51 protein-coding genes and 4 pseudogenes (2 of these 55 running past the window's edge) are annotated in these 54,596 nt (G+C 67.5%); 30 read left to right on the forward strand and 25 right to left on the reverse strand.

The features are described from left to right. Together ROV93_RS21420 and ROV93_RS21425 are read left to right on the forward strand one after the other, a co-directional pair. A protein-coding gene (locus tag ROV93_RS21420) for a HAMP domain-containing sensor histidine kinase (protein WP_088497636.1) crosses the window boundary here: on the forward strand, positions 1–846 show its 3' portion. The gene continues 441 nt to the left of window position 1, outside the view; 846 of the gene's 1,287 nt are visible here — the last part of the coding sequence; the start codon falls outside the window, past its left edge; it ends in the stop codon at positions 844–846. A gap of 121 nt (positions 847–967) precedes the next feature. Further along, complete coding sequence (locus ROV93_RS21425) at positions 968–2,218, forward strand: DUF819 family protein (protein WP_072169169.1); 1,251 nt, start codon at positions 968–970, stop codon at positions 2,216–2,218. Positions 2,219–2,441: 223 nt separating this feature from the next. Here ROV93_RS21425 and ROV93_RS21430 read toward each other — a convergent pair whose 3' ends face one another. Both ROV93_RS21430 and ROV93_RS21435 read right to left on the reverse strand, forming a co-directional pair. Continuing rightward, positions 2,442–2,666 carry a CstA-like transporter-associated (seleno)protein gene (locus tag ROV93_RS21430; protein ID WP_005410613.1) on the reverse strand — a complete coding sequence of 75 codons (225 nt, stop codon included), beginning with the start codon at positions 2,664–2,666 and terminating at the stop codon, positions 2,442–2,444. Next, positions 2,666–4,747: a carbon starvation CstA family protein gene (locus ROV93_RS21435; protein WP_005418274.1), complete on the reverse strand. Its 2,082-nt coding sequence runs from the start codon at positions 4,745–4,747 to the stop codon at positions 2,666–2,668. The genes ROV93_RS21430 and ROV93_RS21435 overlap by 1 nt, the downstream gene beginning before the upstream one ends. 215 nt (positions 4,748–4,962) lie before the next feature. Here ROV93_RS21435 and ROV93_RS21440 point away from each other — a divergent pair, with 215 nt between their 5' ends. Continuing rightward, on the forward strand, positions 4,963–5,814 hold the full coding sequence (locus ROV93_RS21440) for a pirin family protein (protein WP_053499689.1): 852 nt from the start codon (positions 4,963–4,965) through the stop codon (positions 5,812–5,814). A 128-nt stretch (positions 5,815–5,942) separates the two neighbouring features. Here the strand turns inward: ROV93_RS21440 and ROV93_RS21445 are convergent, their stop codons facing one another. The 5 genes and pseudogenes from ROV93_RS21445 to ROV93_RS21465 form a co-directional block, all read right to left on the reverse strand. Further along, positions 5,943–6,401 (reverse strand): hypothetical protein, encoded by a 459-nt coding sequence (locus tag ROV93_RS21445; RefSeq protein WP_049414687.1) that lies wholly within the window; start codon positions 6,399–6,401, stop codon positions 5,943–5,945. Between the two features lie 197 nt (positions 6,402–6,598). Next, the gene (aqpZ, locus tag ROV93_RS21450) at positions 6,599–7,321 is read right to left on the reverse strand and encodes an aquaporin Z (protein ID WP_312541299.1); all 723 of its coding nucleotides are present in this window, start codon (positions 7,319–7,321) and stop codon (positions 6,599–6,601) included. 121 nt (positions 7,322–7,442) lie between these two features. Further along, positions 7,443–8,305: pseudogene (locus ROV93_RS21455) on the reverse strand (pirin family protein). Between the two features lie 659 nt (positions 8,306–8,964). Further along, entirely contained in the window at positions 8,965–10,725 is a 1,761-nt protein-coding gene (locus ROV93_RS21460) for a 3-hydroxyacyl-CoA dehydrogenase NAD-binding domain-containing protein (RefSeq protein WP_312541341.1), read from the reverse strand. Next, entirely contained in the window at positions 10,622–11,029 is a 408-nt protein-coding gene (locus ROV93_RS21465) for a hypothetical protein (RefSeq protein WP_312541301.1), read from the reverse strand. The genes ROV93_RS21460 and ROV93_RS21465 overlap by 104 nt, the downstream gene beginning before the upstream one ends. A 234-nt stretch (positions 11,030–11,263) precedes the next feature. On the opposite strand from ROV93_RS21465, the gene rpoE reads away from it, so the two are divergent. The 9 genes and pseudogenes from rpoE to recO all read left to right on the forward strand — a co-directional run bounded on the left by rpoE (position 11,264) and on the right by recO (position 19,909). After that, positions 11,264–11,884 carry an RNA polymerase sigma factor RpoE gene (gene rpoE / locus ROV93_RS21470; protein WP_312541303.1) on the forward strand — a complete coding sequence of 207 codons (621 nt, stop codon included), beginning with the start codon at positions 11,264–11,266 and terminating at the stop codon, positions 11,882–11,884. Continuing rightward, positions 11,881–12,759 carry a sigma-E factor negative regulatory protein gene (locus ROV93_RS21475; protein ID WP_312541305.1) on the forward strand — a complete coding sequence of 293 codons (879 nt, stop codon included), beginning with the start codon at positions 11,881–11,883 and terminating at the stop codon, positions 12,757–12,759. Before rpoE ends, ROV93_RS21475 begins: the two co-directional genes overlap by 4 nt. A 74-nt stretch (positions 12,760–12,833) precedes the next feature. Beyond that, positions 12,834–14,364, forward strand: a pseudogene (locus ROV93_RS21480) (DegQ family serine endoprotease). Positions 14,365–14,546: 182 nt separating this feature from the next. Further along, positions 14,547–16,340, forward strand: a pseudogene (lepA, locus tag ROV93_RS21485) (translation elongation factor 4). Positions 16,341–16,394: 54 nt separating this feature from the next. Further along, complete coding sequence (gene lepB / locus ROV93_RS21490; RefSeq protein ID WP_005418234.1) at positions 16,395–17,189, forward strand: signal peptidase I; 795 nt, start codon at positions 16,395–16,397, stop codon at positions 17,187–17,189. A gap of 37 nt (positions 17,190–17,226) precedes the next feature. After that, a complete protein-coding gene (locus ROV93_RS21495; protein ID WP_014038086.1) occupies positions 17,227–17,610 on the forward strand; it encodes a DUF4845 domain-containing protein in 384 nt (127 codons plus the stop codon). Continuing rightward, positions 17,600–18,278, forward strand: a pseudogene (gene rnc, locus ROV93_RS21500) (ribonuclease III). The gene ROV93_RS21495 and the pseudogene rnc overlap by 11 nt, the downstream one beginning before the upstream one ends. After that, a complete protein-coding gene (gene era, locus ROV93_RS21505) occupies positions 18,275–19,171 on the forward strand; it encodes a GTPase Era (RefSeq protein WP_005410599.1) in 897 nt (298 codons plus the stop codon). Before rnc ends, era begins: the two are co-directional and overlap by 4 nt. Positions 19,172–19,189: 18 nt before the next feature. Continuing rightward, entirely contained in the window at positions 19,190–19,909 is a 720-nt protein-coding gene (gene recO, locus ROV93_RS21510) for a DNA repair protein RecO (RefSeq protein WP_049447075.1), read from the forward strand. Between the two features lie 309 nt (positions 19,910–20,218). Here the strand turns inward: recO and ROV93_RS21515 are convergent, their stop codons facing one another. Continuing rightward, complete coding sequence (locus ROV93_RS21515) at positions 20,219–20,947, reverse strand: response regulator (protein ID WP_072169087.1); 729 nt, start codon at positions 20,945–20,947, stop codon at positions 20,219–20,221. A gap of 127 nt (positions 20,948–21,074) precedes the next feature. Between ROV93_RS21515 and rlmD the strand changes: the two genes are divergently transcribed. The 9 genes from rlmD (at position 21,075) to ROV93_RS21560 (ending at position 28,433) form a co-directional block, all read left to right on the forward strand. Then, positions 21,075–22,409: a 23S rRNA (uracil(1939)-C(5))-methyltransferase RlmD gene (gene rlmD, locus ROV93_RS21520; protein WP_072169088.1), complete on the forward strand. Its 1,335-nt coding sequence runs from the start codon at positions 21,075–21,077 to the stop codon at positions 22,407–22,409. A gap of 34 nt (positions 22,410–22,443) precedes the next feature. Further along, complete coding sequence (locus tag ROV93_RS21525) at positions 22,444–22,929, forward strand: CYTH domain-containing protein (RefSeq protein ID WP_072169089.1); 486 nt, start codon at positions 22,444–22,446, stop codon at positions 22,927–22,929. A 113-nt stretch (positions 22,930–23,042) separates the two neighbouring features. After that, the gene (locus ROV93_RS21530) at positions 23,043–23,738 is read left to right on the forward strand and encodes a DsbA family oxidoreductase (RefSeq protein WP_072169090.1); all 696 of its coding nucleotides are present in this window, start codon (positions 23,043–23,045) and stop codon (positions 23,736–23,738) included. Between the two features lie 164 nt (positions 23,739–23,902). After that, positions 23,903–24,910 carry a beta-N-acetylhexosaminidase gene (gene nagZ / locus ROV93_RS21535; protein ID WP_072169091.1) on the forward strand — a complete coding sequence of 336 codons (1,008 nt, stop codon included), beginning with the start codon at positions 23,903–23,905 and terminating at the stop codon, positions 24,908–24,910. Further along, positions 24,910–25,464: a hypoxanthine-guanine phosphoribosyltransferase gene (locus ROV93_RS21540; RefSeq protein WP_005418223.1), complete on the forward strand. Its 555-nt coding sequence runs from the start codon at positions 24,910–24,912 to the stop codon at positions 25,462–25,464. The genes nagZ and ROV93_RS21540 overlap by 1 nt, the downstream gene beginning before the upstream one ends. 82 nt (positions 25,465–25,546) lie before the next feature. Beyond that, positions 25,547–26,293: an S-methyl-5'-thioinosine phosphorylase gene (locus tag ROV93_RS21545; protein WP_312541308.1), complete on the forward strand. Its 747-nt coding sequence runs from the start codon at positions 25,547–25,549 to the stop codon at positions 26,291–26,293. Positions 26,294–26,381: 88 nt separating this feature from the next. Further along, positions 26,382–26,588: a cold-shock protein gene (locus ROV93_RS21550; RefSeq protein WP_005410590.1), complete on the forward strand. Its 207-nt coding sequence runs from the start codon at positions 26,382–26,384 to the stop codon at positions 26,586–26,588. Positions 26,589–26,714: 126 nt separating this feature from the next. Continuing rightward, entirely contained in the window at positions 26,715–27,983 is a 1,269-nt protein-coding gene (locus ROV93_RS21555) for an NAD(P)/FAD-dependent oxidoreductase (RefSeq protein ID WP_072169093.1), read from the forward strand. Positions 27,984–28,163: 180 nt separating this feature from the next. Then, a complete protein-coding gene (locus ROV93_RS21560) occupies positions 28,164–28,433 on the forward strand; it encodes a hypothetical protein (RefSeq protein ID WP_053500349.1) in 270 nt (89 codons plus the stop codon). A gap of 1 nt (position 28,434) precedes the next feature. On the opposite strand, the gene pdeM is transcribed toward ROV93_RS21560, so the two are convergent. From pdeM to ROV93_RS21580, 4 genes are read right to left on the reverse strand one after another with little or no spacing between them, the layout of a single operon-like run. After that, positions 28,435–29,076: a ligase-associated DNA damage response endonuclease PdeM gene (gene pdeM / locus ROV93_RS21565; RefSeq protein WP_312541311.1), complete on the reverse strand. Its 642-nt coding sequence runs from the start codon at positions 29,074–29,076 to the stop codon at positions 28,435–28,437. Then, the gene (locus ROV93_RS21570) at positions 29,066–31,525 is read right to left on the reverse strand and encodes a ligase-associated DNA damage response DEXH box helicase (RefSeq protein ID WP_072169095.1); all 2,460 of its coding nucleotides are present in this window, start codon (positions 31,523–31,525) and stop codon (positions 29,066–29,068) included. The genes pdeM and ROV93_RS21570 overlap by 11 nt, the downstream gene beginning before the upstream one ends. After that, entirely contained in the window at positions 31,522–33,129 is a 1,608-nt protein-coding gene (locus ROV93_RS21575) for an ATP-dependent DNA ligase (protein ID WP_072169096.1), read from the reverse strand. The genes ROV93_RS21570 and ROV93_RS21575 overlap by 4 nt, the downstream gene beginning before the upstream one ends. After that, positions 33,126–34,124 (reverse strand): ligase-associated DNA damage response exonuclease, encoded by a 999-nt coding sequence (locus ROV93_RS21580; RefSeq protein WP_061479802.1) that lies wholly within the window; start codon positions 34,122–34,124, stop codon positions 33,126–33,128. Before ROV93_RS21580 ends, ROV93_RS21575 begins: the two co-directional genes overlap by 4 nt. 113 nt (positions 34,125–34,237) lie before the next feature. Here ROV93_RS21580 and ROV93_RS21585 point away from each other — a divergent pair, with 113 nt between their 5' ends. Beyond that, positions 34,238–35,875, forward strand: a complete 1,638-nt coding sequence (locus tag ROV93_RS21585) for an acyl-CoA dehydrogenase family protein (RefSeq protein ID WP_072169097.1) — start codon at positions 34,238–34,240, stop codon at positions 35,873–35,875. 280 nt (positions 35,876–36,155) lie between these two features. Here the strand turns inward: ROV93_RS21585 and ROV93_RS21590 are convergent, their stop codons facing one another. From ROV93_RS21590 to ROV93_RS21600, 3 genes are all read right to left on the reverse strand, one after another. Then, positions 36,156–36,566 carry a hypothetical protein gene (locus tag ROV93_RS21590; RefSeq protein ID WP_005418205.1) on the reverse strand — a complete coding sequence of 137 codons (411 nt, stop codon included), beginning with the start codon at positions 36,564–36,566 and terminating at the stop codon, positions 36,156–36,158. A 154-nt stretch (positions 36,567–36,720) separates the two neighbouring features. Continuing rightward, complete coding sequence (locus tag ROV93_RS21595; RefSeq protein WP_005418203.1) at positions 36,721–37,062, reverse strand: hypothetical protein; 342 nt, start codon at positions 37,060–37,062, stop codon at positions 36,721–36,723. A gap of 124 nt (positions 37,063–37,186) precedes the next feature. After that, a complete protein-coding gene (locus ROV93_RS21600; RefSeq protein WP_005418201.1) occupies positions 37,187–38,362 on the reverse strand; it encodes a thiolase family protein in 1,176 nt (391 codons plus the stop codon). A 182-nt stretch (positions 38,363–38,544) separates the two neighbouring features. Here ROV93_RS21600 and ROV93_RS21605 point away from each other — a divergent pair, with 182 nt between their 5' ends. Then, on the forward strand, positions 38,545–41,388 hold the full coding sequence (locus tag ROV93_RS21605; RefSeq protein ID WP_072169098.1) for an autotransporter serine protease: 2,844 nt from the start codon (positions 38,545–38,547) through the stop codon (positions 41,386–41,388). Positions 41,389–41,472: 84 nt separating this feature from the next. Here ROV93_RS21605 and ROV93_RS21610 read toward each other — a convergent pair whose 3' ends face one another. Continuing rightward, entirely contained in the window at positions 41,473–42,570 is a 1,098-nt protein-coding gene (locus tag ROV93_RS21610) for a Glu/Leu/Phe/Val dehydrogenase dimerization domain-containing protein (protein ID WP_072169099.1), read from the reverse strand. 277 nt (positions 42,571–42,847) lie between these two features. On the opposite strand from ROV93_RS21610, the gene ROV93_RS21615 reads away from it, so the two are divergent. After that, positions 42,848–43,924 carry an HDOD domain-containing protein gene (locus ROV93_RS21615; RefSeq protein ID WP_072169100.1) on the forward strand — a complete coding sequence of 359 codons (1,077 nt, stop codon included), beginning with the start codon at positions 42,848–42,850 and terminating at the stop codon, positions 43,922–43,924. A gap of 3 nt (positions 43,925–43,927) precedes the next feature. Here ROV93_RS21615 and ROV93_RS21620 read toward each other — a convergent pair whose 3' ends face one another. The 3 genes from ROV93_RS21620 to ROV93_RS21630 all read right to left on the reverse strand — a co-directional run bounded on the left by ROV93_RS21620 (position 43,928) and on the right by ROV93_RS21630 (position 46,894). Further along, positions 43,928–45,484, reverse strand: coding sequence for a phospholipase D family protein (locus ROV93_RS21620; RefSeq protein ID WP_312541319.1), 1,557 nt, complete (start codon positions 45,482–45,484; stop codon positions 43,928–43,930). A gap of 163 nt (positions 45,485–45,647) precedes the next feature. Continuing rightward, positions 45,648–46,346 carry an RNA pseudouridine synthase gene (locus ROV93_RS21625; protein WP_072169102.1) on the reverse strand — a complete coding sequence of 233 codons (699 nt, stop codon included), beginning with the start codon at positions 46,344–46,346 and terminating at the stop codon, positions 45,648–45,650. A 47-nt stretch (positions 46,347–46,393) separates the two neighbouring features. Then, a complete protein-coding gene (locus ROV93_RS21630; RefSeq protein WP_072169103.1) occupies positions 46,394–46,894 on the reverse strand; it encodes a M48 family metallopeptidase in 501 nt (166 codons plus the stop codon). 63 nt (positions 46,895–46,957) lie between these two features. Between ROV93_RS21630 and ROV93_RS21635 the strand changes: the two genes are divergently transcribed. Further along, positions 46,958–47,515, forward strand: coding sequence for a DUF2058 domain-containing protein (locus ROV93_RS21635; RefSeq protein ID WP_069139975.1), 558 nt, complete (start codon positions 46,958–46,960; stop codon positions 47,513–47,515). 170 nt (positions 47,516–47,685) lie between these two features. Continuing rightward, positions 47,686–47,952, forward strand: a complete 267-nt coding sequence (locus tag ROV93_RS21640; RefSeq protein ID WP_072169104.1) for a DksA/TraR family C4-type zinc finger protein — start codon at positions 47,686–47,688, stop codon at positions 47,950–47,952. A gap of 521 nt (positions 47,953–48,473) precedes the next feature. Here the strand turns inward: ROV93_RS21640 and ROV93_RS21645 are convergent. Together ROV93_RS21645 and ROV93_RS21650 are read right to left on the reverse strand one after the other, a co-directional pair. Next, positions 48,474–49,067: a mechanosensitive ion channel family protein gene (locus tag ROV93_RS21645; RefSeq protein ID WP_005418176.1), complete on the reverse strand. Its 594-nt coding sequence runs from the start codon at positions 49,065–49,067 to the stop codon at positions 48,474–48,476. A gap of 35 nt (positions 49,068–49,102) precedes the next feature. Next, on the reverse strand, positions 49,103–49,282 hold the full coding sequence (locus ROV93_RS21650) for a hypothetical protein (RefSeq protein ID WP_061480628.1): 180 nt from the start codon (positions 49,280–49,282) through the stop codon (positions 49,103–49,105). 126 nt (positions 49,283–49,408) lie between these two features. Here ROV93_RS21650 and ROV93_RS21655 point away from each other — a divergent pair, with 126 nt between their 5' ends. The 3 genes from ROV93_RS21655 to ROV93_RS21665 are packed head-to-tail and all read left to right on the forward strand — an operon-like array spanning position 49,409 to position 51,410. Further along, positions 49,409–49,987 (forward strand): sigma-70 family RNA polymerase sigma factor, encoded by a 579-nt coding sequence (locus ROV93_RS21655; protein ID WP_072169105.1) that lies wholly within the window; start codon positions 49,409–49,411, stop codon positions 49,985–49,987. Continuing rightward, a complete protein-coding gene (locus ROV93_RS21660; protein WP_072169106.1) occupies positions 49,984–50,517 on the forward strand; it encodes a hypothetical protein in 534 nt (177 codons plus the stop codon). Before ROV93_RS21655 ends, ROV93_RS21660 begins: the two co-directional genes overlap by 4 nt. A gap of 11 nt (positions 50,518–50,528) precedes the next feature. Next, positions 50,529–51,410: a DUF4097 family beta strand repeat-containing protein gene (locus ROV93_RS21665; RefSeq protein ID WP_061480626.1), complete on the forward strand. Its 882-nt coding sequence runs from the start codon at positions 50,529–50,531 to the stop codon at positions 51,408–51,410. 49 nt (positions 51,411–51,459) lie between these two features. Here ROV93_RS21665 and ROV93_RS21670 read toward each other — a convergent pair whose 3' ends face one another. From ROV93_RS21670 to ROV93_RS21680, 3 genes are all read right to left on the reverse strand, one after another. After that, the gene (locus ROV93_RS21670) at positions 51,460–51,642 is read right to left on the reverse strand and encodes a hypothetical protein (protein ID WP_005410566.1); all 183 of its coding nucleotides are present in this window, start codon (positions 51,640–51,642) and stop codon (positions 51,460–51,462) included. An 11-nt stretch (positions 51,643–51,653) separates the two neighbouring features. Beyond that, entirely contained in the window at positions 51,654–51,947 is a 294-nt protein-coding gene (locus ROV93_RS21675; RefSeq protein WP_072169117.1) for a YkgJ family cysteine cluster protein, read from the reverse strand. 229 nt (positions 51,948–52,176) lie between these two features. Next, on the reverse strand, positions 52,177–53,538 hold the full coding sequence (locus ROV93_RS21680) for an Hsp70 family protein (RefSeq protein ID WP_061480625.1): 1,362 nt from the start codon (positions 53,536–53,538) through the stop codon (positions 52,177–52,179). Between the two features lie 179 nt (positions 53,539–53,717). Here ROV93_RS21680 and ROV93_RS21685 point away from each other — a divergent pair, with 179 nt between their 5' ends. Then, complete coding sequence (locus ROV93_RS21685) at positions 53,718–54,053, forward strand: zinc ribbon domain-containing protein YjdM (RefSeq protein WP_010482882.1); 336 nt, start codon at positions 53,718–53,720, stop codon at positions 54,051–54,053. A 7-nt stretch (positions 54,054–54,060) separates the two neighbouring features. On the opposite strand, the gene ROV93_RS21690 is transcribed toward ROV93_RS21685, so the two are convergent. Beyond that, positions 54,061–54,596, reverse strand: the end of a protein-coding gene (locus tag ROV93_RS21690; RefSeq protein ID WP_312541329.1) for a transglutaminase domain-containing protein. The gene runs 616 nt beyond the window's last position; the window shows 536 of its 1,152 coding nt (coding positions 617–1,152); its start codon lies beyond the right edge, outside the window; it ends in the stop codon at positions 54,061–54,063.

The raw sequence follows: 54,596 nt of genomic DNA on the forward strand, positions 1-54,596 counted from the left end.
GTCACCGTGCTGATGGCGTCCTTCGGCATGGAACGCATGGTGCGCCCGTTGAGCCTGCTGGCCCAGCACATCGGCGCATTGCGGCCGGGCGTTCAGGGCCAGCGCATCGAGGTCGACCCGCGCGGCAGTTCCGAGCTGCACACCATCGCCGATGCGCTGAACGACTACCTGGACCGCAACGAGCAGTTCGTCGAGCGTGAGCGGGTCTTCATCAGTACCGCCAGCCACGAACTGCGCACGCCGATCGCAGTGATGACCGGTGCAGCCGAGCTGGCGCTGGAGCAACCGGGCCTGCCCGAACGTGCCCGCCAACAGATGCAGCGGGTCCTGCGCACGGCACAGAGCGTGGAGCAGCTGATCGAGCTGCTGCTGGTGCTGGCGCGTGATCCTGCGCGCCTGGCCGCGCGTGCCGAGCGCATCGCACTGGACCAGCTGCTGCCGGAGATCGTCGACGACCATCGCCACCTGCTCGGCGACAAGGACCTGAGCATCGGCATCCAGGCTGCGCCGGTGGATATCGTCGCGCCGCTGGCGGTGGTGCAGGCGGCGATCGGCAACCTGCTGCGCAATGCCATCGAAAACAGCGGCCGCGGCCATATCGAGCTGCAGCTGAGTTCGTCGGCGGTACTGACCCTGCAGGACCCCGGGCATGGGATGAGCCCGGAGGAGATCGCGGCGATCCACGCGCGCATGGCCCGCGGCGAGCGTGCCGATCGAGGCAGTGGCATCGGCCTGGACCTGATCGCGCGGCTGTGCGAGCACCTGGGCTGGACGCTGCAGTTGCAGCCCCGCCAACCGCGCGGGACGCGTGTCACCCTGGACTTCGGCGCTTCGCGCCCCGCTTGATCGGACGGCCGACCTGCTCCGCGCTGCGGCATGACCCGACGTGAAGACAATGTTAATCTCGACCTGCGCCGCTTCATGCGGCGCTTTTTTTTCCCCGCTCCTTCGATCGACAGAGGATCCCATGCCGACCGAACCCGCTACTGCCCTGATCAGCAACGATATCGTTGGACTGGGCCTGATTGCCGCCACCCTGGCCCTGATCTTCTGGGCCGCCAGTGGTCCGACCCCGCTGTTGAAGAAGATCTTCGCCTGGGTGCCGGCACTGCTGCTGTGCTACTTCATCCCCGCCATCTACAACACCGCCGGTGTCATCGATGGCCACAACACCTCGCTGTACAACCCGGTCGCGCGTGACGTGCTGCTGCCGGCCGCGCTGGTCCTGCTGACGCTGTCGATCGACCTCAAGGGCGTCATCAAGCTGGGGCCGAAGCTGTTGCTTGTGTTCTGTGCCGGTACCGCTGGCATCATGCTCGGTGCGATCGTCTCCTTCCAGCTGATGAAGCTGATCCATCCGGAAACGGTGGCCGGTGATACCTGGGCCGGCATGGCCGCGCTGGCCGGCAGCTGGATCGGTGGCGGCGCCAACATGGTCGCCATGCGCGAAGTGTTCGGCACCGATGCCACCACCTTCGGGCAGTTCGCCGTGGTCGACGTGGCCTGCGCCAGCCTGTGGATGGCGATCCTGCTGTTCCTGGCCAACCGCGCGCAGCAGATCGACACCCGCAACGGGGCCGATACGCGTGCCATCGACGAGATGAAGGCACGCATCAGCGCCTACGAGGCACAGAACGCGCGCATTCCCAGCATGACCGACCTGATGGTGATCGTCGGCGTGGCACTGGGTGGCGTCGGCCTGGCCCACGCCATCGCCGCACCGCTGTCGGGCTGGTTCAAGGCCAACGTCAGCTGGGCCAGCCAGTTCAGCCTGGACAGCCAGTTCGTGTGGGTGATCCTGCTGTCCACGGCGATGGGCCTGGGCCTGAGCTTCACCCGTGCGCGCCGGCTGGAAGCCGCAGGCGCTTCGCGGTTGGGCACGGTGTTCCTGTACTTCCTGATCGCCTGCATCGGCATGCAGATGAACCTGCTGTCGCTGCTGGATCGGCCTTGGCTGTTCCTGCTCGGCGCGATCTGGATGGCCACGCACGTGCTGGTGCTGTGGGGGGTGGCCAAGCTGCTGCGCGCGCCGTTGTTCTTCTTCGCGATCGGTTCGCAGGGCAACATCGGGGCGGCCGCCTCGGCTCCCGTGGTGGCCGCGGCCTTCCATCCGACGCTGGCGCCTGTGGGGGTGCTGCTGGGGACGGTGGGCTATGCCACCGGTACCGGGTTGGCCTATGTCACCGGCCTGATCCTGAAGTGGATGGCCGGCGCCTGAGTTCTGACCGGACGTTCCTGTTGCGGGGTTCGCGGCGTGCGCCGCGAACCCGCTCTGCCCGTGCAGGGCCGAGCACGCGCTCGGCATTCTTTCAAAGAAGGGGTCAGATCCGTTTCCCGGAGGAAACGGATCTGACCCCGGACACCATTCGATCAGCGGCGGTCCTCATCCACGCATGGCGTGGATCTACTGAAGGCCGCTGCAGCGCTGTCGAACCCGAGCATCAACAGCAGCGGCCACCATTGCGTCCGCCGTAGCGCGCTTCCTGGCGCTCGCGGAAGAACGTCTTGTAGTCCATCGGCTCCTGGTCCGGATGCTTTTCCAGCATATGCCGGACGTAGTTGTCGTAATCAGGAATGCCACAGCACAGTCGTGCGGTCTGCACCAGGCGCCGCCAGATGCGGCGGTGCGCCTGGTACTGGCCGGCGGGAACCAGTTGCGTACTCATCACAGATCCACCATTTCATGCGGCTTCAGCGCCACGTAAGGGGTCTCGCGGTCGCTGCGCTGCGGATTGCGGCGTGCCGCCAGGATGGTCTTGATCGAATACACCAGGACTGCGCCCACCACCAGCAGGAACAGCGCGGTCAGGCCGGTATTGACGTAGGCGTTGACCACGATCTGCTTCATCTGCGCCACCGACTTGGCCGGCGCCGTGATCGTGTCGCTGGCGAGTGCGGCCTGGAACTTGTGTGCCTGTGCCAGGAAACCCTGCGCCGGGTTGCTGTCGAAGATCTTGATGAAGCCGGCATAGGTGGTGCAGATCAGCAGCCACACCGCCGGTACCGCAGTGACCCACGCATAGCGGTCGCGCTTCATCTTGAACAGCACTACCGTGCCCAGCATCAGCGCGATACCGGCCAGCATCTGGTTGGAGATGCCGAACAACGGCCACAAGGTCTGGATGCCGCCGAACGGATCGACCACACCGGTGTAGAGCAGGTAGCCCCACAGCGCCACGCAGCCGGCGGTACCGATGATGTTGGCGGTCCACGACTCGGTCTTCTTCAGCGCCGGGACGAAGTTGCCCAGCAGGTCCTGCAGCATGAAGCGTCCGGCACGGGTGCCAGCGTCCACCGCGGTCAGGATGAACAATGCTTCGAACAGGATCGCGAAGTGGTACCAGAACGCCATCATTGCGTCGCTGCCACTGGGGATCGCTTCGTGCAGGATCTGCGCGATGCCCACCGCGAGTGTCGGTGCGCCACCTGCACGATGCAGGATGGTCGGCTCGCCGATCGCCGCCGCGGTCGCGGTCAGCTGCTCCGGCGTGATGGTGAAGCCCCAGGTGTTTGTGATGTAGTGCGCCGCCGACGCCGCATCGGCGCCGATCACCGCCGCCGGGCTGTTCATCGCGAAGTAGATGCCTGGATCGATGATCGAGGCCGCGACCAGCGCCATCACCGCCACGAACGATTCCATCAGCATGCCGCCGTAGCCGATGTAGCGCATGTGCGCTTCATTGGCCAGCAGCTTCGGCGTGGTGCCGGAGGAGATCAGCGCATGGAAACCAGAGACCGCACCGCAGGCGATGGTGATGAACAGGAACGGGAACATGCCGCCTTTCCACACCGGGCCGTCGCCACTGGCGGCGAACTGGGTCAGCGCCGGCATCTTCAGTTCCGGCATCACGATCAGGATGCCGACGGCCAGCGCGATGATCGTGCCGATCTTGAGGAAGGTCGACAGGTAGTCGCGCGGGGCCAGCAACAGCCACACCGGCAGCACCGATGCGACGAAGCCGTAGCCGATCAGCATCCAGGTGATCTGGGTGCCGGTGAACGTGAACGCCGGGCCCCACACCGGGTCGGCGGCGACCTTGCCGCCGTACCAGATCGCGGCCAGCAGCAGGATCAGGCCGACCACCGAGATCTCGCCGATCTTGCCGGGGCGGATATAGCGCATGTACACGCCCATCAGGATGGCGATAGGCATCGTCGCGATTACCGTGAACATGCCCCACGGGCTTTCGGCCAGCGCCTTGACCACCACCATCGCCAGCACCGCCAGAATGATGATCATGATCAGGAACGCACCGAACAACGCGATGGTGCCAGGTACCTGGCCCATCTCTTCTCTTACCAGGTCGCCCAGCGAACGGCCGTTGCGACGGCTGGACAGGAACAGCACCATGAAGTCCTGCACCGCACCAGCCAGCACCACGCCCACCACCAGCCACAGCAGTCCAGGCAGGTAGCCCATCTGCGCGGCCAGGACCGGGCCGACCAGCGGGCCGGCGCCGGCGATGGCGGCGAAGTGGTGGCCGAACAATACGTGCTTGTTGGTCGGCACGTAGTCCAGGCCATCGTTGTTGATCACCGCCGGCGTGGCCCGGGTCGGATCCAGCTGCATCACCTTGTTGGCGATGAACAGGCTGTAGAAGCGGTACGCCACCAGGTACAGCGAAACCGCGGCGACGACGATCCACAGCGCATTGATGTGTTCGCCGCGGCGCAGGGCCACGGTGCCCAGACAGAAGGCGCCGAGCAGGGCGAGGACCGCCCAGCCTATTTTGGAAAACCCTTTCATGAGGTGCTCTCTCCCGGAAAGACAGTCAAAGAGTCCCGCGTGCCCTCGACAGGGTCAATTGGCACAGGACGAATCGGCGGTAGTACTTTGGTCGTACGCTTGTTGTGCTGACGTGCAGCGAACATCAGGGATGGAATAATCGGTTGCGGCGCCGTCCATTGGCGTGTGGCCGTGCGGCGTCCATCTTCAGTGGCATCCATCCAACAGGAGTCGCCATGAGCTTTCCCGAACCGGTCCGCGTGCTGCGGACCATCCGTGGCATGCCCACCTCCGACGGTGCCGGCGTGCGCCTGACCCGCGTCATCGGTGGCCCGACGCTGCCCGACCTCGATCCGTTCCTGCTGCTCGATGAATTCGGCACCGACCGCGCCGAGGACTACATCGCCGGTTTCCCGGAACATCCGCACCGCGGATTCGAGACCGTCACCTACATGCTCGACGGGCGCATGCGGCATCGCGACAACCATGGCAACGAAGGCCTGCTGACCCCGGGCAGCGTGCAGTGGATGACCGCTGGCCGCGGCCTGGTGCACTCGGAGATGCCCGAGCAGGAAAGCGGGCAGATGCGTGGCTTCCAGCTGTGGGTGAACCTGCCGGCGAAGGAGAAGATGACCGAGCCGAAGTACCAGGAGTTCGCGCCTGAGCGGATTCCCGTGGTGCACCCGGAAGCGGGCGTGGAGGTGAAGGTGATCGCTGGCACGGTCGATGGCACCCGCGGCCCGATCGTGCAACCGGCCACCGACCCGCTCTACCTCGACATCACGTTGGCGCCCGACCGTGCCTGGACCTATGCGCTGCCGGAAGGGCACAACGCCTTTGCGTACGTGTTCGAAGGTGGCGTGACCGTGGGTGAGCAGGACGCCGCGCGCGACGTCGCTCGCCAGGAACTGGCGGTGCTGGGCGGTGGCGAGCAGTTGCACATCTCGGCCGGCAATGAAGGCGCGCGCCTGATCCTGGTGGCCGGCCGTCCGCTGCGCGAACCGGTGATGCGCCACGGGCCGTTCGTGATGAACACGCGGCAGGAACTGATGCAGGCCTTCGTCGATTTCCAGGAAGGCAAGTTCTGACGTAGTACCGGCCGCTGGCCGGCAACTGCCTCGCCTGGAGGCGGATCGGGGTGCCGGCCCGCGGCCGGCACTACCGTTGGATCGGGTCGCGCTGCGGGGATGCTGCCAAGCAGTCATCCCCGTCATCCTCAGCGCCCGGCGGCCACGGCCGACGGGGTCAGGCTCATGCCCTGCGCCAGCTGTTGCAGTGACCCCAGCTCCTGCGCGCTGTCCGGATACAGCGAAATCTGCGCGTAACGCCCCTTGTCGAGCTTGACCACGCTGATGCGCCGTTCGGCATACCCCGGCGGTTGCTGGCCGCCCAGGTCGGGCTGGTACCAGTACAGCGATTCACCGCCGAAGCTGCCTTTTTCCTGCCGCAGCGAGCGGTTCAGCGGAATGGACGGATCACGCGCGCTGAGCATCAGGCTCAGCACTTCGCGGCCATCAGGGGTGCTGGCGCGGCAGACCAGGAAATCGGCCTGCACCTGCTGCTGCCACTGCAGACCGCTGCTGGCCGGCAGCGAAGGACATTCGGACGGCGCCTGCGCGGCGGCCTGGGCCGCAGCGAAAAGCAGGCTCGACAACATGACAGGCACGAACTTCATGCATCCCCCAAGGTGATGAATTGGTTGGCTTCGCCAGCGGAGCCGGCGACCATGGCATCCCATCCCCGGACGCCACCCCATCCGGCATGTGCACGGACGGTCAACTCAACCTTAACGGAACGTGAGCAATCGCACAATTCGCGGTTGCAAGCGCAACCATTGCGGCCGACCGTCGGCCGCAATGGTTGCTGCGGGGATCAGCGGTCGTTGCCGATCCACTTGTAGATCAGGCCGCCAATCGCGCCGCCCAGCAACGGGGCGACCCAGAACAGCCACAACTGGCTGACCGCACCGCTGCCGGCGAAGAAGGCCACGGCCGTGGAGCGGGCCGGGTTCACCGACGTGCCGGTGGTGACCGGGATGCTGATCAGGTGGATCAGGGTCAGCGACAGGCCGATCGCCAGCGGGGCGAACCCGGCCGGTGCCTTGCCGTGGGTGGTACCCATGATCACGATCAGGAACACCGCCGTCAGTACCACTTCGCACAGGAAGGCCGCAGCCACGCTGTAACCACCGGGCGACAGCGCGCCATAGCCATTGCTGGCGAACGCTCCGGCCTGGCTGCCGTCGATGGCGAAGCCACTGGCGCCGGAGGCGATCTGCAGCAGGATGAAGCCGGCCAGCAGGCCGCCCGCAACCTGGGCGATGATGTACGGCACCAGGTCCTTGGTCGGGAAGCGACCACCCGCCCACAGGCCGACGCTGACCGCCGGATTGAAGTGCGCACCGGAGATATGGCCGAACGCATAGGCGCCGGTCACCACGGTCAGGCCGAAGGCGAGCGCCACGCCGAGGAAGCCGATACCCAGCGGATTGCCGTCACCACCGAACTTGGCGGCCAGCACCGCACTGCCACAGCCACCCAGAACCAGCCAGAACGTGCCGAGGAATTCGGTGGACAAGCGTTTACCCATGCTCATGTGTTGCACTCCTTTGACGGTCGAAAGTGTGATTTATGTCACATTTCAATGATCAGCGGGTGACTGTAGCTTCAACGCCGGGTGCAGGAATACACCCTCGGCTGTGTGCAACACGCGATGCTCAGTACTGCGGCAGCGGGATGAATTCCTTGTCGTCGCCGGGGATGGTGCCGAAGCGACCGGCTTCCCAATCGTGCTTGGCCTGCTCGATACGCTCCTTCGAGCTGGACACGAAGTTCCACCACAGGTGGCGCGGGCCATCCAGCGGCTCGCCACCGAACAGCATCGCCTTTACCGGTGTCTTTGCGCGCAGGCGGCCGCGTGCGCCGGCTTCGGGGATGACCAGGTGCTGTGCGGGGATGTCCACGCCATCCAACTGCGCGTCGCCCTCAAGGATGTACAACGCGCGCTCGCGGTGGCCGTCGTCGATGTCGATTTCCGCGTCCGGGTCCAGATCGATCGCCACATTGAGCGTATCGGCGAACACTTTCACCGGCGATTCCTCGCCATAGGCGCGGCCAGCGATCACCCGCAGCCAGGCGCCGTTGCGGCGCTGCTCGGGCAGGGTGGCCGCGGCATGGTGATAGAACGCCGGCTCGATTTCCTCATGCGACTTCGGCAGCGCGACCCAGGTCTGCATGCCGTGGATCGGGTTGTCATGGTCGCGGTCCGGTTGCGGTGTTCGCTCGGAATGGGCAATGCCGCGACCAGCGGTCATCCAGTTGACGTCACCGGGACGGATCACCTGGTCCGATCCAAGGGTGTCGCGGTGGCCGATCGCGCCCGACCACAGGTAGGTGACCGTGGCCAGGCCGATATGCGGATGCGGGCGCACGTCGATGGCGGTGCCGGGGTGCATCAGTGCCGGCCCATCTGGTCGACGAACACGAACGAACCGATGCTGCGCGCCTGCAGGGTGGGAACGGCGCGGCGGACTTCGAGGCCGCCGATGTCGTGCACGCGCGGGGCGATGATGGTGGTCATGCGGGCGTTCTCGCTGGCAGGGATCAGGGGGCCAGCATCGCATGCAGCTGTGACGGGGACATGCCTCGTATGGGTAACAGGGTGTTCCAGCCAACGGCGCAGCCCCTCGTGGCTGGTCGCTTGGTCGCTGACGGCACAAGCACAAGCCGTGCTTGGCCGGGCGGGGTGGGTTCGCGGGGGACGCCGTGAATCCGTCCGTGGAAGCTTGGCCGCGGCATCCATGCCGCGGACACCCCCGCGAACCCACCCCGCCCGGCCCCAGACAGTTTCCGTGTGCGTCCAGCCACGGAGAAGAAAAAGAAAATCAAAATCAAACGCCGGTCGCTTCGCTCTTGGTGTCGACCAAGGTCGACACCCGCCAGTTCGTAATGATCCGTGCTGAACAAGGTCGACACCTACAGCCATCGCAGTTCACCCACCGTCACCGGGAAACTGTCAGGGGTGGGGCGGTGTCGGGTTGCGGGGTGTCCGCGGCATGGATGCCGCGGCCAAGCCCCCAAGGACGGGTTTACGGCGTCCCCGCAACCCGACACCGCCCCGCCCAGCAAACAGAAAAGCCAGAGCCGGCTGTTGCTCCGGCTCCGGTTCTGGCGCCGGCTCTGGCTTTTGCTTCGGCGGTTGCCTCTGCGGGTGCCGGGCCGCCGGCCCGGCCGATGAACTCAGACCACCGGTTCGCGCAGGACGGGGTTGTCCCAGCCCGGGCGCGGGGCGAAACGGTTGCCGTGGCGCTGCTGCAGCGCCTTCAACCGCTCGACGATCGCATCGGCACCGACCGCACGGATGTGCTGGACCGGACCGCCGCGGAACGGGGCGAAACCGGTGCCGAAGATCACGCCGGCATCCAGCAGGTCCGCGTCGGCCACCACGCCTTCGTGCAGGCACGCCACTGCCTCGTTCAACAGCGGCAGGATCAGGCGGTCTTCCAGGTCGGCCGGGGCCTGGTAGTCGCTGGCCACGTCCGGCTTCTTCGGCTTGCCGTTCTCCCAGGTGTAGATGCCCTGGCCATCCTTCTTGCCACGCTTGTCCGGTTCCACCGTCTGCAGCGCGGCCGGAATCTGCAGGCCCAGGAACGGCGCCAGTTCGCGGCCGACACCGGCGGCCACGTCCAGGCCAACGGTATCGATCAGTTCGATCGGCCCATCGGCATGCCGAACTTCACGGCGGCCTTGTCGATCACCGGGCCTGGGACGCCTTCGGCGTAGGCGGTGGCGGCTTTCCAGCATGTACGGGAACAGCACGCGGTTGACCAGGAAGCCCGGACTGCCGGCCACCGGCACCGGGAACTTGCCCAGCGCCTTGCAGAACGCGGCCAGGCGGCGCTCGGTCTCCGGCGCCATGCCATCGTGGTGGATGATTTCCACCAGCGGCATCTGCGCTACCGGGTTGAAGTAGTGCAGGCCGGCGAACTGCGCCGGGCGCTGGATGTGATCGCGCAGTTCCACCAGTGGAATCGACGAGGTATTGGTGGTCAGCAGGGCGTCCTGCTTCATCTTCGGTTCCAGCGTCTGGTACAGCGCACGCTTGGCTTCCGGGTTCTCGATGATCGCCTCGATCACCAGATCCGCTTCGGCAACCCCATTGCCTTCCAGGTCGGCACGCAGGCGTGCGGCCACGGCGGGGCGCTTGCTTTCGTCGCGCACCTTCTTGGCAAACAGCGCCTGCGCGCGTTCCATGGCCGGGTCGATGAAGCGCTGCTCGCGGTCCTGCAGGGTCACCTCGAAGCCCTTGTAAGCGGCCCACGCGGCGATGTCGCCGCCCATCACGCCGGCGCCGACCACGTGCACGTGACGGATGCCGGAATCACCACTGCCCAGGCCCTTCAGTCGCTCGGTGAGGAAGAAGATACGGATCAGGTTGCGCGCGGTCGGTGTACTGGCCAGCTTCACCACGGCGCGCCGCTCGGCGTCCAGGCGGACCTGGATCGGCTTGCCGCCACTGCGTTGCCAGGTGCTGATCAGCGCGTACGGCGCCGGGTAATGGTCCTTCTTCGCCTTGCGTGCGACCTGCTTGACCATCTGCGGCGCCAGCAGCCTGCGTGCCAGCCAGGTGTTGGTGGCCCATGCCGTCGCGCGCTGCTTGAACGGGCGGGTGGTACCGGACAGCGCCAGCGCGACGGCGGTGTCGAGCACCACCGCTGGCGCCACCACCTTGTCGACCAGGCCGATGCCACGCGCGGCCGAGGCCGACAGGGTGCGGCCGGTCAGCATCATGTCCATCGCCGCCGGCGCGCCCACCAACTGCGGCAGGCGGGCGCTGCCGCCCCAGCCCGGGAAGATGCCCAGCTGGGTTTCCGGCAGGCCGATGCGGGTGCTGCTGTCATTGGACGCCACGCGGTAGCGGCAGGCCAGCGCCAGTTCGGTGCCGCCGCCCAGGCAGTGGCCGTGGATCGCCGCAACGGTGGGGCAGGGCAGCTCGGCCAGCTTCTGATAGGTCGCCTGGCCACGACGGATCGCGTCGTTGACAGTGCCCGCGACGGTCGAATTCCTGGAACTCCTTCAGGTCGGCACCGGCAATGAAGCCGGCCTTCTTCAGCGACTGGACCACCACGCCCTTGGGCGGGTCCAGCGCGATGCGCTCAAGCAGGTCGCCCAGCTCCAGCAGCACGTCCTGCGACATCGCGTTGACGCTGCTGTCCTGACGATCCAGGGAGAGAACCACCACGCCGTCGTCGCGGATCTCGGGGTGCCAGTGGCTGAAGCGGAGACCATCGAAGCCTGAGAGCATGGACGTTCCATCCGGTTGTGTATGGAGAAGCGGCTATGATCCAGAGGTTGTTTCCCCCGCGTCAAATCCCAATAGCAGGGGAGTGGCGCCCCGGATCCATGGCCGTGGACCGGGACGCTAACGGAACGGTGGTTAAAAGCTGGTGCGGCGCCAGGTGATCGGCGACTGAACTTTTCCCGGGATTGGCAGTCTCATTGCCCGACGTCGGTTGGGCTGACAGGAGTGCGGCCCCTCATGGCCGAGGTTGATACACCACAGGAGCTGGATCTGGAACTGGTCCGGCGCGTGCAGCACGGCGAGAGTGCCGCCTTCGATGTCCTGGTGCGCAAGTACCAGCATCGGGTGGTGGCCCTGGTCGGTCGCTACATCGCCGACTGGAGCGAATGTCAGGACGTCGCCCAGGACACTTTCATCCGTGCCTACCGCGCGATCGGGAGTTTCCGTGGCGATGCCCAGTTCTCAACCTGGTTGCATCGAATCGCCGTGAATACCGCCAAAAACTACCTGGCTTCACACAATCGACGGCCGCCGACCGATGACATCGACATCGGCGATGCCGAACAGTTCGACAGTGGTACGCGCCTGCGTGACACCGACACGCCCGAACGCGAGTTGATGCGCCAGGAGCTGGAACAGACGGTGATGAAGGCCGTCAACGCGCTGCCGGAAGAACTCCGGTCAGCGATCACCCTGCGCGAGGTGGAAGGCCTGAGCTACGAGGATATCGCGCAGAAGATGGGGTCGCCGATCGGCACGGTGCGTTCACGGATCTTCCGGGCGCGCGAGGCGATCGACACCGAACTCCGGCCGCTGCTGGACATCGGCAGCGCCACCCGTGAGAAGAGCCGCGTATGACCAGTAACCCGTTCAACGAATCGCAGAACCATCAATCGCCCGCCGGGCAGCGCCTGGACCAGCGCCATCGCGAGCAGCTGTCGGCCCTGGTCGATGGCGAGCTGGGCGCCGATGAAGCGCGCTTCCTGCTGCGCCGGATGGAGCACGACCCCGAGCTGGCCGGCTGCCAGGAACGCTGGCAGCTGCTGGGCGACGTGATGCGCGGACAGGCGTCGGCGCTGGCGCCGGCCGGCTTCAGTGCCGCCGTGGCTGCCGCCATCGCGGCCGAGCCGGCGCCACAGGCCGAGCCGCGTCGCCAGGTACGTCGCAGTGGCTGGCGGGCCTGGGGCGGCGGCGCCGCCCTGGCCGCGTCGGTGGCCGCCGTCGCACTGTTCATCGGCGGCGAGAAACTGAAGGAGGCCACGCGTGAACCGCTGGCGCCGCAGGTGATCGCCAGCCAGGCGGAACTGCCACCGGCGCCAACCGCGCCGGCCCCGGTGACCGAAGCATCGGTGGATACCGCCGCGATGGCCGTGGCGGCGGCGCCGGCTGTGGCGATGGCTGCTACCAGCCGTCGCCAGGACGCCCGCCGCGCCAGTGCAACCCGCAGCCAGCAGGCCGCGCGTGCCGCCCAGCGCGATGACGCTCCGCAGCGCGCCATCGCCGCCGTGCAGGCACCGCTGGCTCCGACCGTACCGGCCAACGCCAACCACAACCTGCCGTTTGGTGAGGTCGGTGGGCTGCAGGCCCGGCCATGGCCGCGCTCCAGCCTGGCGCCCGCCGCCGGTGGTGCGCTCAATGCCAGCTTCCCGGCCCATGCCGGTGGTGCCGCGTTCTACCCGTTCGAGCCGCGCCTGCAGGACGACCTGCCGGTGCCGCCGCGCCCGCGCGACTGAGCCGGGCGCCTTCACGCCCCGCCGTCGGCGGGGCCCGTATTCCTCTTTCCACCCGATCCGGAGGTTGCCGTCCGATGACTCCCCGACTCCGCACGCAGGCCATTGGCCTGCTGGCCCTGACCCTTCCCCTGGTGGCCTGCGCACAGGCGCCGGCGCCTGCCGCGCAGACCCAGCCTGCGCCGGCCGCGGCGCCGCGGGCGCCTGCACAACCGCTGGTCAGTGGCTTGCCTGACTTCACCAACCTGGTCGAACAGGTCGGCCCGGGCGTGGTCAACGTCGACACCACCATCGTCCGCAACAACCGCCAGGCCTCGCGCGGCCCGATGGGCGACGATGACATGCCGGAGTTCTTCCGCCGCTTCTTCGGCCCTGACTTCCCGATGCCGGGGCGGGGGCCGGGTGGGCAGGATGGCGGTCCCAGCATCAAGGGGCGTGGCATGGGATCGGGCTTCATCATCTCGCCCGATGGCTATGTACTGACCAACTACCACGTGGTGGCCGACGCCAGCGAAGTGAAGGTCAAGCTGGGCGACAGCCGCGAGTTCACCGCCAAGGTGGTGGGCAGCGACCAGCAGTACGACGTGGCCCTGCTCAAGATCGATGGCAAGAACCTGCCCACCGTGCGCGTGGGCGATTCCAACACCCTGAAGCCCGGTCAATGGGTTGTCGCGATCGGCTCGCCGTTCGGCCTCGACCATTCCGTTACCGCCGGCGTGGTCAGCGCCGTTGGTCGCAGTACGGGGGCCGGACCAGCGCTACGTGCCATTCATCCAGACCGACGTGGCGATCAACCAGGGCAATTCCGGTGGGCCGCTGCTGAACACCCGCGGCGAAGTGGTCGGCATCAACTCGCAGATCTTCTCGGCCTCCGGCGGCTACATGGGCATCAGCTTCGCGATCCCGATCGACCTGGCGATGAGCGCGGTCGAGCAGATCAAGAAGAGCGGCAAGGTCACCCGCGGCCAGCTCGGCGCGGTGGTCGAACCGATCGATTCGCTGAAGGCGCAGGGACTGGGCCTGCCGGACAGCCGCGGCGCGCTGGTCAACCAGATCGTGGCCGGCAGTGCGGCCGCCAAGGCCGGCGTGCAGGTGGGCGATGTCATCCGCTCGGTCAACGGCAGCGCGGTCAACAGCTGGTCCGACCTGCCGCCGCTGATCGGTGCGATGGCGCCGGGCAGCAAGGTGAACCTGGTGGTTTACCGCGACGGCAAGCCGCATGAGCTCAGTGCCACGCTGACCGCACTGAGCGAGGACGGGCAGGCCAATGCCCGCGGGCCGTCGGCTGGCGGTGGCGAGGCGGCTCCGCAGACCGGTGCCAACGCCCTGCTGGGGCTGGACGTCAGCGACCTGAACGCGGCCCAGCGCAAGCAGTTGGGGCTCAACGGCAATGAAGGCGTGCGCATCACCGGGGTCAAGGGCCAGGCGGCACGCGATGCCGGCCTGTCGCCGGGCATGGTGATCCTGCAGGTCGGCCGCACTGCGGTCGGCAGCGTGGATGCCCTGAACCGGGCATTGTCCAGCTTCAAGAAGGACGACGTGGTGATGCTGCTGGTCCGCACGGCCAACGGCAACAGCGCCTTCGTGGCGGTGAAGGCCGGCCAGTAAGGCTCCTGCCGGGGCCGCTTCGGCGGCGCCGGCGCGGCCCCCGCAGCCCCCCCCCGGGGGGGCTTCGGCCGTTCTGGCCCCGGCCCGATGAGGCAGTTTTCGCGGCCGGGCGCCGGGCATGCGATAATCGACCGTTACCCTGACGACGCCGCGCGCCGCCGCCACCTATGTCTTCTGATTCGATGCGGAACATCCGCAACTTCTCCATCATCGCCCATGTCGACCACGGCAAGTCCACGCTGGCCGACCGCATCATCCAGCTCTGTGGTGGCCTGCAGGCCCGCGAGATGGAAGCGCAGGTGCTCGACTCCAATCCCATCGAGCGCGAGCGTGGCATCACGATCAAGGCGCAATCGGTGTCACTGCCGTACCTGGCCAAGGACGGGCAGACCTATCACCTGAACTTCATCGACACCCCCGGCCACGTCGACTTCTCCTATGAAGTCAGCCGCTCGCTGGCCGCCTGCGAAGGCGCGCTGCTGGTGGTCGACGCGGCGCAGGGCGTGGAAGCGCAGTCGGTGGCCAACTGCTATACCGCAGTGGAGCAGGGCCTGGAAGTGGTGCCGGTGATCAACAAGATCGACCTGCCCACCGCCGACATCGAGCGCGCCAAGGCCGAGATCGAGGCCGTGATCGGCATCGACGCCTCCGACGCCGTGCCGGTCAGTGCCAAGACCGGCCTCAACGTGCAGGACGTGCTGGAGGCGATCGTCCATCGCATCCCGCCGCCGGTGCCGCGCGACACCGACAAGCTGCAGGCGCTGATCATCGACTCGTGGTTCGACAACTACCTGGGCGTGGTCTCGCTGGTGCGCGTGATGCAGGGCGAGATCAAGGCCGGTGACAAGCTGCAGGTGATGTCGACCGGCCGCAACCACCAGGTCGACAACGTCGGCGTGTTCACTCCCAAGCGCAAGGTGCTGCCGGCGCTGCGTGCCGGTGAAGTGGGCTGGGTCACCGCCAGCATCAAGGACGTGCATGGTGCGCCGGTCGGCGACACCCTCACCCTGGCCGGCGATCCGGCCGAAGCCGCTGCCGGGCTTCCAGGAAATGCAGCCGCGCGTGTTCGCCGGCCTGTTCCCGGTCGATGCCGAGGACTACCCGGACCTGCGCGAAGCGCTGGACAAGCTGCGCCTGAACGATGCCGCGCTGCGTTTTGAGAGCCGGAAAGCTCCGAAGCGATGGGCTTCGGCTTCCGCTGTGGCTTCCTGGGCATGCTGCACATGGAGATCGTGCAGGAGCGCCTGGAACGCGAATACAACCTGGACCTGATCAGCACCGCGCCGACGGTGGTGTATGAGGTCCTGAAGACCGACGGCTCGGTCATCAACATGGACAACCCGGCCAAGCTGCCGCCGGTGAACCAGGTCGAGGAGATCCGCGAGCCGATCATCCGCGCCAATGTGCTCACTCCCGAGGAATACATCGGCAACATCATCAAGCTGTGCGAAGAAAAGCGCGGCAGCCAGATCGGCATCAACTACCTGGGCAGCCAGGTGCAGATCAGCTACGAGCTGCCGATGGCCGAGGTGGTGCTGGACTTCTTCGACAAGCTCAAGTCGGTCAGCCGTGGCTATGCCTCGCTGGACTACCACTTCGTGCGCTTCGACGCCGGCCCGTTCGTGCGCGTCGACGTGCTGATCAACGGTGACAAGGTCGACGCACTGTCGCTGATCGTGCACCGCAGCCACGCCGACCGCCGTGGCCGCGAGCTGTGCGAGAAGATGAAGGACCTGATCCCCCGGCAGATGTTCGACGTGGCCATCCAGGCCGCCGTCGGCTCGCAGATCATCGCCCGCACCACGGTCAAGGCGATGCGCAAGAACGTGCTGGCCAAGTGCTATGGTGGCGACGTCTCGCGCAAGAAGAAGCTTCTGGAAAAGCAGAAGGAAGGCAAGAAGCGCATGAAGCAGGTCGGCCGCGTGGAGATCCCGCAGGAAGCGTTCCTGGCCGTGCTGCAGATGGACAACAAGTAAGCCCGCACCGGCCTCGCGGGGCCGGTCGTCTGGTGACGTTGCAAAGGACCCTGAATGAAACTGTTTGAGATCCTCCTGGTCGTGCTGACCCTGGCCTCGGGCCTGATCCTGCTCGCCGACAAGCTGTACCTCGCCAAGCGCCGCGCCCAGCGCGCGGGCCTGCTCGACACCGAGCCGGTGCTGGTGGACTACTCGCGTGCATTCTTCCCGGTGCTGGCGATCGTGCTGATCGTGCGCAGTTTCATCGCCGAGCCGTACAAGATCCCGTCCAGCTCGATGATGCCGAACCTGCTGATCGGCGATTTCATCCTGGTCAACAAATTTTCCTACGGCCTGCGCCTGCCGATCAGCAACACCAAGATCGTCCCCTTCGGCGAGCCGTCGCGCGGCGACGTGGTGGTGTTCCACTTCCCCGGCCACAGCGACAACGACCCGGCCAAGGGCGAGAACTTCATCAAGCGCGTGATCGGCGTGCCGGGTGACACCGTGGTCTTCGAAGGCGACGGCGTGATCCTCAATGGCGAACCGCTGAAGTACGACAACAAGGGCATCTATGCCGGCCACAAGGGCCAGGGCGAGGGCGCCAACCTGCTGGTCGAGCACCTGCCGGGCCGTACCCATACCGTGCTGGAGACCGACTATCCGCGTGGCCAGGGCCAGTGGACCGTACCGGCCGGCAAGTACCTGGTGATGGGCGACAATCGTGACAACAGCGACGATGGCCGCTTCTGGGGCCTGCTGCCGGAAGAAAACCTGCGCGGCAAGGCCTTCCTGATCTGGCTGAACTGCCAGGGCTGGTTCTGCAAGGATGGCTTCGAGCCGTCGCGGATCGGCTCGAGCATCAACTGAGTACCTTCACATCCAACGCGTATCTGGGGAGAACGCAATGAAGACGATGAACACGCAGCGTGGCATGACCCTGACCTCGTTCCTGGCGGTCCTGATCGTGGTGGGTTTCTTCCTTTACATCGGCATGAAGCTGTTCCCGATGTACCAGGAGTATTACGCGGTGCGCTCGGCGATGAAGAGCCTGGCCAAGGAGCCGGGCGTGGGCAGCATGGAGCCGGCCCGGATCCAGGATCTGTTCTTCAAGCGCCTGTACATCAATTACTCGGAAAACGTGAAGCCGGCCAACGTGAAGTTCGACCGTCGCGACAATGGCTGGACCCTCAAGGTCAACTACGAAGTGCGCCGTCCGTTGGTCGGCAACCTGGACGTGGTTGGCAAATTCGATTCATCCCAGGACCTGACTCGAAGCGGTGCCGAATAAACCTTTCCAACGTGGTGACCTGATCGGTCATCCCTTCCGCGACCCGGCGCTGCTGAAGCAGGCGCTGACGCATCGCAGTGCCGGTGCGCCACACAACGAGCGCCTGGAATTCCTGGGCGACAGCATCGTCAACATGATGGCGGCCGAGGCGCTGTACCGACGCTGGCCCAAGGCTGACGAGGGCGCGATGACCCGCGCCGCGCCGAACTGGTGCGTGAGGGCGCGCTGGCGGTGATTGGACGTAGCCTGGAACTGGGCGAGCGGCTGATCCTGGGCCGGGCGAAATGAAGTCCGGTGGCCACCGTCGTGATTCGATCCTGGCCGACGCGGTGGAAGCCGTGGTGGCTGCGATCTACCTGGATGCCGGTTTCGAGGCCTGCCGGGCAGTGGTCCTGCCCTGGTTCAGCGCTTCGATCGAGGCACTGCCGGCCTCTGGCCGACCCGAGAAGGACCCCAAGACCCGCCTGCAGGAATGGCTGCAGGCCCGACAGAAGGCGTTGCCGCAGTATGAACTGGTGTCAGAATCCGGTGACGACCACGCCAAGCACTTCCGGGTACGCTGCAACGTAGCCGACCCGGCCGCCAGCACCGAGGGCGAAGGCGCCTCGCGGCGGCTTGCCGAACAACAGGCGGCTGCGGCCGTCCTAGAACAACTGGATTCCAAGTGAGCGAACAAACTCCCCATCATTGCGGCAGCGTGGCCGTCATCGGCCGCCCGAACGTGGGCAAGTCGACCCTGACCAATGCCCTGGTCGGCGCCAAGGTCAGCATCGTCTCCAACCGTCCGCAGACCACGCGTCATCGCCTGCTGGGCATCGCCACCTATCCGGAGGGCCAGCTGGTGCTGGTCGACACCCCCGGCCTGCACAAGGTGCAGAAGCGGGCGATGAATCGGGTGATGAATCGCGCCGCGCGTGGCTCGCTGGAAGGCGTCGATGCCGGCCTGCTGGTGATCGAAGCCGGTCGCTGGGATGAAGAGGACAGCCTGGCGTTCAACGTGCTGCGCGACGCCGGCATCCCGGTGGTGCTGGTGGTCAACAAGATCGATCGCCTGAAGGAAAAGGGCGCGTTGCTGCCGTTCCTGCAGCAGGTGACCGAGGGTCGCGACTTCGCCGCCGTGCATCCGATCTCCGCGCAGAAGCGCAACGGCCTGGAAGCGCTGGTGCGCGACGTGCTGAAGCTGCTGCCGGAAGCCCCGCCGATGTTCGGCGAGGATGAGATCACCGACCGCAGCCAGCGTTTCCTGGCCGGTGAACTGGTGCGCGAGCAGCTGATGCGCCAGCTCGGCGAGGAACTGCCCTACGCCACCACTGTCGAGATCGAACGCTTCACCGAGGACGGCAACCTGCTGCGCATCGGTGCGGTGATCTGGGTCGAGCGTGAAGGCCAGAAGGCCATCGTGATCGGCAAGGGCGGCGCCCGCCTGAAGGAGATCGGCGCCAAGTCCCGCCTGCAGATGGAGCGTCTGTTCGGGGCCAAGGTGTTCCTGGAAACCTGGGTGCGCGTGCGTGAAGGCTGGTCCGACGACGAGGCCGCGCTGAAGGCCTTCGGTTACGAGTAAGGCGTTGTAGTCGCTTCGATGATGATCGAGGACGACACCGGCTTCGTGCTGCACGCACGGGCCTACCGCGAGACCAGCCTGCTGGTCGAAGTGTTGAGCGCGCAGCATGGCCGTATCGGCCTGCTTGCGCGTGGCGTGTCCACTGCCAAGGGCCAGGTGCTGCGCGCCGCCCTGCAGCCGTTGCAGTGGATCCGCTTCAGCGCCCAGCAGCGGGGGGAACTGGCCCAGCTGCGTGGCGCCGAGGCGCTGGATGCGGCGCCTCGCCTGGTCGGGCAGGCGATGCTGGCCGGTTTCTACCTGAGCGAACTGACCCTGCGCCTGGCCCCGCGCCAGGACCCGCTGCCGGAGCTGTACCTCGCCTACGGCGAGGCGCGTGCGCGGCTGGCGGTGGGCGCTGGCCTGGCCTGGACCCTGCGCCGTTTCGAACGCGAGCTGCTGTCTGCGCTGGGCCTGGGTTTCGAGCTGGACAGCGCCAGCGATGGCCAGCCGATCGACCCGGCGGCGCGGTACGAACTGGACCCGCAGGAGGGTGCGCAGCGCCTGTTGAGCGAGCGCGGCGGGGAGCGCCGGGCAGCCGCCACCGGGTCGGCGCTGTTGGCGCTGGCGGCTGACGAAGAGCCGGATGCCGCCGATCTGGCTAGCCTGCGCCTGCCGATGCGGCGGGTGCTGGCCCATCACCTGGGGCCGCGCGGGCTGAAGTCCTGGGAAATGCTCGAGCAGCTGGCGCCCAGGCGTTAAGGGGTGTTCGGCAGGGCTTGCAGCCCTGCACCTGCCGAGGCCAAAGCAACAGCAACAGCAACAGCAACAGCGTGCATTCCGTCGGATGGCGGGGGGGGGGGGGGGCCCCCCCCCCCCGCCCCCCCCCGCCCCCCCCCGCCCCCCCCCCGGGGGGGGGCCCGGACCGCGGAGCGGGGTTTACGGCGTGTCCTGCCCACCCATCCCCCCCGTCCAACAGGCAGAAAGACAGAGCCGCTCTGGCTCTGGCCTTTGATGTTGCTCTGGCTTGAAGCATCTGCGGGTGCAGGGCGCAGCCCTGCCGAGCAACCCTCAGTGCAGCAGGGCAGCCACCGCGTCGCGGAACCCCGCCTGGGCCTGCCCGGAATCGGGCGCATGATGCAGCTGGCGCACCGCCCGTCCCAACCGTGCCGCCCCCACGAAGCCACAGCTGGCCTGCAATCGGTGCAACTGGCTGCGCAACTGGCGCTCGTCGTGCTGGTCGACCGCCTGCTCGACCGCGTCGCGCACGCCCGGCAACTCGGCCAGGAACAGTTCGCGCAGTGCGATCAGGTGGTTGCGCTGGCCATTGAGCGCTGCCAGGGCTGCGGTCTCGTCCCAGTCCTGTACGGCCAGTTCGACCGCGGCCGGGGCCTGTGCCACGAAGATCCCCGCCGGGCTGTTGACCAGCGCTCGGCGCACGGCCTTCAGCAGCTGGTCGCGGCCCAGTGGCTTGACCAGCGTGTCGCTGAAACCAGCTTCGCGCAGGCGGGCGTGAATGGAGGCATCGCCGTCGGCGGTATGTGCCAGCGCCGGCGTGTCGGGATGTGAACGGCGCAACTCACGCAACAGCTGCGCGCCATTGCCGTCCGGCAGGTTGACGTCGATCAGCCACAGGTCATGCGAGCCGGGCTCGGCACTGGCCAGGGCACTGGCCAGCGAATCTGCGGTGTCCACATCCGCCGGTAACGTTTCCAACGCCGCCTTGAAAAAACCGCGGCTGATGATGTCGTCCTCGACAAGCAGGAAGCGGGGCCGTGCGGCCCGCGGGGTCATCTGCATCAGGGCTGCCTCCATGTCAGCTGTCCCAATCATCATGCACGACGGCCACGGGCGCAAGCGGGTCCGGGCCCCATCGGTCAGGATCTGCGACAATACGCCCCCATTTTTGCCCGCAGCCTGTTGCCACGTGGCCCGATCCCGCTCCCGCACCGACCGTACCCCGTTCCAGACCGAGATCCTCGACCTCAGCCATGATGGTCGCGGTGTCGCCCGCCGTGAAGGCGAGGGCGGCAAGGTTACCTTCGTCAGCGGCGCCCTGCCCGGTGAGGTGGTGATGGCCGAACAGACAGCCCGCAGCCGCCATTTCGACGAGGCGCGCACGCTGGAGGTGCTGCAGGCCTCGCCGCAGCGGGTGACCCCCAAGTGCCCCCATTTCGGCACCTGTGCCGGCTGCGTACTGCAGCACCTGGACGAGGCCCAGCAGATCGTCGCCAAGCAGCGCGTGCTGATGGACAACCTGGAGCGGATCGGCCATGTGAAGCCGGGCACCGTGCTGCCGCCGCTGGTCGGCGAGAGCTGGGGTTACCGCCGCAAGGGCCGCTTCTCGGTGCGCCGGGTCGAGAAGAAGGACAAGACCCTGGTCGGCTTCCGTGAACAGGATCCGCGTTTCGTCGCCGACCTCAGCCAATGCCTGACGGTGATTCCGGAAATCGGCACCCAGGTCAAGGCGCTGTCCACCTTCATTGAAACGCTCGATGGCAAGCGCGACATCCCGCAGATCGAGTTCATCGCCGGTGACCAGGCGGTGGTGCTGACCGTGCGCCACCTGCAACCGCTCAGCGATGCGGACCGCGCGGCCTGGGCTGCCTTCGGCCAGCAGCATGGGTTCGTGATCTACCTGCAGTCCGGCGGCGTGGACACCGTGCAGCCGCTGGACGGGCAGGGCGTGCCGCTGTCGTTCCGACTGGCGCCGTGGGATGTCGAGCTGGCGTTCCGCCCGTTGGATTTCATCCAGGTCAACGCCAAGCTCAACGAGAAGATGATCGCCCACGCCCTGGACCTGCTGCAGCCGGGTAAGGACGAGCGCGTGCTGGACCTGTTCTGCGGCCTGGGCAACTTCACCCTGCCATTGGCCCGCCGTGTGCGTGAAGTGGTGGGTGTGGAAGGCGATGCCGGCCTCGTCGCGCGTGCGCGTGAGAACGCTGAGCGCAACGGCCTGGCGAACGCGCAGTTCTTCAGCGCCGACCTGACCCAGGACCAGCGCAGCACGGCGTGGATGCGCCAGGGCTTCGACAAGCTGCTGCTGGATCCGCCGCGCTCGGGCGCGATCGAAGTGCTGCAGCAGCTGCCGCTGAAGCAGTTCAAGCGCATCGTCTACGTCAGCTGCCACCCGGGCTCGCTGGCGCGCGATGCCGGCTATCTGGTCAACGAACAGGGCTTTACCCTGGTCAGCGCCGGTGCCATGGACATGTTCCCGCACACCGCGCACGTGGAAAGCATCGCGGTATTCGAAAAGCGCTGAGCAGCTGTCATCACCCGTGGCGCATAATTGCGCCATGGGCATCGAAATCGAACGCAAATTCCTGGTCAGCAGCGATGGCTGGCGCACCGCCGCGCATCGGGTGATCCCGATGGCGCAGGGCTACATCAACGACATGGGCGCGCTCGACCGCGGCACCCAGAACGCCTCGGTGCGCGTGCGCATCGAAGGCGACCACGCCGCGCTGAACCTGAAGTCGCGCACCCTCGGCCACACCCGGCAGGAGTTCGACTACCCGATCCCCGTGGAGGACGCGCGCGCAATGCTGGCGCTGTGTGTCGGCGGCCTGATCGACAAGCGCCGCCATCTGGTCGAACACGCCGGCTTGACCTGGGAAGTGGACGAGTTCCTCGGTGACAACGCCGGCCTGGTGGTGGCCGAAGTTGAGCTGGAAAGCGCCGACCAGGCCATCGACCTGCCGGACTGGGTCGGCGCCGAAGTGACCGATGACGCCCGCTACTACAACGTTGCCCTGGCCAGCCGCCCGTATTCACAGTGGTGAACCCCCAAAAAGGGGACGGAGGGGATTAAGTCGGCTTTGCCCCGGCTGTGCGGAAAGCGACTTAATCCCCTCCGTCCCCTTTTATCGAGGAAGGCGGTCCCCATGTCGTTCGGATGAGAATCGACATCTACTCCGACGTGGTCTGCCCCTGGTGCTGGATCGGCAAGCATCGTTTCCAGCAGGGCGTGCAGTTGCTGGGTCTGAACGCGCCTGACCTCGATATCCACTGGCAGCCGTTCCAGCTGGACCCGGATGCGGACGACACCCCGGTGCCGCTGCGCGAGGCCTATTCGCGCAAGTTCGGGGGCGTCGAGCGCACCGAGCAGATCCTCGGCCAGACCCAGACCACCGCGCGCGCGGAGGGGCTGCCGATGGATTTCAACCAGGGCCAGGTGCGGGTGACCACACTGCCGGCGCATCGGGTGTTGTGGCTGGCCGGCCAGCATGGCGTGCAGGATGCGGTGGGTGAATCGCTGTTCCGCGCCCACTTCGAGCATGGCCAGAACCTGGCTGACAACGCTGTACTGGTGAAGGCCGGCGTGGCGGGCGGCCTGGACGGTGGCGAAATCGCGCAGATGCTGGCCTCCGACCGCGGGCTGGCCGAGGTCGAAGCCAAGCTGGCGCAGGCCCATGCACTGGGCATTTCTTCGGTGCCGACCTTCGTCATCGATGGGAAGTGGGCGATTTCCGGGGCCCAACCACCCGAGGCGTTCGCCCAGGCCCTGCAGCAGATCGCGGCCGAACAGGGCGCCCCGGCCACCCCGGCTGACGGCGACGAGGCCTGCGGCCCGGACGGCTGCAAGGTCTGACCGGCTCCTCAAAAGGGGACGGAGGGGATTAAGACGTATCCAGCCCCTTGGGGCCGATTGCGCCTTGATCCCCTCCGTCCCCTTTTTCTGACCACTGCGCCTGTCGGCCGGTTCTGCGACAATGCGGCACTGCGCCATGCGGGCGCGCGTTGTGGAGATCGACCATGCTGCTGATCGGCGTTGCCGGCATCGAACTGACCGCCCAGGAACGTGACTGGCTGCAGCACGACGCCGTGGCCGGAGTGGTGCTGTTCAAGCGCAACTTCGCCTCGCGCCAGCAGGTGACCGATCTGAGCGCGGCCATCCGTGCCGCTGCCCCGCGCCCGCAGCTGATCTGCGTGGACCAGGAGGGCGGCCGCGTACAGCGCTTCCGCGAGGGTTACAGCGATCTTCCGCCGCTGCAGGACATTGGTGCCTTGTACGCCACCGACCCGCAGCAGGCCCTGGCGCTGGCCGAGCAGCATGCCTGGCTGATGGCCAGTGAAGTCCGCGCCAGCGGCCTGGATCTCAGCTTCGCCCCGGTGGTCGACCTTGGCCGCGGCAACCGCGCCATCGGCAACCGCGCCTTCAGTGAAGACCCGCAGGTCGTGGCCGCGTTCACCGCAGCCTATGTGCGCGGCATGCACGCGGTCGGCATGGCCGCCACGCTCAAGCATTTCCCTGGCCACGGCACCGTGCTGGAAGACACCCACGTGGATACCGCGATCGATCCACGCGCGCTGGACGAACTGCGCGCGCAGGACCTGGTGCCGTTCCAGGCCGGCATCGCCGCCGGTGCCGATGCGGTGATGATGGCGCACGTGATCTATCCGCAGGTGGCACCGGAGCCCGCCGGCTATTCCCCACGCTGGATCCAGGACATCCTGCGCGGCGAACTCGGCTTCCGCGGCGTGGTGTTCTCCGATGACATCGGCATGGCCGCCTCGCACAGCGCCGGCGGCGTGCCGGCACGCGTGCACGCGCACCTGGACGCCGGCTGCGACGTGGTGCTGGTTTGCCATCCGGAACTGGTCGATGAAGCCCTGCATGCGGTGCAGGGACGCTCCCTCAATACTGCTGCGCTGCTGGGCCTGCTCGGCCGCGGCGCACTCGGCTGGGACGGCCTGCTGGCCGATGCCCGCCATGGCGACACCCAATCCCGTCTGCTTGAAACCCTTGGAAGAACCGTCTGATGCCCAACCTCACCATTTCCCAGGCCCTGGCCCAGGCTGACCTGCTGGTCGACCGCCCCACCATCGACAAGGCCATCGCTGCTATCGCCGACGCCATCGCGCGCGATTACAAGGGCGAGGTGCCGTTGTTCCTGTCGATCATGCATGGTGCGCTGCCGTTCGCCGGCCAGCTGGCGCTGGAACTGGGCGCGCGCGGCCAGGACGTGCAGTTCGATTACCTGCACGCCACCCGCTACCGCGGCGAAACAACCGGCGGTGACCTGGTCTGGAAGCACAAGCCGGCCACCTCGCTGTTCGGCCGCCGCGTGCTGCTGGTCGACGACATCCTCGACGAGGGCTACACCCTGCAGGGCGTTCGCACCTGGTGCCTGGAACAGGGCGCGACCGATGTGCGCATCGCTGCGATGACCGTGAAGAAGCACGACCGTGCGCTGCCTGACGTGACCGCCGATTACGCGGGCATCGAGCTGCCGGACCGCTACGTGTTCGGCTTCGGCATGGACGTCAACGAGACCCTGCGCTGCGTGCCGGCCATCTACGCGATGAAGGAATAACGGCGCAGCCGCCCGCGGCGCGTCTTCTTCTGCCGCCGGCATCCTCGGGTGCCGGCGTTCGTCTTTTCATGGAGTGCTTCGAATGCGACAGATCGCCCTGGCCGTGATCGGCGGTACCGGTGTCTACAACCTGGCCAAGCTTGACGACGTGCAGACCCACGAGGTCGACACCCGCTTCGGCCGCCCATCGGGCCCGGTGCGCGTGGGCACGCTGCTCGGCCATCGCGTGGCGTTCCTGGCGCGGCATGGCGAGGGGCATTCGCTGCCGCCGCACAAGATCAACTACCGAGCCAATTTGGCTGCGCTGCAGCGGCTGGGCGCGCAGCGGGTGCTGGCATTGAACACGGTGGGTGGCATCACCGAGAACTTCGGTCCGCGCGTGCTCGCCTGCCCGGACCAGATCATCGACTACACCTGGGGCCGCATCAGCACGATCTGTGAAGAAGAAGGCTCCGACGTGGTCCACGTCGATTTCGGCCATCCGTACACGCCGATGCTGCGCAGCAAGATCCTGGCGGCAGCCAAAGTGACCGGTGTCACGGTCCATGACGGTGGCTGCTATGGCGCAACGCAGGGCCCGCGCCTGGAAACGATCGCCGAAATCGCCCGCATGCGCCGCGACGGTTGCGATCTGGTGGGCATGACCGGCATGCCGGAAGCCGCACTGGCGCGGGAGCTGGGGCTGGATTATGCCTGCCTGGCGATCATCGCCAACTGGGCCGCCGGCTGCGGTGATGGCGAGGAGATTACGATGGCCGAAGTGCTGGCCAATGTGCAGGCGGCCAGCAACGGACTTCCGGAACTGGTGGGCGAATTGGCGCGGGGGTGATTGTCTTCCCCGAGCAAGCTTTGCATACTCAGCTTGTGCGCGGGTTCAGCGTACACCACCCATTCATTGCATAAGGTCTCGCATCACCATGCCGAACGGTACCGTCAAGTGGTTCAACGACGCCAAGGGATTTGGCTTCATCTCGCCGGAGGATGGCAGCGCCGACGTGTTCGCGCACTTCTCCGCCATTAACTCCAAGGGCTTCCGCAGCCTGCAGGAAGGCCAGCGTGTCACCTATGACGTGACCCAGGGCCCGAAGGGCGCCCAGGCTTCGAACATCACGCCGGCCGAGTGATCCACTCGACAGTGCGTTGAAAACCCCGCCCCGGCGGGGTTTTTTTTTGCGCTGCGACAAGAATTGCGCTGCCGTGGGCGGAGGCCCCGCTGGGCATCCGGATTTGCGCTCGGGCACAATGCGCCCATGAAGGAACGACTGCGCATCGCCGTGATCGGCTACGGCACCGCTGGACAGGCATTGTCCATCCTGCTCTCCCGTGATGGCCACGAGGTGGAGATCTTCGAACGTGTGCCCACGCCGGGACCGGTTGGCGCCGGTTTCCTGCTGCAGCCCAGCGGCCTGCAGGTGCTGTGGCAGATGGGCCTGCTTGACGCCGTGCGCGCGCATGCCGCGCCGGTGCATCGCCTGTACGGCGATACGCCGTGCGAACGCGCAGTGATGGACATGCGCTACGCCGGCCTGGACGCGCGCCTGCACGGCCTTGGCATGCAGCGCGGCGCCCTGTTCTCGTTGCTGGATGATGCGCGTGCTGGTGCGGGCCAGCTGCATGCCGGCGTCAGCATTGCCGCAGTGGATGCCGAGCAGGGCCGCCTGCGTGACAGCGAAGGGCGCCTGCACGGTGCGTTCGACCTGGTGGTGGCCGCCGATGGTGCGGCCTCGACGCTGCGCGGCACGATCAAAGACGGTAACGGACTGGATCGCGTGTATCCGTGGGGTGCGCTGTGGTGCCTGTTGCCGGCCGAAGACTGGCCACACCTGCAGGAGCTGCGGCAGCGCTACGTGGCCGCACGCAAGATGATCGGGCTGTTGCCGGTCGGTACGCGGCCCGGTGATGACACGCCGCGCCTGAGCTTTTTCTGGAGCCTGCCACGCGCCGATTTCGAACGTTGGCAGGCCGACGGCATGACGCCCTGGCTGGACGAACTGCATGCGCTGTGGCCGCAGGCCAGTGCACGCTTCGCGCATCTGCGTGATGCCGGCCAGCTGGCACGGGCCGTCTACCGCGACGCGGTGATGACGCGCTGGCATCACGGCCGCATGGTGCTGGCCGGCGATGCCGCGCATGCGATGAGCCCACAGCTGGGCCAGGGCGTGAACATGGCGCTGCTCGATGCGCTGGCGCTGCGCGATGCCTTGCGCGCGCATGGTGGCGGTGCCGCGGCATTGCAGGCCTACCAGGCGCAGCGCAGGGCGCACGTTGCGATCTACCAGCGCTGGAGCCGTTGGCTGACGCCGCTGTTCCAGTCCGATCGCGATGCCTGGGCCAAAGCGCGCGACGTGCTGCTCGGCCCGATGGGGCGCCTGCCGGGTGGACGTGGTCACATGCTGCGTGTGCTCAGCGGTACCCAGCATGGCTGGTTCGGTTCGCTCGCGCTGGATCCGGCTTTCGTCGACGCGCTGGCCACTGCGGCGCAGGTGCCTCGCATCAACGCGATCACAGCCACTGCGTGAAACGCGTCGTCACGTGAATTAACGGTTGCCTCACTGCGCATATGCGAGAAGTAGGTTGCACGCGATTGCGCGTCGCCCGTTTTCCTTTCCGTGATCAACATCGCGCGTGGCCCGGGAGGCGCTGCCGTCGCGGCCTGTTGCGGCCCGGATGTGCCGCCTGTTGTCGAAGAGGAGGATGCCATGTTGTTCGCGGTCGAGGAGCTGGAATCGGAAATCTGCAAGCTGCGCGGTCTGTTGCAGATGCTGCACGAGGACCAGCCCGACGTACTGGAGGACGTGTTCGAGTTCCATGTCGGCAGCCTGATCAGTCATGCGTCGCCGGAGCACCACACGCGCATCCGCACCTGCGCGCAGGAGATGCTGGCGGCGATCCAGGCCTTGCCGCGGCGACGGGAAGAGGACACGCCTGAGTTCCAGCTGATGCCGCAGCTGGATATCCGTCCGGCCTGATTCAAGCCAGGGGCAGTGCCACCAGGCCGTTGTCCACGCAGGCGACCATCTGTTCGCCGGCAGCGGGAACAGGAACGATTCCGGCGGTGAACGCGGAGAAGGCCGGCAGGAGTGTCATCCTGTCACGCAGCCGGAATGCGGGGAAGCGCCGCCGCAACGGAGGCAAAGCGATCTGTGGATGCAGATGCCCGGCGATCACATGCAGCTCCGCATCGGGCACCGGCTCATGCCGAAGCAGGAACGGTGGCAACCGTACTTCGTCGTGGATCTGCACCTGCAGCTCGGCACGCGGCAGCTGCCGGTCATGATTTCCGCGCAGGACATGCACGTCCAGTGCGGCATTGCGTTCGCGCCATCCCAGCCATTGCTGGTACCACGCAGCACGATGCGCCGGGCCGTGCAGGATGTCGCCCAGGATCCACACCTCGCGGCAGGCACGCGCGTCCAGCAGCCCCTGCAGGCGTTGCAGGTCCTTGCCGGTACCGCCGCCGGGCAGCGCGATGCCTGCGCGGCGGAAGACATCGGCCTTGCCCAGGTGCAGGTCGGCGAGCAGCAGTGCCTGCCGCGCGGGCCAGTACAGTGCACGCGCGCCGAGCAGCACCAGCGGCTCGCCTGCGCGCAGCAGCGGCAGTTCATCGGCCATGCCGACGCTCCAGCTGCCGGGCCACGCGTTGCACCCGGGTACGCCAGTCTTCGTTGCTGAACTGCCCGCGCAGGCGTTCGGCCCACAGCGGGAAACCCAACGGCGTCAGTGACGCCGGGCGCTGCACCGAGAGGGTCTGCATCCGAATCCTGGCCAGTACCTGTTGCAGCCCCGGCATGTCGAGGCTGTCATTCAGCACTTCCTGTTCCGCCAGCGCCAGCAGCAGGTGATCCGGGTCGTGCTCGCGCAGTACGTCGTAGAGCAGTCCCGCGGACGCCTGCAGCTGGCGCAGTGCCCGTGGCATGCCACCGGGCAGGCTGGGGACCAGCAGGCCGGCGACGCGTGCGATGCCGCGGAACTGGCGACGCGCCAGCTCGCCCAGGTTCACCGCAGCACGCAGGTCATCCAGCAGCTGACCGGTGGCGAACAGCGCCCGCCATTGCGCCGCGTCCAGATCGATGGCCTGTGCCGGTACCAGCACCAGGCCGTGATCGTTCACCGCATAGCCGATGCTGTTGCGCTGCCGGCGGGTACAGCGCAGCGCGAGCAGGGCGGCCAGCGCCTCATGCACGTGGCGGCCGGCAAAGGGATAGACGAACAGGAACTGGCCTTCGCGACGCCGCACCTCTTCCACCAGCAGGTGGTCCGGGCCGGGAAGCGCCGACAACTGTTGCTGCAGTGCCAGCAAGGGCGACAGCCAGCGTGATTCGGCGCTGTCGTCAGCACCGGACAGTACCCACTCCAGCTCGCGTCCGAGTGGCATCGACAGCGGCAACTGGCCTCCCTGCCAGCGTGGCACGACACCGTCTCCGCGCCCTCGTGCCAACCGCACGAAGGCGGTCATGTCGCGCAGCTGCACCAGCTCCAGCAGGCGCCCGGCGAACTGGAAGCGGTCGCCACGGCGCAGGCGGCTGGCGAACTGCTCCTCCACGGCGCCCAGGCCGCCGCCGCGCAGGAACTGCACGCGCACGCTGCCATCGCTGCTGATGGTGCCGATCGACAGCCGATGACGCAGCGCCTGGCGGCGGTCGTGCATGCGGTACCACCCATCGGCATCTCGCACGACCTTGTGGAAATCGGGGTACTGGGCCAACGCCTGCCCGCCCTGCACGATGAACGTGAGCACGGCCTGCCACTGGTCGTCGCCGAGCGACGCGAAGGCATGGGTACGCCGGACCTGTGCCAGCAGCGCAGTGCTGTCGAAGCCGCCCGCCAGTGCGCGGCTGACCGCGTGCTGGGCCAGCACATCCAGCGACAGCGTCGGCGGCCTGCGCGCTTCGACCACACCTTCAGCCAAGGCACGGCGCACCGCAGCGTACTCGGCCAGTTCCAGCGCATGGCTGGGCACGCACAGGATGGCGCCGCTGGCACCCGGGCGGTGGCGTGCGCGTCCGGCGCGCTGGCGCAGGCGCGCCACGCCCTTCGGGCTGCCCAGCTGCAGGACCTGCTCAACCTCGGGGAAGTCGACGCCCAGGTCGAGGCTGGAGGTGGCAACCACGCAGCGCAGCGCGCCCGCGCGCAGGCCGTCCTCCACCTGCTGGCGCAGTGCCGGATCCAGCGAGCCGTGGTGCAGTGCAAGCGTGTCCGGTTCTTCCGGCCAGACCGCCGCCAGCGCCTGATGCCACAGTTCCGCCTGTGCACGGGTGTTGGTGAACAGCAGGCTGCTGCGTGCCTGCATCAGCGCCTCCAGCACGCGTGGCAGCTGTGCCAGGCCCAGATGCCCCGCCCATGGGAAGCGCTCGCCGGGGTCTGGCAGCAGGCTGCGCACGCTCAGTGGGCGCGGCCGTACGCCCTGCACGATCGGTGCTTCCGGTCGCCCGGGCAGCAGCACGTCGCGCGCCTCGTGCAGATTGCCCAGGGTGGCTGACAGTCCCCACAGCTGCAATGCCGGCGTGGCATCGCGCAACACCGCCAGGTTCAACTGCAGCAGGACGCCGCGCTTGTTTCCCAGCAGTTCGTGCCATTCGTCCACCACCACGCAGCGCAGCCGCTGCATGCGCGGCAGCGTATCTGGATAGCTCAGCAGCAGCGCCAGTGATTCCGGCGTCGTCACCAGTACGTCGATGCGGCCTTCGCGCGCCTGGCGCCGCTCGCGGTTGCTGGCGTCACCACTGCGCAGGCCGACACGCCAACCCAGCCCCAGCCCATCGACCACGGTCTGCAGCGCGCGTGCAGTGTCGCTGGCCAAGGCGCGCAAGGGGGTCACCCACAGCACCTGCAGCGGGCGTACCGCGCTGGCGCGGCGGGGGGAGGTCGGCGGGTCGATCATGGCCTGCAGCAGCGGCCCTCCGAACATCGCCAGTGTCTTGCCACTGCCTGTGGGTGTGTGCAGCAGTCCGGATTCGCCGGCGAGATAGTGACGCCACATCGCGCGCTGGAACGGCAGTGAGCGCCAGCCTCTGGACGCGAACCAGTCTTCAAGCCGGCGCAGTGCCTGGCTGCGGTTCATCGTGCCAACGCCTGCAGCGTGGCCAACTGATCGGCTTCGCTGGCGGGCTTGTCGTGGCGCCAGCGCAGGATGCGCGGAAAGCGCACGGCGATGCCCGACTTGTGCCGGCTGCTGCGGTTGACCGCCTCGAAGCCCAGCTCGAAGACGTGTTCGGCGCGAACGCTGCGCACCGGGCCGAAGCGCTCGCGGGTGTTGGCGCGGATCCAGCGATCAAGCGCGAGGATTTCCTTGTCATCCAGGCCCGAATAGGCCTTGGCCACCGGCACCAGCGTGTCGCCGTCCCAGACGCCGAAGGTGTAGTCGGTGTACAGCGTGCTGCGCCGCCCATGGCCGGCCTGCGCGTACAGGAGCACCGCATCGATGGTGAGCGGATCGACCTTCCATTTCCACCAGTCACCACGGCGGCGTCCGGCCTGGTAGGGCGAGGCATGCCGCTTCAGCATCAGTCCTTCCACGCCGCGTTCGCGTGCCACGTCGCGCATTGCCGCCGCCTGAAGCCAGTCGTCGGCGTCAACGCCGGGTGAGAGCTGGATCCGTGCATCATTCAGTGCACCGACGACCTCGGCGAGACGCGCGCGCCGCTGCTGCAGCGGACGTTCGCGCAGGTCCACGCCATCGAGTTCAAGCAGGTCATAGGCGAGCACCCGCACCGGCGTGTTGCGCAGGGTGGCCGCACCGGGTTTTCGGCGCTGGATGCGCGTCTGCAGCGCGGTGAAGGCACGCGGCAGGTCCGCGGCTTCGTCCCAGGCCAGCAGCTCGCCGTCCAGCACGCAGCCATCGGGAAGCGCCATCGCCGCCTGTTCGATCTCGGGGAAGCGGCCATCCAGCCGCTCTTCGCCGCGTGACCACAAGGCGACCTCGCCGCGCCGGCGCAGCAGCTGCAGGCGGATGCCATCCCACTTCCATTCCAGCAGCCAGTCATCGATCGCGCCGAGTCGTTCGGCAGGGTTGCCCTCCAGTGGCGAGGCGAGGAAGAACGGGTAGGGCTGCTGCCGGTCCAGCGGCAGCTCATCCGGCGACAGCAGCTGGGCCAGCAGTCCGGGCGAGGGCACCCACTCGCCCAGCATGCGCTGGGCGATGCGTGCGATGTCCAGGCCGGACCATTCGGCCAGCGCCTGCTGCACCAGTCGTTGCGAGACGCCAACGCGCAGGGCGCCGGTCAGCAGCTTGTTGAACACCAGGCGTTCGCTGCTGCACAGCTGCTGCCAGCCGGCCACGACTGCCGCACGGCGCATCGCCTCGGGTTGGTTGGCCACCGCCAGCAGGTGCTGTTCGATCCATTCGGCCAGGGGCCGGTCAGGCGAGGGGTTCGGTGGGTCGTCCAGCAGCAGGGTCAGCGTTTCGGCCAGGTCACCCACCTGCGCATAGCTGTCCTCCACCAGCCACGGTGGCAACCCTGATTCCTCGGCAATCCAGGCGCGCAGTTCGCCACTGGCGGCGATCTTCCTGCGCGCGCCGCCCACCTTGCCACCACTGAGCAGGTACAGCGCCCACGCCGCATCGTGCGCGCCTGCCTGGCCGAAGTAATCGACCAGTGCCGCTCGCTTGTCCAGCGTGGCAGTGCTGCGGTCCAGGCGTTGGTAGAGTGCTGCGAAGGCCTTCATTCCTCGCTCCCGAAATCGGTACGGAAGGCTTCGGCAGCCACGCCGCGCTCGCGCAGGAACGGAATCAACGCATCGGTATTGCCATGGGTGGCGATCACCCGCTGCGCGCCGGTCTGTTCGATCGTCTGCAGCAGTGCGGGCCAATCGGCGTGGTCGGAAATGACGAAGCCACGATCAACGTTGCGGCGGCGGCGGTTGCCGCGCAGTTGCATCCAGCCCGAGGCGAAGCCCAGCTGGTGACGGCCGAAGCGGCGCATCCAGGGCGTGCCCGCAGCCGAGGGCGGGGCGAGGATCAACTGGCCGGCGGCATCGGGCTGGCGGCCCTGTTCGGCCACGGTGAGCGTCTCCAGCATCGGTACGCCGGCCTGCCGGTACACCGCCACGCCATTGGCGATGGCGCCATGCAGCCAGGCCGGCCGATCGTCCAGCGGCCGCAGCTCGGCCAGCACCCGTTGTGCCTTGCCGAGTGCATAGCACAGCAGGATCGCAGCCTCGCCGCGTTGTTCGCATTCGCGGCGCCACGCCACGATCTCAGCAGCGACGGCCGGCGTGTCCGGCCAGCGGTAGATCGGCAGGGCGAAGGTGGCTTCGGTGATGAAGGTATCGCAGGGCACCACTTCGAACGGCGCACAGGTTGGGTCAGGCTGCCGCTTGTAGTCGCCGGAGGCGACCCAGACCTGCCGCCCGTCGTCGATGCGCACCTGCGAAGATCCCAGGACGTGACCGGCTGGATGCAGCGAGACCTGTACCCGGCCCAGGCGGAACGGCACGCCCTCGACGTGCGCCTGCACCGGCACATCGCCCAGGCGCCAGCGCAGGATCGGCAGGCTGCCTTCGCTGCAGTGGTACTCGCCCATGCCCGGGCGGGCGTGATCCCCGTGGCCATGGGTGATGACCGCGCGCGCTACCGGTCGCCAGGGATCAATGTGGAAATCGCCGGCGGCGCAGTACAGCCCTTCCGGGCGCAACACCACCAGATCGTCGTTGGCTGCCATGCGGTCACTGTGGCCTGCCGCTCGTGCACAGGGTGAGAACCGGCCTGAACACGGGCTTGGCAAGTCATGCGGCACAATCGGACCGCATACCTCTTGCCGCCAGGATGGACCGGATGAGTGGACCGAGCTTCAGCAGCGACGCGCCCTACGAAACCCATGTGGTGTTGAACCAGCCGCCACCGTTCGCGGGGCGCCAGTTGTGGACTGACGACGTGGCGCTGATGGAAGCTGTGCAGCGCGAAGGCGCTGGCAGCTTCGCGCCACGCCTGGCGGTCTATGGCGCGCTGGCCGGCGACGAGCTGTACCGGCTCGGCTTTGATGCCAACCGCGACCGCCCACGCCTGCGCACGCATGATGCGCAGGGTCATCGCATCGATACGGTGGAGTTCCACCCGGCCTATCACCAGTTGATGGAAACGGCGAAATCGCACGGTGTCGCCGGCTTGTCCTGGCACGAACCGCAACCCGGCGCGCACGTCGCGCGCGCGGTGTTGAGCTACCTGCACCACCAGGCCGAGGCCGGCACCAGTTGCCCCTTGACGATGACCCATGCAGCAGTAGCGGTGCTGCACGCGCAGTCGCATCTGGCCGAGTGGGCACGCAAGGCCGCAGCGCCGGTCTATGACCCGCGCGACGTGCCGGTGGCTGACAAGGCCGGCATCACCCTGGGCATGGGCATGACCGAGAAGCAGGGCGGCTCGGATGTGCGCGCCAACAGCACGCGCGCCGAACCGATCGATGGTGAGCGCTATCGCCTTGTCGGCCACAAGTGGTTCTTTTCCGCACCGATGTGCGATGGCTTCCTGGTGCTGGCGCAGGCGCCGGGAGGACTGACCTGCCTGCTGATGCCGCGCCGGCTGGCCGACGGTGACCGCAACGCGTTCCGCCTGATGCGATTGAAGGACAAGCTCGGCGATTGGGCCAATGCCTCCAGCGAAGTCGAGTTCTGCGGCGCGCAGGCATGGCGGGTGGGCGAGGAGGGGCGTGGCGTGGCCACCATCATCGGCATGGTGATGATGACCCGCCTGGATTGCATGCTGGGCGCAGCGGCGGAAATGCGCATGGCGTTGGCGCAGGCGTTGCACCACGCACGCCATCGCCGCACCTTCGGCAAGCTGCTGGTCGAGCACCCGTTGATGACCAATGTGCTGGCCGACCTGGCACTGGAATCGGAAGCGGCCACGGTACTTTCGATGCGCATCGCACGCGCGGTGGATCGCGCAGGCGTGGATGCCAACGAGGCCGCGCTGGCGCGACTGGGAACGGCACTGGGCAAGTACTGGCTGTGCAAGCGCGCACCGGCCTTCGTCAACGAAGCGCAGGAATGCCTCGGCGGCGCAGGCTATGTGGAGGAATCGATGCTGCCGCGTCTGTACCGGCAGGCGCCGTTGAATTCGATCTGGGAAGGCAGTGGCAACATCCAGTGCCTGGACGTACTGCGCGCGCTGGCACGTGAACCGGAGGCACTGGCGGCGCTGCGCGCCGAGCTGGCAGCGGTGGCCGATCATGATGCGCGCTACGCGGCGGCGCTGCAGCGTTGGGCAGCGGCGCCGGCACCGGATGAGTCGCAGGCGAGGCTGTTCTGCGAGCGCACTGCGCTGCTGTTGCAGGCAGCGTTGATGTTGCGGGCGGGCAGTCCAATGGCTGAAGCGTTCGTGTGCAGCCGGCTGGAAGGGCAGCATGGGCTGGTGTTCGGGACGCTGCCGGCGGGTGTGGATCTGTCGGCAATGCTGGCGCGCGCGCTGCCGTAGGGCGGCCAACGGCGAAGCCCCTCGTGGTGGGCGCTGATACTGATGGGTGGGCCGCGCGGGTAGGTCGCGCAGGGGGCGCCGTGAATACGTCCTTGTAGGCTCGGGCGCGCCATCCATGGCGCTTACGCCCCTGCGCAACCTACCCGCGCGTCCTTGGACACTTTCCGTACGCGTCCAGCACGGAATCAACAGAAAGAGCAGAGAGCGAAAAGCAGAAAAGCCGCGGCAGTGCCGCAGCTTTTCCTGTAGCGCCGAGACGATGCCCGGCTGCCGGTAGGCCTTAGTGCTTGGCTTCTTCCTTGGCGGCGTTGGCCTTGGCGTCATTGGCGACATCACGGGCCTTGTCAGCAACCTTCTGTGCGGCGTCCGCAGTGGCGTCGCTGGCATGTGCAGCGGCGTCGGTGGCCGCAACCTTGGCCTTGTCTGCGGCGTTTGCGGTGGCGTCTGCGGCCTTGTCCAGTGCCTGCTGGGTATCGGCGGCGGCCTGCTCGGAAGCGGCAGCGGTCTTGTCGGCAGCGTTGCGGGTGGCTTCGGCGGCCCTGTCCACGGCGTCACGGGCGGCAGCGCCGGCGCTGTCGGCGGCCTGCTGCGCGTCCTGCTTGGCCTGTTCGGCTTCCGGACCCTTGCAGGCGGCCAGGGCCAGCAGCAGGGAGGCGGCCAGCAGCGTGGTGGTGATCGGGCGAATCTTCATGGCGGTCTCCGGTACTGCAATGGATGGGGACGCCAGCCTATTCATGACGTTGTGAAGACGGGGTCGCGATCCGAGGCGCGCGCAGGCAGCAGGCCAAAGAAAAAGCCGCTGGCAAACCAGCGGCTTTTCCAGAACAGCCTGAAGAAAGAAGTTATTACTTCTTGGCTTCTTCAGCAGCGTCCTTGGCCTGCTCAGCGGTAGCTTCGGCAGCCTTGGCAGCGTCCTTGGCTTCGCCAGCAGCAGCGTCGGTCGCGGCAGCAGCGGTGTTGGCAGCAGCGTCGGTCGCAGCGTCAGCAGCGGTGGCGGCGGTGTTGGCAGCCTGCTGGGCAGCGTCGGCGGTCTGGGCGCCGGCAGCGGCGGCCTGGTCGGCAGCAGCCTGGGCTTCGGTGGCGGCTTCGTTGGCCGAAGCAGCGGCGTCCTGGGCAGCTTCCTGCTTCGAGCAGGCGGCCAGGGCCAGAGCCAGGGACATCGCGACCAGCAGCTTGTTGATGCTCATTGTGTAAATCCTCGTCGTTAGAATTAGGCAACGCGCATGCTGCGCGCCGACAACATGATGACAAGCCAAGATTGGGTGTCAAGCGATCCCGCATTCATTTTTGCGAAATCGTCGTTAAATCTTTTTAAATCAATTCGATGGCGATGGCTGTTGCTTCACCACCACCGATGCACAGGGTGGCAATGCCGCGCTTGCCACCGCGCGTGCGCAGGGCGTTGACCAAGGTCACCACCAGGCGTGCACCGGAGGCACCGATGGGATGGCCCAGTGCGCAGGCCCCGCCATTCACGTTGAGCTTGTCGTGCGGGATGCCCAGTTCACGCATCGGTGCCATCGCCACCACGGCGAAGGCCTCATTGATTTCGAACAGGTCGATCTGGTCCAGCGACCATCCGGTCTTGGCCAGCAGTGTGTGGATCGCGCCGATCGGGGCGGTGGTGAACCATTCCGGTTCCTGCGAATGGGTGGCGTGGCCGACGATGCGCGCCAGCGGGGTAATGCCACGTGCGTTGGCGTCTTCCTCGGTCAGCAGGACCACCGCAGCGGCGCCGTCGGAGATGCTGGAGGAGCTGGCGGCGGTGACGCTGCCGTCCTTCTTGAAGGCCGGGCGCAGGGTCGGGATCTTGGCGATGTCGGAGCGGCCGGGTTGCTCATCGGTGGCGACCTCGACCTCACCCTTGCGGGTGGCCACCTTCACCGCGACGATCTCATCGGCGAATGCCCCATTGGCCTGTGCGGCCTGTGCGCGCTTGACCGATTCGATCGCGTAGGCGTCCTGTTCCTCGCGGCTGAACTGGTACTTGTCCACGGCGCATTCGGCGAACTCGCCCATGGCCTTGCCGTCGTAGGCGTTGACCAGGCCGTCGTGGGCCATGTGGTCGATCGCCTGGAAGTTGCCGAAGCGGTTGCCCGTGCGCGAGTTGGGCAGCAGGTGCGGGGCGTTGGACATCGATTCCATGCCACCGGCGACCACGATGCTGGCCGAACCGGCCTTGATCAGGTCATGGCCGAGCATGATGGTCTTCATGCCCGAGCCGCACACCTTGTTGAGGGTGGTGGCACCGGTCGACAGCGGAATGCCGGCGGCGATCGCCGCCTGGCGGGCGGGCGCCTGGCCGAGGTTGGCCGGCAGCACGCAGCCCATGAGGACTTCAGAGACGTCGCTGGCCGGCACGCCCGATTGTTCCAGGGCGGCCGCGATGGCGGCCGCGCCGAGGGTCGGGGTCGGCACGCCGTTGAACTGGCCGAGGAAGGAGCCGATGGCGGTGCGCTTGGCGGCGGCGATGACGATGTTGGACATGGCAATCTCGTTGATGCGTAAGCAATGTTCGGAAAGGAGACCGAGGACGTTGGAAGCGCCGCGATTTCCCGGCAGACTGCGTGGGGGTCGACCCAAGTATAGAGGGTCGGGGAGGGCCGCCGCTGGGCGGCACCGCACGCCTGCCGGGATGTAGGCAGGCCAACGTTCATGGGAAGGAATCGATGGAACGCACGATGATGGTGAGGTCGGCGCTGGCGTCGGCGCTGGCGATGGCATTGACGGCATGTGGTGGCGGCGGAGGCGGCGGCAATGTCCGCATCGATCCACCCCCGACCACCCCGACGCCCCCGACCACGCCCCCGCCGACCACCCCGCCTCCGGCCAAGCCGCAGGAGCCGGCCTTCGACGCGCACCTGTCCGTGACCAATGCGCGTGCCGCACAGGCCGCCGGCCTGACCGGGCAGGGGGTGCGCATCGGCATCGTCGATTCGGGCGTGCAGCGCAACGCAGTGGCGCTGAACGGGCGCGTGGTCGCCAACCTCAACTACATCGACCCCGCCCGCAACAACCTGCAGGTGGACGACGTGGTGGGCCACGGCACGGCGGTGGCCAGCCTGGCCGCGGGTGCTCCGGTGGGGTCCTGGCCGGGCGGCATCGCCCCCGGCGCACAGATCGTTTCGGCGCGGATCATTGCCGACAAGCCGCCCGTCGATGACGGCAGCGGCAAGGGCAATTCCTTCAGCGGCCCACTGGGCGTGGCGCAGGTCCACCAGGACCTGATCAGCTACAACGTGAAGGTGATGAACAATTCGTGGGGCGGCCTGTACTGGACCGACCTGCCGACCACCGCGCAGGTGGCGGCCGAGTACCGGCCGTTCGTCATCAATCATGGCGGCCTGGTGGTGTTCGCGGCCGGCAACGATGCGCGCCCCGAGCCGAGCAGCCTGGCCGCGCTGCCCAGCCAGCTGGGCGTTGCCGGCTCGCTGCCAGCGGCCGATCTGGAGCGCGGCTGGCTGGTGGCCACTGCGGTGGATCCGTATGCACCGGGCACGCTGGCCAGCTACGCCAATGCCTGCGGCCAGGCCGCGCGCTACTGCCTGGCGGCGCCGGGCAGCGCGGTCTATCCCGATGCCAACGGCGGCAGCTATTACTGGAACTACGGCACGTCCTTCGCCGCCCCGCTGATTTCCGGCGCCGCCGCCCTGGTCTGGCAGCGCTACCCGTACTTCGACAACAACCTGGTGCGGCAGACCCTGCTGGGCACCGCCAAGGACATCGGTGCGCCCGGCGTGGATGCGGTGTTCGGCTACGGTCTGCTCGACATCTCGCGGGCGATCAAGGGGCCGGGGCGCTTCGACTGGGGCGATGTGGTGGCCAATGTCGATGCGCCATCGAGTGGCTCGCTGTGGAGCAACGACATCGTCGGCAGCGGTGGCCTGGTCAAGCAGGGCGGGGGAACCCTGGTGCTGGGGGGCAACAACAGCTACAGCGGCGCCACCCGCATCGAGCGCGGCATCCTGTCACTCCAGAACGGCAGCGTGATCCGCTCCAACGTGACGATCCTGGCGCAGCCCGATCCGGATTCGACCGGCCTGCAGTTCAATGGCGGTACGCCGCGCGTGATCGGCAATGTGGTCAACGGCAGCAGCGTGTTCCTGACCACCGGTAGCACCACCGGCACCATCGAGGGCAACTACACCCAGCAGGCCGGCGCGCAGCTGATGATCGCGCTCGGTGCCAATGCGCTGCAGGTCACCGGCAACGCCACGATCAACGGGGGCGTGCGCGTACACGGCTTCGTCTCCGGCTATGTGCCGCAGAACGGCAGCCGCCAGGACCTGATCCACGCCGCCGGCGGCCTCAGCGGCACCTTCAGCAGCCCGGCCACCTCCAGCGGCCTGCAGGGCCTGTCGCTGCTGCAGAGCAGCTATGGCTATGACAGCAACAACGCTTGGTTGAACCTGACCCAGGTCAGCGTCACGGCGGCAGCGACCGGGCTCACGGCCTCGGCGCAGTCGGCTGCGCAACGCGTGGACAGTGCGTTCAGCGCGCTTGATGGCGATACGACGCTGCAGGGCTCGGCCTTCGGTACGGCCGCCGGTGCGCTGCAGTGGACCGGCGGTGGCAGCAAAGGCCTCGAGGCCAGTTTGCAGAGCCTGTCCGGACAGGCGCATGCGCGGGCCGAGTCGGCCACCTTCGACAGCATCGACATGTCACGCCGCGCGATCGCCGAGCGCTTCAATCGCGTGCAGGCGGCGCCGCGCCTGCGCGGGGCCTGGCAGAGCGCGCTCGGCGAAGCCGGGCAGGGCAGTTTCGCCGGCAATGCCGCCGACAGCCGTGGTTGGATGGCCGGCCAGGACCTGCCGCTGGGCAGCAATGGGCTGATGGGTGTGGCCTTCGGCGAAACCCGCAGCAATGGTGGCAGCAGCTTCGGCGGTGATCGTGGGCGTGATCGCCAGGCGCAGGCGCAGCTGTACGCCGGCTGGAACCTGGGCCGGGGCTATGCGCTGGCCCAGGTCGGCAGCGGACAGTTCACCCGGGCGCTGGATCGCCAGTTGCTGCTGGGCGCCGGCGCCTACGGTGTCTCTGCACGTTACGGCGGACGTTTCAGCAGTGCCAGTGTCGAAGGCGGCTATCGTTTCGGCCGCGTAGGTGCGTCGTTGACACCGTATCTGGGCGCCAGCACGACGCGCGTGGATACCGATGCCTTCAACGAACTGGGCGGGTTCGGCTTCGGCCTGCGTGGCGATGCCAACCGCGTACAGCGCAGCCAGATGCTGGCCGGTATCCGCGGTGAACGCGGCTGGGGGCGCTGGACCCTGCGCGGGCATGCCGAATGGCAGCAGCGGCTCGATGGTGCCGATGCGGACTGGCAGGCCAGTTTCGTCGGCGTCGATGCCTGGGCGCCCTTGGCGGGCTGGAACGCGCCGCGCGGCAGTGCGCTGTTCGGCGTGGCGCTGGAGTCGTGGTGGGGCCGCAACGGCCGCCTGAGCCTGGGCTTTGACCAGCGCGTCGGCGGCGAAGGCGCGCGCCAGGCGGCGTTGCGCTACAGCACCGGCTTCTGAACGAGCGGTGGGGGGGGGGGGGGGCGGGGGGGGCGCCCCCCCCCCGGGGGGGGGCCCCCCCCCCGGGGCGCGACATCGGCAGGCTCAGCCGCCGCGCAGGTTGCCCAGGCGCGGGGTGCTGCGGCCCAGCGGCATCTTCAGCTTGCCGATCGACAGGATACGGCTTTCGGCGATGCGGTCGGCTGCCCGCTGCGGCGCGATGTTCTCGCGTTGCGACAGTTCGAAGATGCGGGTGAGGTTGTGGTAGATGCTGCGGATCAGGCGCATCGCGCGTTCGCGGTTGTAGCCATCGATCTCCAGCGACACGTTCATCACGCCGCCCGCGTTGACCGCGTAGTCAGGTGCATACAGGACGCCGCGCGCATGCAGTTCATCGCCGATTTCCAGGCTCGACAGCTGGTTGTTGGCGGTACCGCAGATGATCTTCGCCTTGATCCGCGGCAGGGTGTCGGCGTTGATCGCGCCTTCCAGCGCGCACGGTGCGAACACATCGGCGTTCACTTCGTGGATCTCGTCCGGCTTGACCGCTTCGGCGCCGAAATCGCTGACCGCGCGATCAACCAGCGCGCTGTCCAGGTCGGTGACATACAGTTTGGCGCCGCGATCGCGCAGCAGCTTGACCAGCTCCATGCCGATGTGGCCCAGGCCCTGCACTGCGATGCTGGTCTTGCCCACTTCCTCATGGCCGAACTTGAAGCGCATCGCCGCCATCAGCGCCTGCAGCGCACCGTAGGCGGTGAACGGGGCCGGATCGCCGGAGCCGCCATGGACCTGGTGCACGCCGGTCACGAACTGGCTCTCCAGGTAGATGTTCTCCATGTCGTTGACGTCGGTACCGACGTCCTCGGCGGTGATGTAGCGCCCTCCCAGCGAGTCGACATAACGGCCGAAGGCGCGGAACAGTACTTCAGTCTTGTCCACCTTCGGGTCGCCGATGATCACCGCCTTGCCACCACCGACGTTGAGGCCGGCCAGCGCATTCTTGTAGGTCATCGTCCGGCTCAGCCGCAGCACGTCGGCCAGCGCCTCGTCGGTGCTGGCATACGGACGCATGCGCACGCCGCCCAGGGCCGGGCCCAGGGTGGTGTTGTGGATGGCGATGATCGCCTGCAGGCCGGCATCGTGGTTGTGGCAGAACACCACTTGTTCGTGGCCGGTGGTGGCGAGGGTTTCGAATAGCATGGCGTCTCCGATGGCGCGAACAGCGGCGAACTGCAGCGAACGGCCAGTGAACGGTAGGGTCCCAAAACAAAAAAAGCGACGTCGTCATGGCTGGGGGACGGGTCGCGCGGCGCCATTCTAGTCCATTCCCCCGGCCGGTGCCGTCGACATCGCATGCCTTGCAGTTAAAGAAGATGAAAATGCGGCCGATGCTGCGACGACGGCGGGTGGCCGGATTCGCGTGAAGAGGCAGGCGGTCAGTGACGGCAAGGGCACCACAACGACAGGGCAGGCGGCGATGACAGCGGCCTGGTGGCGATCGCTGCGCGCCTGGCTGGCGCGTTCGACCGGGGCGGCACCGTCGCGGCTGGTTGCTGCGTCCCGCCAGGCGGTGGCCGCCGCAGCGGCGAGCCTGCAGGGCGAGGCGCTGCCCCCGGCCGAGATCGCTGCACATCTGCAACGTGGCCTGCATGCGCTGGCCCTGTACCCGCGTCTGGCCGGTGAATCCACGCCGGTGCAGGCCGCAGGGCTGGGCGAGGCGGTGGCGCGCGCGCTGCAGGACCGCAACTGGGCGGCCAGGCAGCTGCCCCGCCGGCCGCAACTGCTGCCGCAGCTGATCCAGACCGTCAACGACGATGCCGCCTCAGCGCGGGTGATGGCCGCGATCATCGGCCAGGACCCGGTACTGACCGGCAACCTGCTGCGCATCGCCAACAGCCCGGCCTACAAGGTGCATGAGCGCCCGGTCGAAAGCCTGCAGCGGGCGGTGACACTGGTGGGTACCGAAGGCGTGCGGCAGATCATCAGCGCGGTACTGGTGCAGCCGGTGATGCAGGTGCAGTGCGAAGTGTTCCCGCAGTTCAGCGCGATCATCTGGGAGCACGCGCTGCTGGCCTCGCGCGCGGCCGCCGATCACGCACGTACGGTCACCTTTGGTGATGCCTTCGCTGCGCAGTGGCTGGGCCTGGTGCAGGGACTGGGCGCGTCACTGGTAATGCGCCAGCTGCTGCAGGAAGCGCAGGCCCGCGGCGAGGCCGTGGAGCCGGCGTTGGCCCTGCAGCTGCTGCAGCAGTGGTCGTTACCGTTGGCGCAGCGGGTGGCCGCCGCATGGGAGTTGCCTGAGCCGGTTCACCAGGCCCTGGCCGTGGATGCAGAAGGGGCGCTGGCCGACAGCCTGCGCCTGGCCAGCGCCGCCGCAGCGGCCAGCCTGTTGTGCCGCCATGGGCATGCCAGCCAGAGCCGCATGCTGGCGCTGCTGGAGCAGCTGCCTTCAGCGCCGCCGCATGCATTGCGCTGGATCTGGCGGCGCCTGCATGGGCGCAGCGTGGAAACGCTGGATGAGGCCGGACAGGACCAGGCCGGCCCGGCGGCGTGAGTGCTACAGCTGCGATTCGACAGGCAGCCAGCTGATCACCCGCGACAACCAGCGTTTGCGCGCCGTTGCCCCTGGCTCGGCCTCGACCCAGTGCGGTGGCGGCTCGCGCTCCAGCCAGCGCAACCGGCCACGGTCGTCCAGCGCCAGCCACCAGCTGTGCCTGGGGTCTGCCAGGCGCAGGTACTCATCGCGCAGCCGCGCCCCCAGCACCGGGTCGTCGAACAGTACGCCCATTTCGGTGTTGAGGTAGGCCGAGCGCGGGTCGAGGTTGAACGAGCCGACGAAGCCGCGGCGGTCGTCGACCACGAACGCCTTGGTGTGCAGGCTCGCGCCGCTGCTGCCGAACATGCCGGCATCGCCGGACTGACCCTGCGCCTTCAGTTCGTACAGGTGGACGCCCGCTTCGAGCAACGGCACGCGGTAGCTCATGTAGCCGCCGTGCACGGCGGCGACGTCGTTGGCAGCCAGTGAGTTGGTCACCACGCCGACCTGCACGCCCCGCCCGGCCATGGCCGAAAAGCCATCCAGGCCTTCGTCGCCTGGCACGAAGTAGGGCGAAATCAACAACGTTTTGTGCCGGGCGGCCTGCAGCTCGCTGATCAGGGTCGACACCAGCCAGGCAGCGCGATCATCCCTGCGATGCTTCATCGGCGGGTCCGAGACGATGCGCACTGCACTGCTCCAGTGCAATGGCTCGGGAGTCGGGCGCTGCCGCTGGCGTGATTCGGCCACGCGCGCGAGGTAGGGCCGGGCCACGTCCCGCTGCGCCTCATGATCCGATTCGCGCATCAGCAGGCGCAGCTGTGCATCGGTATGGAAGGCAAGCGCGGATACCGGAATGGCGGCCTCGCTGTTCCAGTAGTCGTCGAAGATCCGGTTGGCCTGCTCCACGGCAGGGCCGGCGACCAGCAGGTCCAGATCCTGGAAATTCACATCGGTGCGCGCGCTGAAGTACTCCTCGCCGATGTTGCGGCCGCCGACGATCGCGACGCGGCCATCGGCGATCCAGCTCTTGTTGTGCATGCGGTGGTTCACGCTGAAGAAGCGTTGCACCATCTCCACCATGCGCAGGATGCCGGTCCGGTTGCGGAACGGGTTGTAGAGGCGGATTTCAATGTTGGGGTGCCGGTCCAGCGCCATCATCAGCGCGTCCTTGTCCTTGGCATTCATGTCATCGAGCAGGATGCGCACGCGCACACCGCGCTCGGCGGCGTCATGCAGCGCCTTGGCCATCAGGTGGCCGATCAGGTCGTCGTGCCAGATGTAGTACTGCAGGTCCAGGCTGCGGCCAGCGTGCGCGGTGATCATCGCGCGCGCGGCGAAGGCATCCATGCCATCACCGAGGAACGCTACGCCTGATTGCCCGGGATGCGCGTCCTGCAGCGGCACGATCTGCTGGTCGATGCGGGTCTGCGCCGGCTGCAATGGCAGTACATGCGAGGGCGCGCCCTGTGCCTGTGGCGTGAGATGGTCGGCCAGCAGCAGCCCGGACAGGACCAGCAGCAACAGCGCGGCGAGGATGATTGCAGCGACGCGCAACAGGCGTCGCCACAGGGGCATGGGCAGGCTCATGCCTCGATGGTAGATCCACGCCCTGCGTGAAGGAATGCCTGCAGGATCGATAGGGCGTCAGCGCGCTTGCCTTCGGCAACGGGTCCGACCCCGGGGGCGTCAGGATGGGGGCGGACCCGTTTCCGCAGGAAAGGGCCCTGACCCGCAGGCCTCAGAACCGCTCGTCGCTGCCCAGGTAACGCCACTGCGCCGGCGGCAGCGGCCCCAATGCCACGCGGCCGATGCGCAGTCGGCGCACGGCCAGCACCTGCAGCCCGGCGGCGGTCACCGCCACGCGCAGCCCCTTGGCGGTCAGCCCCTTGCCGGCAAAGCGCAGGCGCTGCTCGCTTTGCCAGCTGACCTTGGCGCCGCCGGATTCCTGCTGCAGCCGCGCCAGCAGCCACGGTCCTCGCTCGGGGCCGCCTTCGGCCACTTCGATCAGGTACTCCTGTTCGGTGCGGCCCAGATTGCGCTGTAGATGGGCCAGCGTGGCCGGATCCTGGCTGACCACCACCAGGCCGCTGTCGCTGGCCGGAAGCGCAGCGGCCAGCTGCAGGCCGTGGAAATGGCGCTGCAACGGACGGATGTCGCTGGCATCAAGTTCGCTGCGGCTGTCACTGCTGACCAGCGCACACAGGGTCTCAGCAGCAACGCCGGCCGGCTTGTGCAGCAGCATGCTGACCCGCTCGGCCTTTTCATCGCTGGCCTGCTCGGCCACGACGATCACCACGCTGTCATCGACCGGGCGCTGCGGCTGTTCCACCACTTCGCCGTTGACCGTTACCCAGCCGCCTTCGATATAGCGCCGCGCTTCGCCGCGGGGGATGCCGAGCAGGGCGGACAGGCGTTTGTCGAGACGGATCGGTTCCATGGCGGGCAGGTCGGGCAGGGGGCGCGCAGTGTAGCTGCTGCGGCCGGTCAGCGCTGGCTGCGGTTGGCCAGCTCGGTCAGGTACAGACGGGTATCGAACTCCAGCTGCAGGTAATCCGGTTCCATGTGCTGGCACAGCTGGTAGAAGGCCTTGTTGTGGTCGGCTTCCTTCAGGTGGGCCAGCTCATGCACCACGATCATGCGCAGGAACGCCGCGGGTGCCTGCCGGAATACGGTAGCGATGCGGATCTCGCGGCTGGCCTTGAGGCGGCCACCGTGCACGCGGGAGATGGCGGTGTGGGTGCCCAGCGCGTGCTTGATCACTTCCAGCGTGTTGTCGTAGCAGACCTTGTTGAGCGGCACCGACTTGCGCAGGTAGCGGTCCTTCAGCGCCTGGGTGTAGTCGTACAGCTGGCGGTCGCTGCGGACCTCGTGCGGGTCGGGATAGCGCTGCTGCAGCCAGGGGCCGAGCTTGCCCTGCGCCAGCAGTTCGCTGACCTGGGCGACCAGGGGTTCGGGGTAGCCGGTGAGGTACTTCAGGACTGCCATGCAGGGGCGGCGGGGCGTCGGTAGAATGGAAGCATCCAAGATTACACGCGGTACGTACCGACCATGGCAAAGCCCAACGCGCTGCAGGAACAATTGCTCAAGGCCGGTCTGGCCAAGAAATCGCAGGCCAGCGCCGCCGCGCGGGAGCAGGCCAAGGCCCGCCAGGGCAAGGCCGAATCGGCCTCGGCCGAGGTCCAGCGTGAGGCTGAACGTGCCCGTGCCGAGAAGGTCGAGCGCGACCGTGCGCTGGCCGCCGAGCGCAATGCCCAGGCCAGGCAGGCGGAACAGAAGGCGCAGGCGAAGCAGATCATCGCGGCCCATGCCGTGCCCCACAAGGGCGATGACGAGTATCGCTTCAGCGATGGCGCGGCGATCCGCACCCTGCTGATCGACCCCAAGCTGCGCAAGGCGCTGTCGGTGGGCGTGCTGGTCATCGTCGCCAATGGCGAGGGTTACGCCCTGCTGCCGCGCGCCGCCGCCGAGAAGGTACGCGAGCGGACCCCGGAGGCGATCATCGTCGACCACGGCCAGCCGGGCTCGACCGCCGAGATCTCCACCGGCAACGCCGAGGACGACGCCTACTACGCCCAGTTCCAGGTGCCGGACGACCTGATCTGGTAAGCAAAAAGGGGACGGAGGGGATTAAGTCGCGATCGCCCCGATTGGATCCGTTGGCGTTCTGCTCAGCTTGCTGAAGGCGCACCGGGCACGGCTCGGCGCAACACTGGCCTGCTCCTTTGTGCGCGGGTGTATCGTCCCCATATCAGGCGACACACCTGCGGAGGAAGACCATGGCCACCGGTTGGGCGGGAGATGGCGCGGTCCAGGACCAGATCGACGCCACCGTCGACGATGCGATCGCCCGCGCGCGAGGCCAGCTGCGGCAGGGCCCGGGCCTTGAACACTGTGAGGAATGTGACGCGCCGATTCCGTTGGCGCGACGTCGTGCTGTGCCGGGAGTTCGCCTGTGCGTGGCGTGCCAGCAGGCGCATGACGAAGAAGCGCAGGCGCATGCCGGTTACAACCGGCGCGGCAGCAAGGACAGCCAGTTGAGGTAAGGGGTGTTGGGCAGGGCTGCGCCCTGCACCTGCTTGGAGCAACGGCAACGGCAACGGCAAAAGCGTGCTATCCGTGGGATGGCGGGGGGGGGGCCGATTGAGGGGGACGCTGCAAGTACGTCCATGTAAGCTCGGCCGCCGCATCCATGCGGCTCACGCCCCCTCAACCGGACCCACCCCGCCTTCGACAGATTTCCGCGATCTGTTGGAACCTGCTGCTGATGGTGGGTGCCGACCGTTGGTCGGCACGGGGTCGGATCCAATTCTGACTATCGATATCTGACAGATGTGCCGACCAACGGTCGGCACCCACCAACAGCGCGCGGAATCTGTCAGAGGTGGGGCGGTGTGGGTGGGCAGGACCGTTGGCGCCATGGATGGCGCCATCGAGCCCCCATGGATGGGTTTACGGCGTGTCCTGACCACCCACACCGCCCCGCCATCCCACGGAATGCCGCTCTTGATCTTGCTTCGGCTTCGGCCTCTGCAGGTGCAGGGCGCAGCCCTGCCGAAAACTACCCTCAGCCGTCGCCCTGGATGCCGCCGGGCGCCTGCGCCGGGTCACGCCAGCGGCGCACCGTGCGCTGGAAGAACAGGTTGTTCGGCAACTGCAGCACCGTGCCTTCGTGGCCGTCGCCGGTTTCCTGCAGTGTGGTGTAGATCAGGTTCACGTCGATCACCCGGCCTTTCAGGCCCGGCTTCTCGCCGTTCTCCAGCACTTCGATGTAGTCATGCAGGCGGAACGGGCGAGTGGTGAAGATCAGCAACGTGCAGAAGATGTTGGAGAGCACGCTCCAGGCCGCGAAGAAGGCCACTGCGCCCACGGCCGCGAAGCCGGTGAACGCGGTCCACAGCACTGAAGGCTTCGCGCCGAGCAGGCTGAGGATATACAGCAGGGCGCTGAAATAGACCACGAAACTGGTGATCCGGCGCGCGCCCATCACCATTTCAGGTGGCAGCGTGTAGTGCTCGGCAAAGCGCCGGATCAGGCGACGGGCCAGTACCCGCAGCAGCCAGGCGACCAGCAGCACCAGCACGATCTGCAGGGCCACGCCCGCGTAGTTCAGCCATGGGTGGCTCCAGGCCGGCAGGTGATCCTTCAGCGACAACATCATGGGGGCGAAAACAGGTGGCGGGAACGGCCTCGATGTTACCCGGCGCGTGCCGGGGTTTCGACCATCGGTGACCACGCCAGGCAGACCAGCTCCTGGCGATCCTGCTGCAGGCAGGCGCGGCCGTTGTCGGGGCACAACCGCAAGGACAGGCCCGATGCCTGCAGCACGACGCAAGCGACGATTACCAGCAGGGCGGCGCAGGATGGGCTGGACATGGCGGAACTGCCTGGAGGTGTTTTCTCGAATGACCATGCATGGATGCAGCCATCGTCGAAAAGGTTGCATGGCCTCGATTGGCGATCGGCTCTAAACCTTTTTCCGGGTCGCCGCATCCAAGCGATATGCTCGACACCACGATGCCATCGCCGCCTGCCGCCCACGCCCCTGTCGACGAACCCGCCCTGGTGCGGGCGGCCGCCGCCGGTGACACTGCGGCCTACGAACTGCTGTACCGGCGCCATGCGCCGCGCGTGTTCGCCGTACTGTGGCGCCTGTGCGGGGGCCAGCAGGCGCGTGCCGAGGATGCCCTGCAGGAGGCCTTCCTGCAGGCATGGAAGGCGCTGCCGGGGTTCCGGTTCGAAAGCAGCCTGTCGACCTGGTTGCATCGGCTGGGCGTCAACGCCGCACTGATGGAACTGCGCGGGCGCGCCGCCGGGCAGGACCACGACAGTCTGGAGGAGGTCGACGGCGGCGTGCAGGAGCTGGCGGTGCACGACCGTTGTGCCGGTACCGAGCGCGACCTGGAGCGCGCACTCGCGACGCTGCCTCCGAGGGCGCGTGCGGTACTGGTACTGCACGACATCGAAGGCTGGAAACACCAGGAAATCGCCGAGCAGCTGCAGATGGCCGTCGGCAGTTCAAAGGCACAGCTGCATCGTGCGCGCGGCCTGCTGCGCGCACGGCTGGGAGACATGGCATGAGTACACACGAACACGATTGCGATCACGATCTGCTGGCCCGGCTGCGCGCGCTGCCGAACGAGCGCGATGTACCGGCCGATGGCTGGGCACGCCTGTCCGCGCGGCTGCCGCCGCGTGAACCAGAGGCAGCACCTGCGCCAACGGGCAACGTGGTGGCCCTGGCAACGCGTTCGCGGCGCCGCTGGTGGTTGCCGGCCGGCGCTGCCCTGGCTGCCAGCCTGGCGATCTACGCCGTGGCCCCTTGGCGGCATGCGCAGCCGGATATACCGGTGCCGTCCGCGCTGCAGTTGCAGGCTGCGGCGATGACCGAGCAGTACCGGCAGGCGGTGGCCTCGCTGCCCGCAGGCCGGGCACCGGAATGGCAGCCGGCGCTGCACGAACTGGATGAAAGCGCGGCACAGATCCAGGCCGCGCTGGCGCAGGACCCACGTGCGCCTCACCTGCTTGGCCAGCTCAAGCGCACCTATTCGCTGCGGCTGGAACTGACCCGGCAGGCGGCCTATGCCGCCGAGTCCGGCCTGACGACCTGAGGAGACCCCCGATGACACGAACCCTGATGACCTGCTGCGCCGCGCTGTTGCTGCTGCCCGCGGTGGCCCTGGCTGACACCCGGATCGACGAACGCCACAACCTGGCCGCCGGCGGCCGCATCGAACTGAGCAACGTGGCCGGCAAGGTGACCGTGCGTGGCTGGGACCGCAACGACGTGCAGCTCACCGGTACGCTCAGTGATGGCCTGCAGCTGCGCCAGGAAAAGAGTGCCAACCGCGTCCGCTGGGAGATCGAGTATCCGCGTCGCAGCAACAACGGCGGCGCAACGCTGGTGCTGAACGTGCCGCGCTCGGTGGAGCTGCTGCTGAGCACGGTCAGTGCCAGCCAGGACATCAGTGGCATCGACGTGCGCCGCCTGCAGGCCGACACCGTCAGCGGCAGCCTCAGCGCCTCCGGTCGCAGCGGTGACAGCAAGCTCAATACGGTCAGTGGCGGTGTCAGCGCGCGCCTGCAGACGCCGAAGCTGGACGTAAATACGGTCAGTGGCCGGATCGTGGCCGGGAGCGGCGTGTCCGGCGACATCGGTGCACAGACGGTATCCGGCCGGGTCGAGGTCGATGCCGGGCGGGTGCAGCGGCTGGCGGTGGAAACCGTATCGGGCAGCATTGACCTGTCGGCGGCCGGGCTGGCGCCGGGAGGCCGTATCAATGTCGAATCGGTGAGTGCGTCGGTCAACCTGCGCCTGCCGCGCGCCGTCTCGGCGCAGCTGTCGGTGAACAGCTTCAGCGGGTCGATCAACAGCGATGCTGGCCAGGTGGAGCGGCCGCGCTACGGCCCCGGCAGCCATCTTGATACGCGGCTGGGCAGCGGCGACGGTGATATCCGCATCCAGTCGCATTCGGGCAGTGTTCGGGTAAGCCTGGATCGCTGAGCGCGATCCGGCAGGCCGCGGCGGCAGCGCCGCCGCGGTCGCTACTGGGTCAGCTGGCTTTCTTCAGCGCCCAGGTGGTGCCGAGGACTTCGATCTTGCCACCGGCCTTGCGGAACGCTGCCAGGTCCGAAGCGATCGAATCGCTGCTGACCACGGTGCTGGCGGCCGCGCCCTTGCGTTCGCTGCGGATGCTGTTGCTGGCCTTCGCGGGGGTCTTTGCCTTGCGGGGCATGGTTGCTCCTGTCAGGTGGAAGGGGAGGAAAGCGCCCAGGCATCAGCCTGGCGCAGGTAGTCCTGCCGCTCGCGGCGGCAGTCACTGCCGCCCATCGAGAACTGGCGGCAGATCGCCGGGCGCTGCGAATAGATCGTGCAGCGCAGGTGATAGGGATCGATCGCCGCACACCAGCCTTCCTCGTTGCGCGCCATCACGGCACGGCCGTGGGTGTCGCGTGACAGGAACTGGCCGGGCACGTGGTCGCCGGACTGCAGCAACACGGGCAGCCGGCAACAGACCGCGTCACAACGGCGGCAGTCGATGGGTGCATGTGCTGCGTCAGGTTGTAAGGCCTCAGGGGCCTGGCGGGTGCCCAAAGCGGGTCTCGATGGCGGCTCCGGTGGGACGCGGACCATGAACGAGCCAGGAAGGCATGGCCGCTAGGCCCGCAGGGCGGGCCAGGCTGCACCGTGGACACACACCGGCGTGGACGGTGGAAGGTACAGCAGGGTTCTAGCCGACCAAGAGTAACTTAGATCGCGTAACGTTTTGTTAATCCTGGCTGGCTGCCGCCAGCGCAAGGCCCTGGACCACGCCCAGCGAGGGCTCGCCGTGGACCATGCGGGCGCCCGGGAAGGCCTCCGCAACGGCTTGGCGCAGATACCCGGCGCGGGACATGCCGCCGGTCAGGAACACCGCGTCCGGGTCGCCGCCGATGTCGCTGCGGACCTGGGCCAGCAGCTCCCGGAGCTGCTCCAGATAACCATGGGCGGCTGCGGCCAGGCCGTCGGCGCTGCTGTCGGCATGCAGGTCGCGGGCGATGTAGTCCAGCGTGCTGCGATGTTCGCTGGCGGCGCTGAGGGCGATCTTGGCGCGCTCGACATCGCGGTACAGGCGGGCGGTATTGCCGGTGTCCTGCAGGGCCTGCAGGCGCGCGCCCCACGGATTGTCGACATGGTCATACTTGTGCTGGCGGAAGTCGCGCTGGCGGGTCATGTCCTGCACGGTGGCCGCTTCTACGTAGTGGTGGGCGGGCACGCGGGTGATGCCGCGGCCGAACAGCGGCATGTAGCTGGACAGGCTAAGCGCCAGGTCGATGTCGGTACCGCCGCGGGCGATGCCCCAGGCGCGGTGGATGCGCGGGGCGTCGTCGCCGCCGACTTCGGCGTGGGCGATATCGGTGGTACCGCCGCCGATGTCGACGATCACGGCCTGGTGCCGTTCGCGGCTTTCGGCGTGATAGTGCATGGCCGCCGCAGCCGGTTCCTCGAGGAAATCGATCTGGTCGAAACCGGCCTGGCTGGCGGCTTCGCGCAGGATGTCCAGCGCCTGGTCATTGCCGGCCGCACCGATCGAGCTGCGGAACTGCACCGGACGCCCGAGCAGGGCCGCTCGCAGCGGCTGGCCGAGCTGGGCGCTGGCGGTCAGGCGGATGTGCTCGAGGATGTGCGCGGCGATGCCGGTGATGGTCTGCTTGGCGCGTGGGTGCAGGTTGTAGCCGAGCATCGATTTCGGGCTCTGCACTAGGTTGCCTTCGTGTTCCTCGAAATAGGCTTCCAGCGCTTCGTCACCGTAGACCGCATTCTGCAGCAGGTCGCTGGCACTGCGTTCCTTGCCGGCACGGGCTTCCATCCATTCCCGGCGCAGCGCGCGCAGGGCTTCGCGGCGCAGCGCCTGCGGCGTGCGTTCCTGGCCGGCGGCGCGCGCCGCACGCGCAGCGCTGTCGATCATCTGCTGCAGCTGGTGCTCCTGGCCGTCATCGAGCTGGAAGTCATCCGGGTCGGGAACCACGCCGGGGAAGTACACGCTGGTCCGGAACTGCTCGGCGTCGCCGAAGCGGATCGGCAGCAGCTTCCCTTCATGCACGATGGCGGCGGCGGAGTTGCTGGTACCGAAGTCGATGCCGAGGCGCATGGGGAGTTCCGGGGGCGATCAGGGGCCGCGCACTCTGCTGCAGTTCGCCGCCGACTGCAAGGTCCCGCGGTTTCCTGTTCCGGGCCGGGTCAAGGAGGTCGCGGCTTACTGCCCGGAAAAGGCCAGGGGAGCCGGGCGGTTACAATGGCGGCTGTTGATTCACTTTGAGGTACTTGCTGATGTCTTCTGCCCCCGCCTGCCCGCAGTGCACCCTGGAAAACACCTACGCCGATGGCGCGCTGTGGATCTGCGCCGACTGCGGCTTCGAATGGACCGCCGAGGAAAGTGCCGGTTCGACCCTGGTCGTGCGTGACAGCAACGGCAATACCCTGCAGGCCGGTGACACCGTCACCGTGATCAAGGACCTGAAGGTGAAGGGCTCCTCGATCCCGCTCAAGCAGGGCACCGTGATCCGCAACATCCGCTTGGTCGAGGACGATGCCGAGCACATCGAAGGCAATTCGGACAAGATCAAGGGCCTGGTCCTGAAGACCTGCTTCCTCAAGAAGGCCTGACCGGCCTTCAGCGCCTGGCCTGCTGCCGTGCGCGCCAGCGGGCCAGGCTGTCCAGCTTGGCCTGGTAGCGCGCCTGCTGCGGCGCCCCGCCCAGTTCCTGTGCACGCAGCAGCTCACGATCAGCGTGCTTGAGCTGGCCCGCCAGGAAATAGACCCGCGCCAGCCCGAAGTGGAACTGGTGCGCGGTGTCGTACAGGCGCACGGCCTGCCGGTAATAGCGGATCGCCTGCTGCAGTTGCCCGGCGCGTTCGGCCTCGGCACCGAGCATGTACTGCGCGAACGGGTCTTCGCGCTGCACCGATTGCAGCCGCTGCTCCAGTGCCTGCGCCTGCGCAATCATGCCGAGCTTGCGGTAGAGGGCGCTGGCGTTGGTGAGTGCAGCATCCTGGCGGCCGTCCAGTCGCAGCGCCCTTTCCAGTGCCCGTCGCGCGGCGGCGGTATCGCCCGTGCGATTTTCCAGCACGCCCAGGTTGTTCCAGGTGGCAGCGAAGCTGTCGTCCTGCGCCAGCGCGGTATCGAAGAAGGTACGTGCGCCCGCCAGGT

The organism is Stenotrophomonas maltophilia group sp. msm4, from assembly GCF_032025605.1.
GTDB lineage: Bacteria > Pseudomonadota > Gammaproteobacteria > Xanthomonadales > Xanthomonadaceae > Stenotrophomonas > Stenotrophomonas sepilia.

What these genes read in the sequence shown, in the direction of transcription:
- ROV93_RS21440 (WP_053499689.1), top strand. Translation starts at nt 4,963, where the DNA reads ATGAGCTTTCCCGAACCGGTCCGCGTGCTGCGGACCATCCGTGGCATG.
- ROV93_RS21650 (WP_061480628.1), bottom strand. Translation starts at nt 49,282, where the DNA reads ATGTCCAGCCCATCCTGCGCCGCCCTGCTGGTAATCGTCGCTTGCGTC.
- ROV93_RS21680 (WP_061480625.1), bottom strand. Translation starts at nt 53,538, where the DNA reads ATGCGCCTCGGCATCGACTTCGGTACCAGCAACTCCGCCGCCGCCATC.
- ROV93_RS21540 (WP_005418223.1), top strand. Translation starts at nt 24,910, where the DNA reads ATGCCCAACCTCACCATTTCCCAGGCCCTGGCCCAGGCTGACCTGCTG.
- ROV93_RS21580 (WP_061479802.1), bottom strand. Translation starts at nt 34,124, where the DNA reads ATGGCAGCCAACGACGATCTGGTGGTGTTGCGCCCGGAAGGGCTGTAC.
- ROV93_RS21445 (WP_049414687.1), bottom strand. Translation starts at nt 6,401, where the DNA reads ATGAAGTTCGTGCCTGTCATGTTGTCGAGCCTGCTTTTCGCTGCGGCC.
- ROV93_RS21605 (WP_072169098.1), top strand. Translation starts at nt 38,545, where the DNA reads ATGGAACGCACGATGATGGTGAGGTCGGCGCTGGCGTCGGCGCTGGCG.
- ROV93_RS21515 (WP_072169087.1), bottom strand. Translation starts at nt 20,947, where the DNA reads ATGCAGATGACCCCGCGGGCCGCACGGCCCCGCTTCCTGCTTGTCGAG.
- ROV93_RS21425 (WP_072169169.1), top strand. Translation starts at nt 968, where the DNA reads ATGCCGACCGAACCCGCTACTGCCCTGATCAGCAACGATATCGTTGGA.
- ROV93_RS21625 (WP_072169102.1), bottom strand. Translation starts at nt 46,346, where the DNA reads ATGGAACCGATCCGTCTCGACAAACGCCTGTCCGCCCTGCTCGGCATC.
- recO (WP_049447075.1), top strand. Translation starts at nt 19,190, where the DNA reads ATGATGATCGAGGACGACACCGGCTTCGTGCTGCACGCACGGGCCTAC.
- ROV93_RS21560 (WP_053500349.1), top strand. Translation starts at nt 28,164, where the DNA reads ATGTTGTTCGCGGTCGAGGAGCTGGAATCGGAAATCTGCAAGCTGCGC.
- ROV93_RS21465 (WP_312541301.1), bottom strand. Translation starts at nt 11,029, where the DNA reads ATGCTCTCAGGCTTCGATGGTCTCCGCTTCAGCCACTGGCACCCCGAG.
- ROV93_RS21660 (WP_072169106.1), top strand. Translation starts at nt 49,984, where the DNA reads ATGAGTACACACGAACACGATTGCGATCACGATCTGCTGGCCCGGCTG.
- ROV93_RS21430 (WP_005410613.1), bottom strand. Translation starts at nt 2,666, where the DNA reads ATGAGTACGCAACTGGTTCCCGCCGGCCAGTACCAGGCGCACCGCCGC.
- ROV93_RS21590 (WP_005418205.1), bottom strand. Translation starts at nt 36,566, where the DNA reads ATGAAGATTCGCCCGATCACCACCACGCTGCTGGCCGCCTCCCTGCTG.
- ROV93_RS21570 (WP_072169095.1), bottom strand. Translation starts at nt 31,525, where the DNA reads ATGAACCGCAGCCAGGCACTGCGCCGGCTTGAAGACTGGTTCGCGTCC.
- ROV93_RS21645 (WP_005418176.1), bottom strand. Translation starts at nt 49,067, where the DNA reads ATGATGTTGTCGCTGAAGGATCACCTGCCGGCCTGGAGCCACCCATGG.
- ROV93_RS21575 (WP_072169096.1), bottom strand. Translation starts at nt 33,129, where the DNA reads ATGAAGGCCTTCGCAGCACTCTACCAACGCCTGGACCGCAGCACTGCC.
- ROV93_RS21530 (WP_072169090.1), top strand. Translation starts at nt 23,043, where the DNA reads ATGAGAATCGACATCTACTCCGACGTGGTCTGCCCCTGGTGCTGGATC.
- ROV93_RS21640 (WP_072169104.1), top strand. Translation starts at nt 47,686, where the DNA reads ATGGCCACCGGTTGGGCGGGAGATGGCGCGGTCCAGGACCAGATCGAC.
- ROV93_RS21435 (WP_005418274.1), bottom strand. Translation starts at nt 4,747, where the DNA reads ATGAAAGGGTTTTCCAAAATAGGCTGGGCGGTCCTCGCCCTGCTCGGC.
- ROV93_RS21610 (WP_072169099.1), bottom strand. Translation starts at nt 42,570, where the DNA reads ATGCTATTCGAAACCCTCGCCACCACCGGCCACGAACAAGTGGTGTTC.
- aqpZ (WP_312541299.1), bottom strand. Translation starts at nt 7,321, where the DNA reads ATGAGCATGGGTAAACGCTTGTCCACCGAATTCCTCGGCACGTTCTGG.
- ROV93_RS21555 (WP_072169093.1), top strand. Translation starts at nt 26,715, where the DNA reads ATGAAGGAACGACTGCGCATCGCCGTGATCGGCTACGGCACCGCTGGA.
- ROV93_RS21525 (WP_072169089.1), top strand. Translation starts at nt 22,444, where the DNA reads ATGGGCATCGAAATCGAACGCAAATTCCTGGTCAGCAGCGATGGCTGG.
- pdeM (WP_312541311.1), bottom strand. Translation starts at nt 29,076, where the DNA reads ATGGCCGATGAACTGCCGCTGCTGCGCGCAGGCGAGCCGCTGGTGCTG.
- ROV93_RS21595 (WP_005418203.1), bottom strand. Translation starts at nt 37,062, where the DNA reads ATGAGCATCAACAAGCTGCTGGTCGCGATGTCCCTGGCTCTGGCCCTG.
- ROV93_RS21615 (WP_072169100.1), top strand. Translation starts at nt 42,848, where the DNA reads ATGACAGCGGCCTGGTGGCGATCGCTGCGCGCCTGGCTGGCGCGTTCG.
- ROV93_RS21685 (WP_010482882.1), top strand. Translation starts at nt 53,718, where the DNA reads ATGTCTTCTGCCCCCGCCTGCCCGCAGTGCACCCTGGAAAACACCTAC.
- ROV93_RS21665 (WP_061480626.1), top strand. Translation starts at nt 50,529, where the DNA reads ATGACACGAACCCTGATGACCTGCTGCGCCGCGCTGTTGCTGCTGCCC.
- lepB (WP_005418234.1), top strand. Translation starts at nt 16,395, where the DNA reads ATGAAACTGTTTGAGATCCTCCTGGTCGTGCTGACCCTGGCCTCGGGC.
- nagZ (WP_072169091.1), top strand. Translation starts at nt 23,903, where the DNA reads ATGCTGCTGATCGGCGTTGCCGGCATCGAACTGACCGCCCAGGAACGT.
- ROV93_RS21620 (WP_312541319.1), bottom strand. Translation starts at nt 45,484, where the DNA reads ATGCCCCTGTGGCGACGCCTGTTGCGCGTCGCTGCAATCATCCTCGCC.
- ROV93_RS21635 (WP_069139975.1), top strand. Translation starts at nt 46,958, where the DNA reads ATGGCAAAGCCCAACGCGCTGCAGGAACAATTGCTCAAGGCCGGTCTG.
- ROV93_RS21630 (WP_072169103.1), bottom strand. Translation starts at nt 46,894, where the DNA reads ATGGCAGTCCTGAAGTACCTCACCGGCTACCCCGAACCCCTGGTCGCC.
- ROV93_RS21670 (WP_005410566.1), bottom strand. Translation starts at nt 51,642, where the DNA reads ATGCCCCGCAAGGCAAAGACCCCCGCGAAGGCCAGCAACAGCATCCGC.
- ROV93_RS21545 (WP_312541308.1), top strand. Translation starts at nt 25,547, where the DNA reads ATGCGACAGATCGCCCTGGCCGTGATCGGCGGTACCGGTGTCTACAAC.
- ROV93_RS21585 (WP_072169097.1), top strand. Translation starts at nt 34,238, where the DNA reads ATGAGTGGACCGAGCTTCAGCAGCGACGCGCCCTACGAAACCCATGTG.
- ROV93_RS21600 (WP_005418201.1), bottom strand. Translation starts at nt 38,362, where the DNA reads ATGTCCAACATCGTCATCGCCGCCGCCAAGCGCACCGCCATCGGCTCC.
- ROV93_RS21655 (WP_072169105.1), top strand. Translation starts at nt 49,409, where the DNA reads ATGCTCGACACCACGATGCCATCGCCGCCTGCCGCCCACGCCCCTGTC.
- rpoE (WP_312541303.1), top strand. Translation starts at nt 11,264, where the DNA reads ATGGCCGAGGTTGATACACCACAGGAGCTGGATCTGGAACTGGTCCGG.
- ROV93_RS21550 (WP_005410590.1), top strand. Translation starts at nt 26,382, where the DNA reads ATGCCGAACGGTACCGTCAAGTGGTTCAACGACGCCAAGGGATTTGGC.
- ROV93_RS21475 (WP_312541305.1), top strand. Translation starts at nt 11,881, where the DNA reads ATGACCAGTAACCCGTTCAACGAATCGCAGAACCATCAATCGCCCGCC.
- ROV93_RS21495 (WP_014038086.1), top strand. Translation starts at nt 17,227, where the DNA reads ATGAAGACGATGAACACGCAGCGTGGCATGACCCTGACCTCGTTCCTG.